The organism is Neorhizobium fuzhouense (assembly GCF_042611105.1).
Classification (GTDB): Bacteria; Pseudomonadota; Alphaproteobacteria; order Rhizobiales; family Rhizobiaceae; genus Neorhizobium; species Neorhizobium galegae_A.
The window spans coordinates 172,433-230,103 of the sequence record NZ_JBHFFP010000009.1; the positions used below are offsets into that span (position 1 = coordinate 172,433).

A 57,671-nucleotide genomic window follows, 5' to 3' on the forward strand; every position below is an offset into this window, starting at 1 on the left:
ATGCGGCAGAACGGCGGCTTTGAGCGAAAAACCGGGTGAGGGGAGGGCAAGCGATTTCCCTCATGAAGACCGGTGGCGTCCCACGTTTCCTAAGCCGCATGGATCTGAATGAAGAGCTTTTGCGATCTCTCGCTGGCATCGAGATCTTTGCAGGGGGCAGGAGAGCGTGGTACGGTGAAAGGGCCGATCAGGGATGTTTTGGCGCTCCGCGCGCCATGAGATGTATCCGGCTTTGAGAAGACGGCAGTCTGTGGCCCGAACCCGTCAAATTTTATCGGTCATTAGACTGTGCGCATCCGCTGTGCGGTTAAGGGCACTTCATCGCACCATACCGCGCAGTGACGCGGCATGATCCCTCTATCTGAGGCAGGGTCTCGACACGAAATCGAGTGTCTGGCGGTCCCTGAACGGGGCGGGTGTCAGGCCATCACCAGATGCCCCGGTGAGACCGTCCGGTAGCTGCGCATGGCGACGATCTCGTCGACCGAGCGAATGGGGCTCTTCAGCTCATCGACGACCATGTTGCGCTTCTGCCGGCGACGAGAAGGGTCCGGGACGGGAACGGCCGCCAGCAGCTTCTTCGTATAATCGTGCTGAGGATTGTTGAAGACCGCGGCGCGCGGTCCGATCTCGACGATCTCACCGAGATACATGACGGCGACGCGGTGGCTTGCCCGCTCGACCACCGACATGTCGTGACTGACGAAGAGGAAGGCGAGATTGAGGCTTTCCTGCAGGTCGAGCATCAGGTTGATAACCTGCGCCTTGATCGACACGTCGAGCGCAGACACGCTTTCATCGGCAACGATGACGCGCGGGCGAAGGGCAAGCGCGCGGGCAATGCAGATGCGCTGCCTCTGGCCGCCGGAAAACTCGTGTGGAAAGCGCTTGGCCATGTCGGCATGGAGCCCCACCTTGTGAAGAAGGTCGGCCACCACATCGCGCGCCTCGCGAGCACTGCCCATGCGGTGTTCCAGATAGGGCTCGGCAATGGCCTGGCCGATCGTCATGCGCGGGTTGAGGCTTGCAAACGGGTCCTGGAAAATCATCTGCACCGATTTGCGCATCTCGCGGATCTCGCGCCCGCCAAGCGTCAGCATGTCGCGGTCACCCACCAGAACCGAACCGGCATCCGGTTCGATCAGCCGCATGATGGCGCGTCCGGTGGTGGATTTGCCGCAGCCGGATTCGCCGACCAGCGACAGCGTTTCTCCCGCCATCAGGTCGAAGGAGACATTTTCCACCGCATGCACGCGCCCGACCAGCCGACCGAGCGGCCCGGCGTGAATGTCGAAGCGCTTGGTCAACCCCTTTACGCTCAAGACCGGACGCGTCGGATCAACCGTATCTGCCACTTCGCAGGCTTCATCTGCCACGCCGGTTGCCGGATCGACGACGGGAAAGCGCAAGGGCCGGGCGTGACCCTGCATGGACCCCAGCACCGGAACGGCTGCGAGAAGGGCGCGTGTGTAAGGATGCCGGCCCCGGTAGAAGATATCGGCCGTCTCGCCCGTCTCCACCTGTTCGCCTCGATACATCACCACTGTGCGGTCGGCAATTTCCGCCACGACGCCCATGTCGTGCGTGATGAAGAGGACGGACATGCCGTCTTCCTCCTGCAATTCCTTCAGGAGATCGAGGATCTGCCCCTGGATGGTAACGTCGAGCGCCGTTGTCGGTTCGTCGGCAATCAGAAGCTTGGGGCGGGAGGCAAGCGCCATCGCGATCATCACCCGTTGGCGCATGCCGCCTGAAAAACGGTGCGGATATTCGTCAAAGCGGGAAGCGGCAGAGGGGATGCGGACCTTTTCGAGAAGCCGGATGGTTTCGGCCCGCGCCTCCTTCGCCGACAGGTTGCCATGGCACAGAAGCGCTTCGGAAATCTGGTCGCCGATGGTGAAGAGCGGGTTGAGCGAGGTCATCGGCTCCTGAAAGATCATCGCGATCTCGTTGCCGCGCACCTTGCGCATCTCATGCTCGGGAAGGGACAGAAGGTCGCGCCCGGCAAGCCGGACGCGACCTTCGATACGGCTGCTTGAGGGGGCAAGGAGCCGCATGACGGAGAGAGAGGTGACGCTCTTGCCGGAGCCGCTCTCGCCGACGATCGCCAGCGTTTCGCCGGCCGCCACTTCGAACGAGACGTCGCGGACGACGGGACGCCAGGCCCCGTCGACCACGAAGGAGGTGGTGAGGTTTTCCACCGACAGGACAGGTCCCTGTCCATTGGCTGCATGGGTAGTGTCTCTCATCATCTCTTGTCCTTCTGCCTTCCATGGTGGCCTGATTGCGAAAAGTCAGTCGGGCCAGCGCAGCATGCCGTCGAAGCGATGGCGGCTGAGGTTTTCGATGGGCGTTGCGATGATTTCGTTGGAGGCCCGCGCCTTGTCGAGTTCGGCGCCGAGGCGTTCGGCAACGACGACTTCCTCGCCCGGATGCAGGTTGCAGGGATCGAGATAGAAGTAGTGATGCTCGACCTCGTGATCGCGCACGATGACCGGCGGGCTGCCGGCGCGAAGGGCGGCGGCAAGATCCCAGGCGGTGATATGGGCCTCGCGCGGATCGATGATCACCCGCATGCGCTCCAGCGGATTGTCGGTCGGATCCGGTTCGATGAGCGCGGTGACGCCGGCGCGCCCCTTCAGCGCTTCATTCCACAGTGCAAGATAACCGGCTTCGCGCGCCCGCACCGCCTCGTGGTCGCGCGTCTCCCAGGCTTCCAGCGCCGCCATCACGCCAAAAATGCTTTCCTTGCCCACCTTCATGCCACGGCCGATGCCCATGTTCTGCAGGAAGGCACTGCGCACCAGATCCTTGCGACCGGCCACGATCCCGCTGGTCGGGCCGCCGAGGAACTTGTGGCCGGAGTAAAGCGCAATATCCGCGCCCGCTTCGAGGAACTTCCGCAGATCATATTCGGATGCGGCGTCGACGATGACAGGCACGCCCCTGGCATGGGCGATCTCGACGAATTCGCTCAGATGCAGCATCCCATACTGAACGACATGGTGGGAGACGACATAGACGGCGGCAGCCGTGCGCTCGTTGATGGCATTCTCCATATGATAGCGGTGCGTCGACGTCGCTTGGCCGATCATCACCGTCTTGCCGCCGGCGATCCGGATCGACTGGTCGACCGGCGCGCCGTAGCTCACCACATGGCCCATCTGCACCAGAACCTCGTTCTTTGTCGGCGCGCCATCGGGTAGCCGCTCAATGGCGAGCAGGTCCGGCCCGGTGATGGCACCGGCGACCGCAAGGCTGATGCCGGCCGCGCAGGAGGCGGTGACGAAGCCCGCCTCACCGCCGGTCAACCGGGCAATCACGGCACTTGCATTGCGCTGGAGATCATTCACCTCGACAAAGTGCGGCAGGATCTCCGTCATGGCAGCGACTGCCTCGGGCACCACGATGGAGGCACCAAGGCTCGTCATCGTGCCGGACACGTTGATCACAGGCCGAAGGCCGATCCGGGGGCGAAAGTCGTTGGTCATGGTCACTGTTCTCCTCGTCGTTCGGCAGGCTGGTCGCTATCGACAGCTATGCCATAATAATATAATAGCCTCCCGAAGTTCTCCGAGGAGCATCGTCGTGTCATCTCAAGCGTCCAGCCCCGTGTCCGTTACAGACAGCGCCTTGTCGGAAGAGGGGGAAAAGACCGCCCGTCGCAGCCGCGTCAGCGGCATCGACCGGGCGCTGCAGGTCATCGACCATCTGTACGAGACCGGGGCGCCGGCCGGTGCCTATGCCATTGCCAAGGCGATCGGCGCGCCCTTGTCCACGGTCTATGTGATCATCGAGGATCTGGTCGAAAAGCAGATGCTGACCCGCAATGCAGACAATTCGATCTGGCTCGGGCCGCGGCTCTATCATTATGGCCTCGCCTATGCGCGGTCGCTGGATTTCATGAGCGTCGCCACGCAGGAAATGCACGACCTCTGCCGGCAGGTGGGCGAGACCGTGCAACTGTGCGGGCGCGATGGCGACCACATGCTGGTGCTGGCGATGGCGGATGGTCCTAGCCACTTTCAGTTTGCCTCGCGCGTGGGAACGCGGGTTCCGCTGAACTGGACGGCCTCGGGGCGCCTGCTCGTCGGCCATCTCGCGCCTGAGGAGCGGCGAGACCTGTTCCGCCGCTGCGCCCGTATCTCTCCGACCGGGCGGGCGGAAGTCGATGCGGCCACGCTGTGCGATGCGGCGGGCCAGGCTTTCGCGCAGCGGTTGTCCGTGCAGGTGGCCGAATCCGACTATGCAGTCGCCTGTATCGCGGCTCCCATCGTCAACGATGCCGGCAGCTGCGTTGCGACGATTTCCATCGTGCTTCCCGAGCAGAAGGTCATAGGCAAGGACAATCCGTATGCCGGAAGCGTCATGGCGTCTGCGGCAAAAATCGAAAAGATGATGGGCTGGCGCAATCACTGACACGGGCGCTAATCCTTGAGCGCCACGATGGCTTCGATTTCCACCGTGATATTGCCGGGCAGCGATCCGAAGCCGACGGCCGAGCGGGCATGGCGGCCCGCCGTGCCAAAGACATCGAGGAACAGGTCCGAGCAGCCATTGATGACCTTCGGGTGATCGAGGAAATCCGGCATGGCGTTGACCATGCCCAGAAGCTTGACCACCTGCTTGACGCGGGAGAGATCTCCCAGCGCATCCTGCATCACGGCGATGAGGTTGATGCCGACGAGGCGGGCGTGACGATAGGCCTCCTCGACGCTGACATCGGCGCCGACCTTGCCGGCGTGCAGGTGGCCATTTTCCTCGAGCGGCCCTTGGCCGGACAGGTAGAGCATACGGCCTTCCACCACATGCGTGACGAAATTGGCGATCGGCGGCGGCGGTGGCGGCAGCGTGATCCCGAGCCGGGACAGCCGGTCATAGGCTGTCTCGTTCGGTTCGGCCGTGGAAATGCGGGGATGGGTCAAAGCAACTCCTTGAGGCGGGTGCACGCACTTAGCGCCACGAATAACCATGGCTGTGGCGAACCAGCTTGCGGGCGCGCGGAATATAGCGCGAGGCGGTGACGGCTTCGGCGCCGATGACGGCGTAACGCGGCTCGAACAGGCGCGTGAGGCGCGAGACGTCGCCATTGCTGTCGGTGGCTTCGAGATCGGCATCGATGAGGTCGAAGATGGTGAAGTCGGCGCGCGCGCCCACGCTCAACCGGTCTTCCATCGACAGCTTGATGACGGAGGCCGGCGCATGGGTGACCGCCTCCACGACCTTCTCGAACGGCATGCCGACGCTCAAAAGCTTCGACATGGTCGTGGCGAGATCCCAGACCGGGAAGTTCATCGAGTGGCCATGCAGGTCCGTCGAGATCGAGAAGGGCAGGAGGCCGCGCGCAATTGCCGCCTCGGCCACCTTGAAGGAGAAGGAGGCGCCGCCATGGCCGATATCGAGGCGGATGCCTTCGGAGGCGCAGCGGTCGGCGAGATTGAACAGGTCCTCGTCTTCCATGATCGACGAGCCGGCCTTGCCGTTGAAGCAGTGCGTGACGACATCGCCGGGGCCGAGGATTTCCAGCACTTCGTCATAGAGCGCCGGTGGCTCGCCGACATGCACCATCATCGGGATCTTCAGGATTTTTGCGATCTTCTTGCCGAGCTTGACCGGCGTCACGCCCCAGGAGCCGGTGATCACGTGGCTGGCCCTGACCTTCAGGCCGACGATATGCTCACTGTTTTGCGCATAGCATTCCAGGATGCGGTCGAGATCGATGTCCTTGATGTCGCGCAGTTCCGGCACGCGGTTGCACGCAACGAGCCCGATGGAGCCGAGGTTCAGGAAGGCCTTGATGCGCTCACGCGAGGGCTCGATGATATATTCGCGAAAACCGTGGAAATTGGCTTCCCCAGCCGACCCGGCATCGACCAGCGTGGTCACACCGCGTTCCGCCCCGCATTCGCTGGGGCGAATGGAGATGTCGGTTCCGCCGTGCCAGATGTGGACGTGCAGATCGATCCAGCCGGGCGAGACATAGGCGCCGGCACCATCGATGACCGTTGCGTCGGACGGGCCGGGCAGGCTGTCGCCGATGGCCGCGATGTGGCCGTCAGCTCCGACCAGGATGTCGGTCGCCTTGGCCGCATGGGGGGAGGCGAAGGCCATCGGCCTGACGTTCTTGAGGAGAAGCGGCTTGTTTGCCGTGGTTGCGACCATGTCAGAGGTCCTTTCGAAGACGGGGATCGAGCATGTCCCTCAACCCATCGCCCACCATCTGGAGGGAGAGGACCGAGAGAACGATGGCAAATCCGGGGAAATAGGTCATCCAGTCCGCCTGACCGACATATTGGCGGCCGGCGGCAATCATCGTGCCCCAGGTGGGAATTTCAGGGCTCACGCCGAGCCCGAGGAAGGAGAGGCCGGCTTCCGCCAGCATGGCGCTGGCAAACAGGAAAGTACCCTGCACGAGAATGGGCGAGGCAAGGTTGCGCAGCACATGGCGTGTCATGATGTGCCAGGTGGAAATGCCGAGCGCCTGTGCCGCCTCGACATAAGGGAGTTCCCGGATGACCAGCGTCGAGGCGCGCACGATGCGGGCAAGCCGGGGAGCGTAGACGACGGAGAGGGCCACAATCACGGTGGCAAGCGAGGGGCCGAGCGCTGCGACCAGCGCAATCGCCAGCAGGATATCGGGAAAGGCCATCATGGCATCGATCAGCCGTGCGATCGGCGTATCCAGGCGCTTGAAGAAGCCGGCGAGTAGCCCGAGCGCCACGCCGATCACCGCCGACAGGCCCACGACCGAGGCCCCGACGAACAGCGACAGGCGCCCCGCATAGATCGTGCGGGAAAAGATATCGCGTCCGAACTCGTCGGTACCAAACCAGAAGAGGCCGCCCGGCGGCTTCAATCGATTGGCGATCGAAAGCTTCGAGGGTGAGTAGGGGGCAATCCATGGCGCAAGAACGGCAAGGATGACGAAGATCGCAAGAACGATCAGGCCGGCCGCGACCGTCTTGCGCTTGAGGAAGCGGCGCAGGAAAAGGCTTCGGGGGCCGGCTGTGCGGGTGAGTTCGGCCATCAGTATCGCACCCTCGGGTCAATCAGCAGGTAGAGCATGTCGATCAGGAAATTGATGAGGACATAGAGGCCGGCAATCACCAGCAGCGCACCCTGGATGACCGGGTAATCGCGCCTCAGAACCGCCGACACGACGAGGCTTCCGACGCCGGGCAGGCCGAAGACCGTTTCCGTGACCACGGCGCCGGAAATCAGCACGGCTGCCGTCAGGCCAAGCACGGTCAGGATCGGAATGAGGGCATTCTTCAGCGCATGCTTGAGCACGACCCGTCGTTCCACCAGCCCCTTGGCACGAGCGGTGCGGATATAATCGTCGCTGAACACATCGAGCATCGAGGCGCGGGTAAAGCGCAGGATCAGCGCGGAAGAGACGAGCCCCAGCGCCACCGCCGGCAATGTCAGGTGATACATCCGGTCGAGAAAGCTGGCGTTCGGGCCGCCATAGCCGGAGACCGGAAACAGGCCCAGCCGGACAGAAAAGATCTGCATGAGGATGAGGCCCAGCCAGAAGCTTGGGATGCTGGCGGCCAGCATGGCAATCGTCGTCGAGGCCTGGTCGATGACAGAGCCGCGGCGATAGGCGGCATAGATGCCGATGGGCAGCGCAATCGCCGAGGCAATGACAAGAGAGAAGACGGTGAGGAAAAAGGTCGGTTCGGCCCGCTCCGTGAGCGCCCGGCCGACGGGAACGTTGAGAAAGATAGACTGCCCGAGATCGCCCTTCAGCAACTGCCCGATATAGAAGACATATTGAATGAGGATCGACTGATCGAGGCCAAGGCGGGTGCGAAGGGAGGCAATGTCTGCGGGCGTTGCATCCGGGCCGAGCATCACGGCGGCCGGGTCACCCGGCGTGACACGCACGATGATGAACACGATGGTCACCACCAGAAACATGACGACGACCATGCCGGCCAGACGTTTCAGGATATAGCTTATCATGCGGCTTGGCTCCGATGCCACGCGCGGAAAGACAAACGGGATGCAGGTGTAAGCGCCCGCATCCCGCGGATAAAGGTTACTTCTTGACGGATGCGTTCCAGAAGTACGGCCACGGAGCCGGCTCCACGCCTTCGAGCGTGTTCGACACGGCGGCCACGGCATTGAAATTGCCGATCTTCAGAAGTGGCAGCTCGTCATACATGGTCTTCTGCACCGTCTGCCACAGACCCACGCGCTTGTCCGGATCGGCCTCAGATGTGAAGGCATCGACGGCTGCCTTTCGCGCCGGCGTATCCCACCAGCCCGGCGAACTTGTCGACAGCGCGCCCATCAGCGCGGGTTCGGGCAGGAAGGGGCTATGGGAGATGTAGATGTCCCACAGTTTTGGATCGGCGCGGCGCTGCGTCAGCGTTGCCCAGTCGACCACCTGGAGTTCGACGGTGAAGCCGGCAAGCTTCAGATATTCCGCGGCAACCTGCGCCATCTTGTAGTGGAACTCGTACTGGCGGCTGGTGAGGATGCGCAGCGGCTTGCCGTCATAGCCGGCAGCCTTCAGATCCGCCGCAGCGCCTTCGGGATCGCCGAGATTGTAATTGCCTTCGGTACCGATCTCGGTGTGCCAGGCGTAAGGCTTGGGATAAAATGCGCCGTCGGCCTCATAGAAATCCTTGGAGCCAAAGGCCGCCGCCAGCATGTCCTCGGTGTTCAAGGCCTTCTCCACCGCCTTGCGCACGGCAAGATTGGAGGACAAGCCCTCCTTCGTGTTGAAGACGAAGACCGGAAAGCCGAAGGGTTTCAGCATCAGTGGCTTGGAGGCGCTGGAGGATTTGACCCGGTCATAGGCCTCGACCGGAATCGAATCCACATAGGCATACTGACCGGAAATGGCGGCCTCGACGCGGGTGTTCGGATCAGGAACGGGAACGAAGCGGATCTCGTCGAGATACTGATGGCGTGCGCCGCCATAGCCATCCGCCTCGCCGGAGCGGGACTTGTAGCCATCAAAGCGTACCAGCTGGATATACTGGTCCGGCTTGCGCTCTTTGAGCATATAGGGGCCTGTTCCAATGACAGCGTTCAACGTGTCCGCCTGATTTTCCGCAGGCAGAATGACGGCGGCCGAGTTGTTGAAGGCCAGAAGCGACAGAAGCGGCGCATAGGGCTGCTTGAGGGTGATGGTGACCGTGAGCGGGTCAGTCGCGGTGACCTTGTCGATGAAGGGTGCTGCCTGCTTGCCACGCGAGGCGAGCTTCATCCAGCGACCGAGGGAAGCCACGACATCATCCGCAGTCATGTCGGAACCGTCATGAAATTTGATGCCGCTGCGCAGCTTGATCACATAGCTCTTTCCGTCGGCACTCATCTCGGGAAGGCTTTCGGCCAAAAGCGGCGTCACCTTCCAGCTCTTGTCGAAGGTGTAGAGCGTCTCGAAAATATGCTGGGTGACGATGCCGACGAGGTCGGCCGTGGAGGCCATGGGGTCGAGCGTCGGCGGCTCGCCGATGGTCGCGACATTGACCACGCCACCGCGCTCTGCGGCAAAGGCAAGCCCGGAGGCGGAGATGAGGACGGTGGCGGCGAGGAAGGCAAGTTTCAGGCGCATAGCGGACGTCTCCCGGTTTCAGATGTTCCACAATTATGAATTATAGTTTCTAACTATAGAGTACCTGGCGAGTCGGTCCTGTCAATCCTCCTCTTTCGTGACACGGGTGAATTCGGCCGGACGCCGACCGGAACCTGGGCCTGCAGGTTTCGCAAATGGTAAGACGCGCCGAACAGAGCGGCAGCGCTCGACCGCTTGTCTGCCGACGGTTGGGCGCCGGGGCATGCCTTATCAGGCCCGCAAAGCCTGACGAAGACACAAAGGAAAAGCTGGCGATTTCAGGGGAGGGGCGCGTTTGCCGGGATTACAGCGTCTGCAGCAGGCGGGTCAGCCAGTCGACGAAAACCCTCAGCTTGTTGCTCATGTGGCGCGTCTGCGGATAGACGATGTATAGCGGCAGTATTTCGCAATCCCAGTCGGTCAGAACCGGCACGAGTTGGCCCTTTTCCAGCGCCTCCTTGACGAGGAAGGGCGTTGACTGGGCAATGCCGAGGCCTGCGATGGCCGCACCGACATAGCTGCGGCTATCACTGACGGAGAGGATATAGCGCGGCGTGGTTTCAATCAGTTCGTCGCCTTTGCAGAAATCGATCCCCATGACGCGGCTGGTCTGGGCATTGAGGTAGCCGACGCAGAAGTGGCTGGTTTCGAGATCCCTTGGATGCGTCGGCGTCCCGTGACGCTCGAGATAGATCGGCGAGGCATAGCTGAAGAGCTTGATCTGCCCGACTTTCCTGGCGATCAAAGACTGGTCGGTCGGCGTGCCGGCCCGCAGGGCGCAATCGACGTTTTCGGCAATGTAATCGACCAGCCGGTCTCCGACACCGATATCCAGCTGGATCTGCGGATACTGTTTGACGAAGTCGCAGAGCGCCGGGATGACAAGGCAATCGGCAAAGGCACCGGCCATTTCCACGCGCAGCCGCCCGGACGGCTGGGTGTTCGAATTGGAGAGACTTGAGTCCAGCTCTTCGAGTTCCGACACGATTTGCAGGGCACGCTCATAGTAGAGGGCGCCGTCGGTCGTCAGAGCCACCCGGCGGGTGGTGCGGTTGAGGAGCTTGGTGCGCAAATGCGTCTCGAGCGCCTGCACCTGGTTGGTAACGCTGGTCTTCGGCATGTCGAGAGCGGCGGCCGCCCGGGTAAAATTTCCGGTTTCGACCACGCGCAGGAAAACACGCATCGCAGAAAGCTGGTCCATCGACCCCTCCTTGGAAGCAGTGCGGTATTATCCGCCAAATTGGAATAGTGTTGCCCATGGAAGCATGCTTGTGCGGCAAACAGAAGATAATAATATCAGAACCAACACAAACAGGAAAGCGGGCTTGCGTAGCGATGCCGTGGACGGATCTCGAGATAGGCCACGGGCAAGGGCAGCTGCCGGTACGCATCTATTCGTCCGGTCTCGTCCAGAAGGTAAAGCCTCTGGTTCTTTACCTCGCAGGACGGGCGTTTGGGCAGGCGGCGCCTGCCGAAGCTGAACAACCGGCCGCACGGGCGCTGGCCGACAGCGGTGCGGTGGTTGTCGAAGTTGCCTATGCATACGATCGGCCGGCGATATTTCCGCAGGCGATCGAGCGGGGGCTGCAGGTGTTGCAGCGCCTCTCGCTTCGAAAGAAGGAGTTTGCAGGCGCCCGCTCGAAGCTCTTCGTCGCCGGCGACGAGGCGGGTGGAAATATTGCGGCGGGTATTGCGTTGAAGGCGCGCGACTACATGCCCGGCAGTCTGTCCGGCCAGGTGCTGTTGTCGCCGCTGATCGATCCGGAAATGGCTTCGGCCTCCATCCGGCGCGCCGATGAGATCGGCATGCGACAGCGTTGGACGCAGGGCTGGAGCCAGTATCTGCAGCAGGCCTGCGGCTATGGGCATCCCTATGCCGCACCCTGTTTGTGCTCGCGCCTGTCCGGTGTTGCACCAGCGCTGGTGATGAGTGCCGAAGACGATCCCTTGCGGGATGAAATTTTGGCCTATGCCCGCAGGCTTGGCGATGGAGGCGTGTTTGTGCGCCAGCACATCCTGGCCGCGGGACAGGGATGGACCGGCATTTACACCGGGCAGGATGGCCGCTGGCGCCAGGAGATAACCGAGGCATTCGCAGCATTTGCTGCGGAACTCACATGAATACAATGCAGGAATTATTCGGTCTGGCGCGCCGCTAGCGCCTATCCAGGAGATACATCATGACATCGATACTGAAGAACCGGGCCCTGTGGGTCGCCGGCATGAGCCTCGTCGTGCCCGCTGTCGTGGCCGTTACGCAGGGTAACCTTCTGCAGTTGACCCGCGCCGAGGCGACCGAACAGGCAAGCGCGCCGCCGGCTGTTCCGGTCACCGTCGAAACCGTGCAGCCGCGCACCGTTGCCATCTGGCAGGAATTTTCCGGCCGGCTGGAATCGGTGGAGCGGGTGCAGCTGCGCTCGCGTGTCGCCGGCGCGATCCAGTCGGTGCATTTTCGCGAAGGCGGGCTCGTCAAGGCCGGCGATCTCCTGGTGACCATCGATCCGGCGCCGTTTGAAGCCGTGCGTGCCCAGGCGGAAGGGCAGGTGGCTTCTGCCCGGGCAAGGCTCGATCTGGCCGTGGCGGAACTCGACCGGGGCAAGGCGCTGTCGGCCTCCAACACGATTTCCAAGAGCGACTATGCCCAGCGCCTGAGCACCCATGCGCAGGCAACCGCCGATCTGCAATCGGCACAGGCGCAGATGGCTTCGGCCCAGATCGATCTCGACCACACGAAGATCCGCGCTCCGATTTCCGGACGCGCCGGCCGGCTTGAACTGACGGTCGGCAACCTGGTCGCCGCAGGCTCAGGCTCGCCGGTGCTCACCACCATCGTCTCGGTCGATCCGATCTATGCGAGCTTCAATGTCGGCGAGGAGATGATTGGTCGCACCCTGGCGGCTCTGCCGGTGGTGAACGGCGTGCCCTCGCTCGACGAGGTCCCGGTGGAAATCCGCACCGCGCAGGCGCCGGACGCGCCCCTTCGCGGCAAGCTGCAGCTGATCGACAACGAGGTAGATCAGGCAAGCGGCACGGTGCGGGTGCGGGCCGTCTTTGATAACCATGACGGGCGCCTGTTGACGGGCCAGTTCGTGCGCATTCGCCTCGGCGAACCGAAGAGCGAGCCAAGACTGGCCGTCAGCGAGCTTGCCATCGGCACGGATCAGGACAAGAAATTCGTCTTCCTGGTCGATCAGGCCAATGTCGCGACGTACCGCGAAGTGAAACTTGGCGTTGGCGTTGATGGCGGGCGTCTTGTCGAAGCCGGGCTTTCGCCTGGCGATCGCATCGTGGTGAGCGGCCTGCAGCGCCTGCGTCCGGGCGCCCATGTCGCGCCGCAGGAAAAGGCCCAGCTCGCCAAGCAATAAGAGCGTTCCATCATTCTCAAGATCATCCGCGCGGCCGGCCCATAAACCGGCCGCAGGGGCGGTCTTTGCCAAGTGTCCGAGGGGCAAAACCCATGAATATCTCCCGCTTCTTTATCGACAGGCCGGTCTTTGCGGCCGTCCTGTCGGTGCTGACCGTCGTTGCAGGCCTGCTCGGCATGCGCGCGCTGCCGATTTCCGAATATCCGGAAGTCGTTCCGCCATCGATCGTCGTGCGCGCCAGCTATCCCGGCGCCAATCCTGTCGTGATTGCCCAGACGGTTGCAACGCCGCTGGAAGAGCAGATCAACGGCGTCGAAGACATGCTCTACATGAACAGCCAGGCGACTTCCGATGGCGTGCTGACGCTGACGGTGACGTTCAAGCTGGGCACCGATCCCGACAAGGCGCAGCAGCTGGTGCAGAACCGCGTGTCTCAGGCAGAGCCGCGGCTTCCGGCGGAAGTGCGGGCCCTCGGCGTCACCACGGTGAAAAGCTCGCCCGACCTGATGATGGTCGTGCATCTCGTTTCGACCGACGGCCGCTATGACCTGACCTATCTGCGCAATTACGCGACGCTCAACATTAAGGACCGGCTTGCCCGCATCGAGGGGGTAGGGCAGGTGCAGATCTTTGGCGCCGGCGATTATTCCATGCGCGTTTGGGTCGATCCGCAGAAGGCTGCCGAATACGGGCTGGCTGCTACCGACGTTCCAAACGCCATCCGCCAGCAGAACGTGCAGGCCGCGGCCGGCATCATCGGCGGATCGCCGAGCCCCGTCGGCACGCAGCTTCAGCTGAACGTCAACGCGCAAGGCCGTCTCGGCACGCCGGAAGAGTTCGGCGAAATCGTCGTGAAGACCGGCGCGGATGGCGCCATCACGCGCCTGAAGGATGTCGCGCGCGTGGAACTTGGCGCTGCCGATTATACGCTGCGCTCGCTTCTCGACGGCAAGCCGGCGGTCGCCATCCCGGTCTTCCAGTCTCCCGGCTCCAACGCCATCGCCATTTCGGATGCGGTGCAGGCCGCCATGCGGGACATGAAGCAGGCGATGCCGGAGGGGATTTCCTACGAGATCGTCTATGACACGACCGAATTCGTGCGCTCCTCCATCGACAAGGTGGTGGATACGCTGCTGGAAGCCGTGGCGCTGGTCGTGCTCGTCGTCATTCTCTTCCTGCAGACCTGGCGTGCCTCGATCATTCCGCTGATTGCCGTTCCGGTGTCGATCATCGGCACGTTCGCCGTCATGTATCTCTTCGGCTTCTCCATCAATGCGCTGTCTCTCTTCGGCCTTGTGCTGGCGATCGGCATTGTCGTGGACGATGCCATCGTCGTCGTGGAAAATGTCGAGCGAAACATCGAGGCCGGCCTGTCGCCGCGGGACGCAACCTACAAGGCGATGCGCGAGGTCTCCGGGCCGATCGTTGCGATTGCGCTGGTGCTGGTGGCGGTCTTCGTACCGCTTGCGTTCATCTCGGGCCTTTCCGGGCAGTTCTACCGGCAGTTTGCGCTGACCATCGCCATTTCGACGGTGATCTCCGCCATCAATTCGCTGACGCTCTCGCCGGCACTGGCAGCCCTTCTGCTGAAGGACCACCATGCGCCGAAGGACTGGCTGACGCGGGGCATGGACCGGGTGCTCGGATGGTTCTTCCGCGGCTTCAACCGGGCCTTCGGGGCGGCCTCTAACGGCTATGGCCGCAGCATCGGCGGTCTTCTGTCGCGCAAAAGCTTCGTCATGATCGTCTATCTGGCGCTCGTCGGTGCCACCTACAGCATTTTCACCACGGTTCCCGGCGGCTTCGTGCCGGCGCAGGACAAGCAGTATCTCATCGGCTTTGCGCAGCTTCCCGATGGCGCCTCGCTCGATCGGACCGAAGACGTCATCAAGCGCATGAGCGAGATTGCCCTGCAGCAGCCGGGCGTCAAGAATGCGTTGGCATTTCCGGGCCTGTCGATCAACGGCTTCACCATCGGCTCCAACTCGGGGATCGTCTTTGCGGTGCTGGACGATTTTGCCGAGCGCAAGACGCCGGAGCTTTCCGGCAACGCCATCGCCATGCAGCTGAACCAGAAGTTTGCGGGCATCCAGGACGCCTTCATCGCCATGTTCCCGCCGCCGCCCGTCAACGGGCTCGGCTCCACCGGCGGCTTCAAGCTGCAGATCGAGGACCGCGCCGGCTTCGGCTATCCGGCACTCAATGAAGCGACACAGGCGTTTCTGGGAAAAGCCTATCAGGCACCGGAACTCACCGGCCAGTTCTCCAGCTTCCAGATCAACGTGCCGCAGCTTTATGCCGATCTCGATCGCGTCAAGGCGCAGCAGCTCGGCGTCTCCGTCACGGATGTCTTCGACACGCTGCAGATATATCTCGGTTCGCTCTACGTCAACGACTTCAACGCGTTCGGGCGAACCTTCAGCGTGCGCGTGCAGGCGGATGCAAAGTTCCGCTCGCGGCCGGAGGATATCGGCCAGCTGAAGGTTCGCTCGCAGAGCGGCCAGATGATCCCGCTTTCGGCGCTCCTGAAGGTGGAAACGACGGCGGGACCCGAACGCACGACGCGCTATAACGGCTTCCTTGCAGCCGACATCAATGGTGCACCGGCGCCGGGTTATTCGTCCGGTCAGGCGCAAGCCGCCATCGAACGGATTGCCGCTGAAACCCTGCCACCCGGCATTACCTTCGAGTGGACGGATCTCACCTACCAGCAGATCCTGGCTGGAAATTCCGGTGTCATCATCTTTCCGCTGGCGCTTCTCCTCGTCTTCCTGGTGCTTGCGGCGCAATATGAAAGCCTGACGCTGCCGATTGCGATCATCCTCATCGTGCCCATGGGCATCCTGGCGGCCTTGACGGGCGTCTGGCTGACCGGGGGGGACAACAACATCTTCACGCAGATCGGCCTTGTGGTGCTTGTCGGGCTATCGGCCAAGAACGCCATCCTGATTGTCGAATTTGCGCGGGAGCTGGAGTTCGAGGGACATTCGCCGGTCAAGGCCGCCATCGAGGCAAGCCGGCTGCGCCTGCGCCCGATCTTGATGACGTCGATGGCCTTCATCATGGGCGTGGTGCCGCTCGTCGTGTCCACCGGCGCCGGCTCGGAAATGCGCGCAGCCATGGGCATCGCCGTCTTTGCCGGGATGATCGGCGTCACCGTGTTCGGCATCTTCATGACGCCGGTGTTCTACGTGCTGGTGCGCCTGCTTGCCGGTAATCGCCCGCTTGCACGCCATGACCTGCCGGCAGAACCGACGCGGGAACGGGAGATCGTCATCGGACACTGACGCACAGCTGGCGCGCGTGATTTTTCGCGCGCCAGCTTATCGCTTGCTCCTGAAGGCGTATTGTCAAAGGGCCGAGAGCTTGCCGGAGACGAGCAGGGCGATGATGGCAAGGCCGATGACGATGCGATAATAGACGAAGGGCAGGTAGCTGCGGGTGGAGACAAGCTTCAGGAAGAAGACGATCACGCCGTAGCCGACGACGAAGGAAATGAGCGTGGCAAGCGCCGTCGGGCCGGCGCCGACCGGATTGTCCTGCCCCATGCTCTTGATGAGCTGGTAGAAGCCCGAGCCGAAGACGGCCGGCACGGCAAGCAGAAATGAATAGCGTGCCGCGGCCTGCCGCGTATAGCCCATCAGCAGTCCCGCGCTGATCGTTCCGCCGGAGCGGGAGACGCCAGGAATGAGCGCCATGGCCTGGGCAAAGCCGAAGAGGATCCCGTCGCGCCAGGTCAGGCGGTCGAGCATGCGCGTCTTTGCGCCGATCCGGTCGGCAAGGCCCAGCAGCAGGCCGAAGACGATGAGCGCAAGCGCCGTGATATAGAGATTGCGCAGGCCATGCTCGATCTCATCCTTGAACAGGAGGCCAAGCACGACGATGGGCAGCGATCCCACAATGATGAGCCAGCCCATGCGCGCATCCTGGGCATCATGGGCGACGCGCAGGACGTTCTGGCGCAGCCAGGCCACCGCAATGCGCAGGATGTCCGACCAGAAATAGACGAGGACAGCAGCTTCCGTGCCGATCTGGGTGATGGCGGTAAAGGCGGCGCCCGGATCGGCGCCCGAAGGGAGAAATTCACCGGCAATGCGCAGATGCGCGCTTGAGGATACGGGCAGGAATTCGGTCAAGCCCTGTATCAGTCCGAGGATTGCGGCATCCGTCCAGCTTACCGTCATCTGTCAGTCTCCTGTTGGCCGGCCATCCGCAGCACCCTGCGCAGGCGGTCATTTCATGGCGTTCCTCCCGCTCTCCCACCGGCCTTTTGGCAAAGGCGACCCACAATGGCAAGGCGACGAGCGGATTTGCGACGACGGCGCCCGGTCTGCGACGCCTGCAATCGGCAGGCGCATGGCTTCGTTTTGTCGGCGAGAGCGCACAAATAAGGTCCGGAAAGTAGGCAGCGGCCTTGCTTTGGCCACGCGATTGATGCAGTGCGCCTTACGGCCTTGCGTTCAGCAACACGATCGGTGACTTGCCCGTACTGCTGGCGAAACGGGTCCGTTCCTTTGTATATTTGAGTATAGACATGAACATGCGGGCAAACAGGACTGCCGCCATAGGAAAACGGGTGGTGATCCATTTTCCCGGCTTTGAAAAAATGGAGACGAGCGGCCATTATCGGCGCTTTCAGCGGACCGCCGAGCAGACCGCAAATCTGTGGGATTTCTCCGTTGAGGTCGGCCCTCTGGAGGCCAACCGATCCGGCGCCGGCTTTGCCGTGACGGCTGGTGCAGACACCTGGCAGACGCAAAGCCTCATCCATATCTGCGATCACGATGCGGTGGTCGATGCGCTTGCCGCCCGCCCGCTCGCCAGCCGGCTGCTCTCCGGTTTCAGGAGCGCCGCACAGGTCGTGGCTCACGGGGGGCTTATCGGCTATGTCCGGCATGGCTGGCGCTTCGCCTTGTTTTTCATCTTCCCCTTTCTCCTGATGCTGTGCGGCCTGGCATTCACGCTGGGTCTTGCCGTCGCTCCGCTCCGGCTTTCGCTTTCGGCCTGGCATTGCCTCTGGAGCGTGCCGCTCGCCGCCTGCTTCTTTCGCTATGCGCTGATGCCGTTTGCGGAGCGCTATTACACGCTGCACCTGTTTTCCGACTGGGAGTTTGCAGTCGCTGTCGCCAAGGGGGACGCGCCGTACCTGAGGCGTTTTCTGGACGAGGCCGTCGCAACGCTCTTGCGCGCCCTTGATGAGGCGGCGGACGAATATGTCATCAGTTCGCACAGCATGGGATCGAGCCTTGCAACCCATGCTCTGGGCATTGTGCTGGAAAGACATCCTGAAGCGCTGGCCGGCAAGCGCGTGGTCTTCGTGACGCTCGGCGGGGCCATTCTCCAGTGTGCGCTCCTGCGCTCGGCGGTGGATTTGCGCCGGCGTGTGGGCCTCATCGCGCAGACCCCGAACGTCTCCTGGCTGGAGGTGCAGTGCCTGACCGATCCGATCAATTTCTACAAGTCGAAGGTGGTTGCTGTGACCGGCCACCCGTCGGCGCCGCAGGCAGCGCTGATCGCAATCCGCGTCAAGAATCTCCTGTCTCCGGAGCGCTACGCCCGGATCAAGCGGGATTTTCTGCGTGTCCATCGCCAATACGTGCTGAACGCCGACCGGCGCGGCTCGTTCGACTTCACGGTGCTGACCACCGGGCCATTCCCGGCAGACCTGACTAGCGATCTGACCACTCGGTCCTTTGGCGAACAGATGGCGAACTCTGACGCGGTCCGCTGACGGTCGGCCGAGGCGGATCTTCGGCAATGACAGCGCCCGGCAAGGGCAGGGCGGCGCCTTGTGAGGCACCGCCCGCGTTTGTCAGATGAGCTTTTCCAGCGTGATCGGCAGATCGCGCACCCGTTTGCCCGTGGCGTGGAAGACGGCATTGGCAATGGCCGGCGCCACGCCGACAATGCCGACTTCCCCAACGCCCTTGCCGCCGAGAACCGAGGCCTCGAAATCCGGCTCGCCGACCGACAGGATCTCGATCGGCGGCACGTCGGCATTGGTCGGCACCAGGTAATCGCCGAGGTTGTTGTTGACGACCCGGCCGTTGCGGGCGTCCACCAGTCCTTCCTCGAGCAGGGCCTGGCCGATGCCCATGATGATGCCGCCTCGCAGCTGGCTCTCGGCAAGCTTTGGATTGTACAGCCGGCCACAATCGAAGGCCGAGACGATGCGCGACACCCGCACGGTGCCAAAGTCCTCGTCGACACGCACTTCGATGAAATGGGCGCCCCAGCTGTGGATCGAAAACTCCCCGGCCGTCGGTCCCCGCACCTTGGACATGTGCGTAAAGGCCTTCTGCTGTTCCTCCCGCGTCGTGCCCTCGGGAAGCGTGTCGCGCTTCACCTCCAGCTTTTCGCGGCCGAGCATCGCCATCAGCTCGCCGATGCTCATCGACGGGCTGTCCTCGCGCGAGGTTTTGATCCGGCCGTTCTCGATGACCAGCGTATTGGCGCCGGAGGTGGAAAAGGGCGAGTTCGGCGCGTTGAGTGCAAGGCCGATCAGCTCCTCGCGAGCCGCCTGGGCGGCCTTGTGGACGGCCCCGGTGATCGAACCCGCCAGCATCGAGCCGCCGGCAACCGGCGCGCCGGCCGAAACCGAATCCCCGAGCTTCACGTCGACGCGATCGACGCTGACGCCGAGCGCGTCTGCCGCTGTCTGGGCAACGATCGTATAGGTGCCCTGCCCCATGTCGATGCCGGCGCTTTCCACCTCGACGCTGCCGTCCGAAAGAATGCGGATCATCGCGTCGCTGCTGTTGGTGAGGTTCGGGAAGGTGCCGCACCCGATGCCCCAGCCAATCAGGGTGCGGCCGTCCCGCATCGAGCGGGGGGCCGCACTGCGGTTCGACCAGCCGAAGCGTTCGGCGCCGGCGAGCAAGGCTTCCCGGAGCTTGCGCGTCGACCAGGGCTTGCCGGACTGGTAGTCGTGATCGGCGTAATTGCGCAAGCGGATCTCCAGCGGGTCAATGCCCACCGCATAGGAGAGCTCGTCGATGGCGCACTCGATGCCATAGGCGCTGGGGTTCTTGCCCGGCGCGCGCAGTGCCCCGGGGGTAACGGTGTTCACCTTGATCAGCCCCTGCTGCGAGCTGAAATTGTTCACCGCATACATGATGGGCGTCGCAGCGCCCGTGCCTTCGTGGAAATCCGCATAGGTCGAGGTTTCGTTGGCGCCGCGATGGATGACCGCCTGCAGAATGCCGTCCGCCGAGGCCCCGAGCTTCAGGGTCTGGCGGGTGGAGGCACGTCCGCCATAGGCGGTAAAGCCTTGCGAGCGGGTGACGGCAAGTTTTACCGGGCGGCCGAGTTCGCGTGCGGCAAGCGCTGCCACAGCACCATAGAAATAGGCGCCCCCCTTGGAGCCAAAGCCGCCGCCAATGAAGGGCGAGATGATGCGGACATTCTCGAAGGGAATTTCGAACCATTCGGCATAGGTGCGCGCCATGCCATGCGTCCACTGGCTGGGTTCCCAGATCGTCAGCTGGTCGTCCTGCCAGCTGGCGATCAGGCCATGCGGTTCGATCGGCACGTGATATTCGCGCGGCGTGCGGTATTCGGCTTCGATGGTGATGTCGGCTGTGTCAAAGGCGGCCTGCGCATCGCCCCACTCGACGGTCATCGGCGCAGTCACCGTGCCGCTGCCGCCCTGGTCGATCACGGTCACCGCCGGCGTCTCTTCATAGTGAACCTTCACCAGCCGGGCCGCATCCCGTGCCTGCTCAAAAGTTTCCGCAATGACGGCGGCAACCGCCTGGCCATAGTAGTTTACCTCGGCCGGAAGCGGCAGATAGGGCACGTTCTCGACACGATTGCCGAACCAGTCGGAGGCAACCATCATGTTGAACACCTTGTCCGGCGTCAGCACCATCAGCACGCCGGGCAGGGCCTCGGCGGCTGCCTTGTCGACCGAAACGACCCGGCCGGAGGCAATGGTGGACTGCACGAGGACGGCATGCACGAGGTTTTCGACCGGCTGTTCCAGCGCATAGGTGGCCGAACCAGTGATCTTGCGGCGGCCGTCGAGACGGGAGAGGCGGCTGCCGAGGCTGCCATCGGAGGCATCGCCGTGCTTTCTGGGTTCGATGAGGGTCATGCAAGGCCTCCAAGCGTCAGGATGGCGCGCGTGACGACACGCGGCACAAGGTCAATCTTGTAATGGTTGTCGCCATGGGCGACAGCCCCCTCGACGGCAAGCAGGCTTGCCTGGCGAACAGTCGCCTCATCGAGCACCCGGCCGATCAGCGCCTGCTCGACGCGGCTTGCCCGCCATGGAACGGTGGCAACACCGCCGAGCGCCACGCGCAGGTCGCGGATCGTCCTGCCGTCGTCTTCCAGCTGGAGACCGACGGCTGCACTTGCTGCGGCAAACTCGTAACTCTGACGGTCGCGCACCTTGAGATAGGTGGAACGGTGCGCAGCGGCGGAGGCCGGCACCACGATCGCGGTGATGATCTCGCCGGGTCGCAGCAGCGTTTCCAGATGCGGTGTCTCGCCGGGTTCCAGGAAGAACTCGCCGATCGGGATCCGCCGGTCGGTCGTTTCGATCGTGGCGTCGAATGCCAGAAGCGCCACAGCCAGATCGCCCGGATAGCTGGCGATGCACTGACGGCTCGTGCCGAGCACGGCGTGATTGCGGGTGACGCCGCCAAGCGCCGAACAGCCGCTGCCGGGCTGGCGCTTGTTGCAGGCGGGAAACGCGCCCGGGTCGCGGAAATAGGCGCAGCGTGTCCGTTGCAACAAGTTGCCGGCAATCGTTGCCATGTTGCGAAGTTGCTGGGAGGCGGCAAGCGACAGCGACTGCGCAATGGCCGGGAATTCCGCCTTAATGCCCGCATGGTCCGCGACAGCCGCCATGCGGGACAGCGCGCCGAGCGTGGCGCCCCGCTCCGACACCTCGATCTGGTCGAGGCCTCCAAGCCGGGTGATGTCGACCACCATGTCCGGCTCCGTCACGCCGCATTTGGCAAGATCGACAAGGCTCGTGCCGCCGGCCATCAGCAGGACGCCGGCCTCCTGTGCCCGAAGGCTGGCATCGCTCAGCGACGTCGCGCGGGAAAATTCGAAATTCTTCATCGGGAAGCCTCCGCTGCCTGACGCACCGCCTCGACAATGGTGTTATAGGCCCCGCACCGACAGAGGTTGCCGGACATGTATTCGCGGATTTCCGCGTCCGATCCGGCATGGCCTTCGCGGATGCAGGCGACCGCCGAGAGGATCTGGCCGGGCGTGCAATAGCCGCACTGGAAGGCATCGTGTTCCAGGAAGGCCGCCTGGACGGGATGCAGGTCGCCGTTTTCGCCGGCAATGCCCTCGATGGTCGTGATTTCGCAGCCTTCCGCCTGGACGGCGAGCGTCAGGCACGACAGGACGCGGCGGCCATCCACCAGCACGGTGCAGGCGCCGCATTGGCCCTGGTCGCAGCCTTTCTTGGTGCCGGTCAGCTGAAGCTGTTCGCGCAGCGCATCGAGAAGCGTCACGCGAGGCTCGACCGATAGGGTGTGCGGTGATCCGTTGATGTCCAGCGTCAGGGGAATGGAGTGGGTCATGACGGCTCCTGAGGGAGGAATGGAGGGGAATGCAGGATAGACGGGACGCCGCCCCGCTTGGCGCGGGCCGGCTTGCACGCAGAAACATTATCCATGACATCCGGTTCCCGGATGCGGTACAGAGGGAAGGCGTTCCATTTCTTAAGCGGAGGCGCCTCCGATTAACTTAGGGGTGATATGACCGTCGTCAAGTCCCCGCTTGCCAGGACCCGTGTTTTTGTCTGCAGCCGAACCGTCAAAACCTGCTCCGCGACCACGCGCCGATGCGCTGCGAAACCGCGAGAAGCTTCTTGAAGTGGCCGCTGCCGCATTTTCCGCCCATGGCGTCGAGACGTCGCTGGATGATATCGCACGGCAGGCGGGTGTCGGGATCGGGACGCTCTATCGGCATTTTCCAAGCCGCGAGCATCTGGTGGAGGCTGTTTATCGGCGCGAGTTGGAAAGTCTGGCGGCGGCGGCGGATCTGCTGGCCGTACGCCATCCGGCTGATGTTGCGCTGGAGGAATGGATGCGGCGGTTCGTCAGCTATATTGCCGCCAAGCGAGGCATGGCCGCAAGTCTGAAAGTGTTGATGAGTGCCAATTCGGGCCTGTTTTCCGATGCCACGAACCGCATTCGGGCGGCACTCGAGTATCTGCGCGCCAAGGCGGCCGCGGAAGGTCTGATCAGGGCCGATGTGGAAACCACCGATCTCCTGCATGCGCTGTCCGGCATCTACTCCATGCCGGACCTTCCCGACTGGCGCGACCGCTGCCACCGCCTGATCGGGCTCTTGATGGACGGGCTTCGCACTGGAGCGCAACGCCGCTGAGCCATCCGGCGCGATGCAGTCGCGCCGGATGGAGCAATCTCAGTCGATATGGGGTCCCGACTGTCGGCACCCCATGGTCTCACGGCTCAGCGGGCATTCACCAACTCGGCCAGCGCGCGGGCGCGGGCGAGGCAGGCAGGCTGCTGGTCGATGAAGCGTTCGGCGCCGATTTCCATGATCAGCATCGTATCCGGCAGGAAGCTGAGTTCCGAAAAGATCTCTTCCCAAGCAATGTCGCCCCAGCCGATCGGCAGGTGCAGGTCGCCGATGCCGAGCGCGGTCGCCTCCGCCGGGTGGAAGAACTTTGTCATCGTGTAGGGACGCCCAAAGCTGTCATGGACGTGCAGGTGGCCGGTCACCGGCGCCATAGCGCGCAGCTGGTCGCGGAAATCGAGCCCCTTGAAGGTGGATTCGATATAGGCGTGGCTGAAGTCGATGAGGGCAACGACATTGTCGTGACCGATGGCGCGGACGGTTTCCGCCACCTGGCTCGGCGTCTGGCGATACTGTCCGCTTTCGGTTGTGAAGATGTTTTCAAGCACGATCCGCACGCCATAACCCTTGGCGACATCGGCCATTTCCGACAGCGCGTCGCGCTCCATCTGGTCGAGATCGGTGCCATTTTCGCCGGCAGCCAGCTGGGCGGAACCGGAATGATGCACGAGAATGCCGGCACCCAGGCGGTTTGCCATTTCCAGCATGGCGCGCACGACCTGCTTCTGCAGCACGAGGTGCTGGCGGTCCATGAAGTTTGAGCTGATCTGGCCATGCAGCGACAGCTTCTTGAACGGATATTTGCCGACGATCTCGGTGACGCGGCTCATGCGGTCTTCGATGATGCGGCCGCCCGAGACGATTTCCTCGCCATAGATGCCGATCTCGCAGGCATCGGCGCCGGTATCGGCGATTTCGCGCAGCGAGGCGTCCAGTGTGGTGAGGTCGCCGCGGCCGGTGCGATTGCAGAAGCCGATGGCGGAAATGATCTGGGTCATGAAAGAACTCCGGTATGATGTGTGATCGATGCGCTGCTGCGGGCAGCAGGGATGTCCGTCCCCGGCAGGGGGAATTCGATGCGACGGCCGCTCTCGGCGTCGAAATAGTGCAGTTGTTCGGGGGGAAGCGACAGCCAGACGGTGTCGCCGGCGGCAACCTCGGCGTCCTCCGCCACGGCGGCGGCAAAGGCCTCGCCGGCAATCTCGCAGTGGATGACGCGGCCCACGCCCAATTCCTCGACGAAATCGATGCGGGCGGGGATGCCGTGGCCTTCCCTCGTCAAACGGCACTGTTCCGGGCGAATGCCGACGATGACATCACGGCCCTGCAATGCATGCGCCACCAGCGGATCAATGGGGATGGCGGCGCCATCGAGGCGCACGGTTGCGGTGTCCACCTCGGTACGCGTCTTAAACAGGTTCATCGCCGGCGCCCCGATGAAGGACGCGACAAAAGTGCTCGCCGGACGGTGATAGATATCGAGCGGCCGGCCGACCTGCTCGACATGGCCGCGGTTCATCACCACCAGCCGGTCGGCAAGCGTCATCGCTTCCACCTGGTCATGCGTGACGAAGACCGACGTCGCCGACAGGCGCTGGTGCAGCTTGCGGATTTCGGCGCGCATGGTGACGCGCAGTTTTGCGTCGAGGTTCGACAGCGGCTCGTCAAACAGGAACACTTTCGGTTCGCGGATGATGGCACGGGCCATGGCGACGCGCTGGCGCTGGCCGCCGGAGAGCGCCGCCGGGCGCCGTTCGAGATAATCCTGCAGGCCGACGATTTTCGCCGTCTCGGCAATGCGCCGCTCGCGCTCGGCTTTCGGAACGCCCGACACCTTCAGCGCATAGCCGATGTTTCCGGCCACCGTCATATGCGGATAAAGCGCATAGTTCTGGAACACCATGGCGCAGCCGCGTTCACGCGGCTCCATCTTGTTGACGACACGCCCGTCGATGGCGATGTCGCCTGCGGTGATGTCCTCAAGGCCGGCAATCATGCGCAACAGCGTGGACTTGCCGCAGCCGGAAGGGCCGAGGATGACGACGAACTCGCCGGAGGCAAAGGACAGGTCGATGCCGTGCAGCGTCGGGGTCTTGCCGTAGCTCTTGCGCACGGAGCGGATCTGGATATCAGCCATTGGGTTCAAACCTTGTTTTCTTGAGACGACGCGCGAGCGGTCACTTTTCGGTGGAGACCAGGCCGCGCACGAACCAGCGCTGCAGCACGGCGACGACGATGACCGGTGGCGCCATGATGATGAGCGAGCCGGCAAGCGTGACGTTCCAGTCGGGAATGCCGTTGTCGGAGGGAAGCAGCGCGCGCAGCGACATCATCACGGTCTTGTAGGACGGGTCTGTCACCATCAGCAGCGGCCACAGATACTGGTTCCAGCCATAGACGAACATGATGGTGGTCAGCGCCAGCATGTTGGTGCGCGACAGCGGAAGCAGCATGTCGAAGAAGAAGCGCACCGAGCCCGAGCCATCCATGCGGGCGGCTTCCGCCAGTTCGTCGGGCAGCGTCATGAAGAACTGGCGGTACAAAAAGGTGCCCGTGGCCGTGGCAATCAGCGGCAGCGTCAGGCCGGCATAGGAGTTCAACAGGTTCCACTCGATCTTGATATCGAGGCCGAACAGCGACAGCACCGACTTCACCGGCTGGAAGAGGTCGGCGGCCACCGCATAGGTCGGCACCACGCGCACTTCGAGCGGCAGCATCAGCGTAATGAACACGCTCCAGAAGAACACGTGCTTCAGGGGCGTGCGAAAGAAGACGATGGCAAATGCGGTGCAGGCGGACAGGGCCACCTTTCCGGCCGTGACGAGCGCCGCCATGATCAGGCTGTTGGTCATGGCGGTGCGAAGATCCGCCCGCGCCCAGGCGGCGCTGGCGTTCTTCATGAACTCGCCCTGCGGCAGGAAGCTGAACGGAACAGTGTTCACCTGTTGCATCGTCTGGCTGGCGCCGGCGATGACGACGAGGAAAGGACCAAGCAAGAGGAGGAAGCCCAGCACCATGATCGCATAGGTGAAGGCATCGGCATAAGGGGTGCGCTGGATCATTCCGGCCTCACTTGTAATGCACCCGCTTCTCGATGAAGCGGAACTGGATGAAGGTGAAGAGCATGATCAGCCCGATCAGGATGATGCTCTGCGCCGAGGCGCCGGAATAGTTGAGACCCTGGAAGGCCTCATCGACGATGCGGTAGACCATCACCTCGGTGCCGTGGTTCGGACCGCCGCCGGTGACGGAGTGCACGATGCCGAACGTATCGGCGCCGACAAAACCTTCGGTCATCATGGTGACCAGCAGGAAGAACAGGGTCGGCGCGAGAAGCGGCACCTGCACGTCGATGGCGCGGCGGATGGGGCCGGCGCCGTCCATGGCAGCGGCTTCGCCCAGCGCCCGCGGGACCGATTGCAGGCCGGCGAGCAGGAAGATGAAGGTGTAGCCCGACCACTTCCAGATGAAGATGATGATGACGAGCGCCAGCGCATGGCTGCCGTATTTGGCCGGGTTCCACAGATCCGGCGACAGCGCATTGATGGAGGCGGCAAGCCCGCGCTCGGGCGACAGGATGAAGCGGAAGGCCATGCCGGCGGCAGGACCCGCAATGGCAAAGGGCAGGATGTAGAAGAAGCGGAAGAAACCGGAGCCCGGCAGCTGGCGATCAACCGCAAGCGCCAGTGTCAGTCCGATGAAGATGCAGAAGAACGGGCCGACCGTTGCAAAGATCAGGCTGACAACCACCGAGTTCCAGTAGAAGGGGTCAGACAGCGCCTCCCGGAAATTGGCAAACCCGACGAATTCCGCAGCACCGCCGAACGGCGGCTCCAGCGTGAAGGCCCAGTTCACCACGGCCGCGACCGGCCAGTAGAAGAACAGGAGGATCAGGACGAGCTGCGGCAGGGCAAACAGAACAGGCAGCCACCAGCTCTTGAAAACGGCGCGTTTTTCCATGAGTGGACCAATGCAAGACGATCAGCAGGAGAGGGGGAGCCGGCCGACGCGCGGCAGGCTCCCCCGATGACATGCGGCAGAAGGATTAGTTCAGCTTCTGGCCTGCATAGGTCTTTTCGAAGCGGCGCAGCACGGCATTGGAGCGCTCGGCGGCCTGGTCCAGTTCCTTCTGGACATCGGCGTTCTGCATGAAGATGGCTTCGAGGGCCGTCCCGACTTCCTTGCGGATCTGCGTGAAGCCGCCGAGGCGGATACCGCGGGTGTTTTCCGAGGTCGGCGTGTAGGTGAGGCTGGCGATGGCCAGTTCACGACCCTTGTAGGGGGCCTTGTCGTAGAAGCCGTTAGCCTTCATGGCGTCAAAGCCGGTCTTGGTGACCGGGATGTAGCCGGTGACCGTCGACCACCACTGAACCATCTCCGGCTGGCCGATGAAGTTGAGGAAAGCGGCAGCGCCCTTGTATTCGGCGTCCGGACGGCCGGCCATCACCCACAGCGAAGCACCGCCGACGAGCGAGTTCTTGCGCTCGGTGCCTTTCCAGACCGGCAGCATGGTGGCCTGCCACTTCACACCTTCCGGCAGCGTCTTGCCAACGGTGCCGTGGTCGGCAATCGAGGTCTGCATCATCTGGCAGGTCTGCGAGGTGAAGGCGGGCACGATATCCATGCCGAGCTGCTTGGTCTTGACGACGAACAGCTTCTCGTCCTGCATCTTCTTGAAGAATTTGACGTGATCGACGAACTTCGTCTTGTTGAAGACGACTTCGGCATCCAGACCCTGGTAGCCGTTGGCCTTGGTGGCGAGCGGCTGGTTATGGATGGCGGAGAACTGCTCCATGATCGCCCAGGTGTCGAAGTTGAAGCCGAGCGGGCACTCGTAGCCTGCAGCCTTCAGCTTGCGGGCGGCTTCTTCCACCTGTTCCCAGGTTTCCGGCTTGAAGGTGATGCCGGCCTTTTCGAAGGCGGTCTCGTTGTAATAGAACATCGCCGTGGAGGAATTGAACGGGAAGGACTGCAGCTCGCCGCCGGCCGTTGCGTAATAGTTGGCAATGCCGCCGAAATAGTTGTTCCAGTCGATCTTGTAGCCGTTGTCGGCCATCAGCTTCTTGGCGGGGATAAAGGCGCCCGACAGCATCAGGTCCAGCGTGCCGGCATCGTAGATCTGGGTGATGGCCGGCTGCTTCTTGGCGCGATAGGCGGCAATGGTGTTCTGCAGCGTGGCGTCATAGGCGTTCTGCGAGGTGCAGACGATTTCGTAATCGGCCTGCGAGTCGTTGAACTTCTTGCAGGCATCCTGAACGCGCTCGCCCAGATCGCCCGACAGGCCGTACCAGAATTCGAACTTGGTCTTTTCGGCAAAGGCCGGGGCAGCACCCAGCGTGGTGGCGGCCATCAGGCCGGCCAGAACGGTCTTCAAGGCAAAAATCTTCATCGCGAGTCCCTCGTTTCAGAAAAGTTTCCGGCGTCAGTCCCCCCGGAAATCGAGGGGCGGTTTAACGGGCATTTGTGATGGATCGAGCAACGTTCCGTGACTGTTACGTGAAGTTTTGACTGCTGTTTCATGACGATGGTTGATGGTGGCTTGCCGGGAATTGCGGCCAAAGCTGCATCTTTCACGCCATCGAGACTTGGTATGAGTGGCGGATTTGCTGCGCCATGGGGTAGAGTTGCCGGCGCGCCTATGCGAAAGATGACATAGACGAACATTCAAGGGGCAGGTCATCCGCACACCGCTTTCGACATTGCAGGCACGGCTAAACGGGCAGGGAATCGCGATTGCGGTTGCCGCCGTCCAGAGTTTCCTGCTGGCGGTGCTTCTCGTTCTGTCGACACCCGCAGCCGGAGACGACAGCGCCTCTCTCCTTGGCGCATCTTCGGCGCCGGTGCCGTCGCAGACGGCGTTTTTCGGAAAGCGCGATCCCGTCCGCGTCGTCCTTTCGGCGGATCTGCGCCTTTACGGCAAGGCCCGTGCCTGTGATCTGCCCGATGCAATCCTGCCCGGCGGTGCGTTTAGCCTTCGTCGCTGTGCAAACCCGGCGATCGGACCCGACGGGCAAAAGCGCCCGGTCCTTGCAGCCGCCCTTTCTCCCTACCAGCCGCGCGCGCCGCCGAGCGTTGCCACCTGATCCCATCGCCCGAAGGTTTTCCTTCGCCATCACGATCACCACGGCGCGCACGCACGACGGCTAGGCCTTATGCGTGCCGCGTCCTATGCTGGAAAAGACCCTGTGAGAAACTCAACATGGAAGGTGGTGACCTATCTGGTCATCATCCTGGTCGGGCTGCTCGTTGCCCTGCCGAATGTCCTGTCGGACAAAACCCTTGCCAGCTGGCCGTCCTTTCTGCCGAACCAGAAGGTGTCGCTCGGGCTTGACCTGCGCGGCGGCTCGCATTTGGTTCTGGAAGTGGACCGGCCCGCACTCGAAGACGAATGGCTGCAGACCCTGACGCAGGAGACGCGCGTGGCGCTGCGCGAAGCCGGCGTCGAAATACGGTCTGTGCAGCGGGAAAAAGCAGCCGTCGCTGTCACGCTTGCCGATGCACAGAAGCGCGAGGCGGCCCGCGCAGCACTTGCGGGCCTTTCCAACCCCGTGACCACGGGGCTGACGACCAGCCCGGATCTCACCATTGCCGACCGGGGTACGGACGCGCTGACGATCCGGCCGTCTGATGCCGGCATCACCCACCGCATGAGCAGCGCCGTCGAGCAAAGCCTTGAGATCATTCGCCAGCGTGTCGACCAGGTGGGGGTCGCCGAGCCGGCCATCCAGCGTGTCGGCGCCGACCGCGTGCTGGTGCAGCTGCCCGGCGAACAGGATCCCTCCAATCTGCGCGCGCTTCTCGGCTCTACCGCCAAGATGAGTTTTCACCTTCTTGGCCGTGAAGGCGAGCGAGGGGTGACGGTGCGCTCCGACGAGGAAGGCCAGGCGTATCCGGTCGAGGACCGGGTACTGCTCTCGGGCGACAGGCTGACGGATGCGCGCGTCGCCTTCGATCCCAACAATAACCAGCCGGTGGTGAGCTTCCGCTTCGACCAGACGGGTGCCACCCGCTTTGCCGACATCACCCGCCAGAATGTCGGACGGCCCTTCGCCATCGTGCTCGACGGCAAGGTCTTGAGCGCTCCGGTCATCCGCGAGCCGATCACCGGGGGCGCAGGCCAGATTTCTGGCGCGTTTTCCGTCTCGGATGCCAATACGCTGGCTGCCCTTCTGCGCGCCGGCGCGCTGCCGGCCAAGCTGACGGTGATCGAGGAGCGCACGGTCGGCGCCGATCTCGGCGGCGATGCGATCGAGCGCGGCATTACCTCCGGCCTCATCGGCTTTGCGCTGGTCGTCGGCTTTATCCTCGCCCTCTATGGCGGCTGGGGCATCCTTGCAGTCGTTGCCCTGACGCTGAACGTCATCCTTACCTTCGCCGGCCTCAGCCTCATCGGCGCAACGCTGACGCTGCCGGGCATTGCCGGCATCGTGCTCGGCATCGGCCTTGCGGTCGACGCCAACGTGCTGATCAACGAGCGCATCCGCGAGGAAAGCCGGAAGGGAAGGGGGGCGTTTGCCGCCATCGATCTCGGCTTCAACAAGGCCTATTCCACGATCATCGACAGCAATGTCACCGCCCTCATTGCCACCGTGCTGCTGTTCTGGTTCGGCTCGGGCCCGGTGCGCGGCTTTGCCGTCACCATGGGCCTTGGCATTGCCATTTCGATGTTCACGGCCGTCTCCGTCGTGCGTGTCGCCATGATTGCGATTGCCGCCCGCGCCAGGCTGAAGACGATCAACATCCGCCCGCTTCTGCCGCTCGGGCTTATCCGCGACGGCACCAGGATCGACTTCATGAAGGCGCGCATGGTGGGCATCGGCATCTCGGCCTTCCTGTCCATCTCGTCCATCGTCCTCTTCATCACGCCGGGCCTCAATTACGGCGTCGATTTCAAGGGCGGCATCCAGGTGGAGGTCTCGACCGGTGCGCCGGCGGATCTTTCGGCCTTCCGTTCCGGGATCGAGGGGCTGGGGCTTGGCGAGGTGGCGCTGCAGGAGTTTGGGGACCGCAACCATATTCTGGTGAGGCTCGAACGCCAGCCGGGACCGGAGACGGCCCAGACCGAGGCCATCGAGAAGCTGCGCAGCGCAGTCGTCACGATCGACCCAACCGCCAAGATCGAGCGGACGGAAGTCGTCGGGCCGAAGGTGAGCGGAGAGCTTGCAACCGCCGGCATCACGTCCGTGGTGCTCGCAAGCCTTGCCATGCTCATCTACATTTGGGTGCGCTTCGAATGGCCGTTTGCCGTCGGTGCGATTGTCACGCTCGTTCTCGATGTGACGAAGACCATCGGTTTCTTTGCGCTGACCGGGCTCGACTTCAACCTGACGGCAATTGCTGCCCTGCTGACGCTTGTCGGCTATTCCGTCAATGACAAGGTGGTGGTCTATGACCGCATGCGCGAAAACATGCGCCTCTACAAGACGATGCCGTTTCGCGACCTGATCAACCTGTCGATCAATGAAACGCTGGCGCGCAGCCTTTATACGTCCGCCACGGCCTTCCTGGCCATGGTACCCATGGCAATCTGGGGCGGCAGTGCGGTGGAAAGCTTTGCCGTTCCGATGGTGTTCGGCATCTTCATTGCCGCATCGTCGTCGGTCTTTATCGCCGCACCCATTCTGCTGTTCCTCGGCGATTGGCGCACCCGCCGCCGGGCTGCGGCAGGCGAGGCGGTTACGGCAAAAGCCTGACTGCGTCGCCATTGAACCGCTTACGGCAAATAACACACCATCGGCGCGCTACGTGCGCCGGTGGTCACTCCTCCACCTTGCCGGAACAGATGCCGATCTTTTCGCCATCGACTTTGATGAAGGTGATGCCGCCCTCTTCGAAGGCAAGGCGCAACTGGGCTTCGGTGGCGCGGTGGGCCTCGTGGCGGCTGCCTTCGTAATCGCGGATGGTGCTGCGCGACACGCCGGAGCGCTCGGCAAGATCGGCTTGCGTCCAGTCGAGCAGCCCGCGGGCCGCCCGACAGAGAGACGGGCTCAATAATATCATGGCCTTGGGTTGACCCATCGCAGCACGTTGCCCATATTGGTCGATATCAACCATATATGGCGTTTCCACGCCGATTGCTAGATGGGGCACTTTGCCCCTTGCAGTCTGACTTTAACGGCACAGAGAGGGATCTGGGGCATTGGGATAACGTTTGAGCCATTTCTTCTGGTCGTCCTTCTGGCTCTGCCGTTTCTCGGCAGCCTGGCAACAGGCTTGATCCTCAACACCACGTCGCGCGATCTTCCCGTCTTCGTGGCCGGTGCCGTGACGCTTCTGGCCGCACTTCTGACCGCAAGCTTTTATCCCGCGCTCGCCAACGGCAATGTCCTGCGGTTCGATGCGCAATGGCTGCCGCAGTTCGGCCTCAACTTCACGCTTCGGCTCGATGGATTTGCATGGATCTTTGCCATGCTGATCACCGCCATCGGCTTTCTCGTCGTCCTCTACGCCCGCTATTACATGTCGGAAGACGACCCTATCCCGCGCTTCTTCGCCTTCCTGCTCGCCTTCATGGGCGCCATGCTCGGCATCGTCATTTCCGGCAACATCATCCTCATCTCGGTGTTCTGGGAACTGACCAGCATCTTTTCCTTCCTGCTGATCAGCTACTGGCACAACAATTCCACCGCCCGCGACGGCGCCCGCATGGCGCTGACGATTACCGGCATCGGCGGCTTCTGCCTGCTGATCGGCATGCTGCTTCTCGGCAACATCGTCGGCAGCTATGATCTCGACAAGGTGCTGGCTTCCGGCGATGTCATCCGCAATCATGCGCTCTACCTGCCGGCGCTGATCTTCATCCTGCTCGGGGCGCTGACCAAGAGCGCGCAGTTTCCATTCCACTTCTGGCTTCCGAACGCCATGGCGGCACCCACGCCCGTGTCGGCCTTCCTGCATTCGGCAACGCTGGTGAAGGCCGGCGTATTTCTGCTCGTCAGGCTCTGGCCGGTGCTGTCGGGCACCTATGAATGGTTCTGGCTGGTGGGCCTTGCCGGCACGCTGACGCTTTTGCTCGGCGCCTATTTCGCCATGTTCCAGCGGGATCTGAAGGGGTTGCTCGCCTATTCGACGATCAGCCATCTCGGTCTCATCACCACGCTGCTCAGCCTCGGCAGTCCGCTTGCAACCGTCGCCGCCATCTTCCACATGCTGAACCATGCAACGTTCAAGGCCTCGCTGTTCATGGCCGCCGGCATCATCGACCACGAGACCGGCACGCGCGACATGCGACGCCTGAGCGGGCTCTTCCGCTTCCTGCCGATTACTGCCACGCTTGCCATGGTGGCCAGCGCCTCGATGGCCGGCGTGCCGCTCCTCAACGGCTTCCTGTCGAAGGAAATGTTCTTTGCCGAAGCGGTGGAAACCCATGCGGATTCCATCCTCGACCGGGCGCTTCCCTATATCGCCACCCTTGCAGGCGCCTTCAGCGTCACCTATTCGCTGCGCTTCATCCACACCGTGTTTTTCGGGCCGAAGCCCACCGATCTTCCCATTGCTACGCCGCATGAACCGCCGCACTGGATGCGCTTCCCCATCGAATTTCTGGTGATCGTCTGCCTCGTGGTCGGCGTCGTGCCGGCCTATTCGATCGGGCCTTTCCTGCAGATGGCGGTGGAAAGCGTGCTGGGCAGCCGGACGCCGGAATACAGCCTTTCGATCTGGCACGGCTTCAACCTGCCACTGCTGATGAGCATCCTGGCTTTGGCGGGGGGCGCGCTGCTCTACATCCTGCTACGTGGCTATTTTGCCCGCTGCGAAGACGGGCCGCCGTTCCTGCGCAATCTGCGCGGCCAGCGCATCTTCGAGCGTGTTCTGGTGACTGTCTCCTGGCGCTGGGCGCGGCTTGCCGAAAGCCGGATGGGCACGCGCAATCTGCAGCCACAGCTGCGCTGGGTTGTCGCCTGCGGTTTCCTGGCGGGTCTTCTGCCGCTTTACGTGTCCGGTTTCGAAGCCCGCATGTTCACCTTTTCCGGCATCGATCCGGCCTTTGCGGCAATGTGGGCCATCGGCATGGCGCTGTCGCTTGCGGCCGCCTATATGGCCAAGTATCATCGCCTCGCCGCCCTTGTCATGCTGGGGGGCGTCGGTCTCATCGTCTGCATCACCTTCGTGTGGCTGTCGGCGCCAGATCTGGCGATTACCCAGCTTCTGGTGGAAATCGTCACCACCGTTCTCATCCTTCTCGGCCTGCGCTGGCTTCCCAAGCGCAATCCGGACATGGGCGCCTTCATCTCGCTGCGCGGCCGGTTCCGGCGCTTCCGCGATCTGGTGCTGGCGATTGCCTGCGGCGTCGGCATGTCCTTCGTCGCCTTTGCCGTCATGACCATGCCGGTGCCGGATACGATCGCTACCTATTTCCTCGACAATGCCTATGAGCAGGGCGGCGGACGCAATGTCGTCAACGTCATTCTGGTGGATTTTCGCGGCTTCGACACGCTGGGCGAAATCGCCGTTCTCGGTGTGGTGGCGCTGACCGTCTTTGCCCTGCTGCGCCGTTTCCGCCCGGCCTCCGACAGTCTCGACATGCCCGAGCAGCAGCGCATCCAGAACCGGTTCGACGAGGAACGGCCGGAGCGCGCCCCGGGAGATACCGTGCGCGATTATCTGGCCGTGCCGTCGCTCATCATGCAATGGCTGTTTCCGGTCATCATCACCTTTGCCGTCTATATCTTCATGCGCGGGCACGACATGCCGGGCGGCGGATTTTCGGCGGGCCTGACCATGTCGATTGCCTTCCTGTTGCAATATCTGGCCGGCGGCACGCGCTGGGCTGAGGACCGGCTGCGGATCCTGCCGCTGCGCTGGATGGGTGGTGGCCTTTTGACCGCGCTTGCGACAGGGGTGGGCGCCTGGTTCCTCGGCTATCCGTTCCTCACCTCGCACTTCCGCTATGTCGAGCTGCCGCTCATCGGCAAGATGCCGGCGGCGACCGCGCTTCTGTTTGATCTCGGCGTGTTTTCGCTGGTTGTCGGCTCCACGGTGCTGATCCTGGTGGCGCTTGCCCACCAGTCGGTGCGCATCCGGCGCGTGCGCAGCCATGATGCCGCCAAAACGGAGGAAAGCTGATGGAACTCGTGCTGTCCATTGCCATCGGCGTCATGACCGGCTGCGGCGTCTGGCTGATCCTTCGCCCGCGCACCTATCAGGTCATCGTCGGCCTGTCGCTTCTGTCCTATGCCGTCAACCTGTTCATCTTCGGGGTCGGCGGGGTGAAGAGCAATCTTCCACCCATCCTGGGCGGTGGGGTGGTCTCATCGACGCTCTCCGATCCGGTGCCGCAGGCGCTGGTGCTGACGGCCATCGTCATCGGCTTTGCCACCACGGCGCTGTTTCTCGTCGTGCTGCTTGCCTCGCGGGGGCTGACGGGCAACGACCATGTCGACGGGAGGAATGAGCGTAAATGAACGGCTGGGAACACCATCTCATCATTGCGCCGATCCTGGTGCCCATGATGGCCGCCGCTCTGCTGCTGTTCTTCGACGAGCGCCGGCGCGTGACGAAGGCGATGATCAGCCTGGCCTCGACGATCATCCTCGGCATGATCGCCGTCATCCTGTTTCGCATCGAAAGCGGCCCCAACGATTTCGAAGGCGTCTATCTGCTGGGCAACTGGGCGGCTCCCTTCGGGATCGTGCTGGTGCTTGACGGCCTTTCGGCGCTGATGCTGCTCCTGGCGGCACTTCTGGCCCTTGCGACGCTGGTCTTTTCGCTTGCCCGCTGGCACTCGGTCGGCGCCCATTTCCACAGCATGTTCCAGCTCTTGCTGATGGGGCTGAACGGTGCCTTCCTCACCGGTGACCTGTTCAATCTCTTCGTCTTCTTCGAGGTGATGCTGGCCGCCTCCTATGGTCTGCTGCTGCATGGCTCAGGACCGCTGCGCGTCAAGGCGGGGATGCATTACATCGCCGTCAACCTGGTCGCGGCCTTGTTCTTCCTCATCGGTGTCAGTCTCATCTACGGCACGACAGGCACGCTCAACATGGCCGATCTTGCTGCGCGCATTCCGCAGATCGAGCCGGACCGGCTGATGCTGATGGAGGCGGGCGCGGGCGTTCTCGGCGTGGCTTTCCTCATCAAGGCCGGCATGTGGCCGCTCTGCTTCTGGCTGCCGACGGCCTATAGTGCCGCCTCCGCACCGGTTGCCGGCATGTTCGCCATTCTGAGCAAGCTCGGCATCTATGTCATCCTGCGGCTCACCATGCTGCTCTTCGGCGAAGGCCCGTCGGCCGGCTTCGGCGCGACCGTTCTGCTCTGGGGCGGCACGGCGACCCTCATCTTCGGCACGATCGGCGTCTTGGCGTCGCAGGCGCTCGGCCGCATGGCCGGATATTCCGTGCTGGTCTCGTCAGGCACGATGCTGATGGTGCTTGGCATCAATGATGGCGCCATCTCGTCGGGCGCGCTGCTCTATCTCGTCAGCTCCACCTTCACCATCAGCGCCTTCTTCATGCTGATCGAACTGGTGGAGCGCGGACAGGATGCCGGCGCAAACGTTCTGGCCGTCACCATGGAGGCCTATGGCGATGGTGACGAAGACCGGCTGGACGAGGGCGAAGGCGTGACAATGCCCGGCACGATGGCCATTCTGGGCACCTGCTTTGCCGCCTGCGGCATTCTTCTTGCCGGCCTGCCGCCACTCTCCGGCTTCATCGCCAAATTCGCCATGCTGTCTGCCATGATGGGAACCGGTGCCATCGGCGTGCCGCCGACGCCGGCGGTTTGGATGCTCTGCGTGCTGGTCATCCTGTCGGGAGTTGCGGCTCTGATTGCCATGAGCCGTGTCGGCATCCGCACCTTCTGGAGTTCGCTGGAAGGCGTGGTGCCGCGGGTGCTGGTGATCGAGTTGGTGCCGGTGATGTTTCTGCTGTCGCTGACGCTTGCCTTGTCGGTGCAGGCGGGTCCGGCCATGCAATACATGGATACGACCATCCGAACGCTTTCAAATCCGGCCGTCTATATCGATGCGGTGCACAACGCCGCAACGGTGGAGGGCTGGAAGGAACGCGCGGCCAGAAGCGCGGAGGGCCAATGATGCTGCCTTACCCGATCCTGGCCGTCTGCCTGCTTCTGATGTGGCTTATGCTCAACGGCTTCAGCTGGGGACAGCTGGTTCTCGGCGCGCTCGTCGCGCTCTTTGCCTCCTGGGCGCTTGCCTCGCTTCGTCCGGATAAGCCGAAGCTGCGCAAATGGTGGCTTATTCCGAAACTTGTCACTGTCGTCTTCGTCGATATCCTGCGCTCGAACCTTGCCGTTGCAACGCTGATCCTGAAGGGCAAGCGCCGGCCGCACACCTCTGGCTTCCTGCTTTTGCCGCTGGAGATCGAAAACAAGACGGCGTTGGCGCTTCTCGCCATTATCCTCACCAGCACGCCCGGCTCAGCCTGGCTGGAATATGACAGCCGCGACCGCACCGTGCTTCTGCATGTGCTCGACCTCATTGACGAAGAGCAGTGGATCGCAACGATCAAGCACCGCTACGAGGCCCTGTTGCTGGAGATTTTCGCATGAGCGCCGTGATCCTTCTCACTGCCATTTCCATCGCCCAGCTGCTCATTGCACTTGCCATGGCGATTGCCTCGGTGCGCATGTTCCGGGGACCCCGCGCGCAGGACCGCATCATCGGCCTCGACACGCTCTATATCAATGCCATGCTGATGCTCGTCACCTTCGGCATTGGAACCGGCAGCACCATCTATTTCGAGGCAGCGCTGGTCATCGGGATGCTGGGCTTTGTCGCAACCGTTGCCCTTGCCAAATTCCTCATGCGCGGGGAGGTGATCGAATGATCCAGCCCGTCTCGGACCTGCCGCTCTGGGCAGCCATCGTGGTGGCGGCCTTCCTGATCTTCGGATCGGCCTTGGCTCTCATCGGCGCCATCGGCTTCCTGCGGCTGCCGACCTTCTATGAACGCCTGCACGCGCCGACGCTTGGCACGAGCTGGGGTGTCGGCGGCATCATGCTGGCTTCCATGGTGTATTTCTCCGTTTCGTCGTCACGGCCTGTTCTGCACGAAATCCTCATCGGCCTGTTCGTGACCGTGACGACGCCGATCACCTTCATGCTTCTGGCGCGCGCCGCCCTTCACCGCGACCGGGCGGAAAGCAACGGCAACGTGCCGGAAAAGCACCAGCATGATCTGGAAGATGTCGAGGCGATCAAAGGAAACGCCGAGGAGAGTTGATGCCGAGTCCATTCCGGACATTCGGCACCCGCGCTCGTCCAGGGCGTTTCAGCGCAACAGCGTCGTGCGGATCTTGTTGAGCGCCGTCTCGTCATCGGATCCGTAGGGGATCATGCCCTTCAGGCGGCCATCTGCGCCCACCATCAAGAGCGATGTCGTATGGCTCATGTGATAGTCGCTGTCATCGCCATAGGATCGTTCCGCGTGGATCATCCAGCCGGCGGTCACCTTTTTCATTTCCGCATCGGGGCCGGTAATCCCGGTGATGCGGTCGGTGATGGAGGTGACATAGTCATGCATGACCTGCGGGCTGTCGCGCGCCGGATCGATGGTGAAGAAATAGGCGCCGAGCTTTTCTCCTTCCGGGCCCAGCTGCTTCAGCCAGCCCGCCACTTCAAACAGCGTGGTCGGGCACACTTCCGGGCAATGGGTATAGCCGAAATAGACGAGCGCCGGCCCCCGCTTGAAGAGGGTTTCATCGACCGGGTTGCCCCGGTCGTCGACCAGCGAAAACGCCGCGTGAAAGGGGCCGGGACGGGCACGGGCGCTATCGGCCGATACCCAGACCATGACGGCAACCAGCGCGGCAACAAAGATGCTGGCAAGACCAAGTGCTGCCAGCGAAAGCGGTGCGCGGCTCATTTTCCATGGTCCTTATGCGCATCGTGGCCGCCCGCTTCGCCGCCTGCCTTGTCACCACCGGCCGGTCCGACAACGAATTCCACCTCGACCGGGCCTGCCTTTTCAAAATTGAGCGTGGCCTTGATCATTTCGCCTTCCTTGAACGGCTGGGTGACGTTGGTGAACATCACGTGATAGCTGGCGGGCTTCAGCTCCACCGTTTCATGGGCCGGCACGGCAAGACCGTTGGGCAGCGGGCGCATTTCCATGATGGCGCCCTCCATCTTCATCTCGTGGATCTGGACGTCGGGCGAACGATCGGAGGTGACGCTCACCAGCCGGTCTGCCGTGTCGCCAGTGTTGACGATTTTGAAATAGCCGCCACCCACCTTGGCGCCCGGCAGCATGGCGCGGGAATAGGGGTGGCCGATCTCCAGCGGGCCGACCTTGAAGCCATGGGCGGACGCGCCCTGCGCGACGAGGAGAAACAAGGCGGTGCAGGCGGCTGCGATCTGTCTTTTCATGATACTGTTCCTGTCTTCTCTTGAAGGGTCAAATAGCGGGTGTGACGGTTTTCGGGTAGGGCCGCCGGGTGCTTTGCCGCCGGCGACCCAAAGGATTTCAGCCGATGGCGCGCTTCAGCGGTTTCAGATGTCTGAGGATCAGCAGATCGGCGGCGATGACGGTGACAAGAACCGCGCCGGAAAGCGGAAAGAGAACCGACAGCGCCAGCATCACCAGCGCGCCGCCCTTCCAGAGCGGGCCTGGCTCGGTGACCGTTGGCGCCATCAGGCGAAGGCCGGCGCGCCTCGGGCGCCTTTTCCACCACATCACCACGCCGCTTACCGACAGAAACAGGATGGAAAGGCAAAACAGGGTGTTGAGCGCGATATTCCAGACGCCCATGTCGCCCTCATGAAGCGCGACGCCGACGGCCATGGCCTTCCCGGCTACGCCGTAATCGGCAAAGCCGATGTCGGCAAGGATCCGGCCGGTGTAGCGATCGACATGCACGGTGCGATCCGACAGCGGATCGCTGCTGTCATTGCTCATCGTGTCGCGGGCGATCGTCCAGACGCCTGTTTCGCCGCCGGGGAAGGACAGCTGGAACCGTTGGTCAAAGCCCAGCCTGCGGGCAAGCGCGACCACGCCGTCGAGGTCGACCGGATGACCTTGCGCAATCCCGGTCACGCCGGCGCTGGAACCGGAGGCCGGCATCGGCGTCTGCTCCAGCGCCCAGGGCACGTTTTTCACGCCGTCATGGTTCATGCTGGCGTGCGTCGCATCGGACAACGGCACGTTGTCCCACTTTTCAGCCGGGAAGGTGCTCCAGGCCTGGGTGAATTTTTCGCCCCAGATGCCGGCCCAGGTAAGGCCGGACAGAAGGAAGGCGAGAAGGATGATGCTGGCGTAGAACCCGACTGTCATATGCAGCGATTTCCATAGGGCTCGGCCCCGCGTCGCAAGCTGCGGCACAAGAACGGAGCGCCAGCCGGTGTCGCGGGGCCACCAGAGGTAAAGGCCGGTCACCACCAGCATCACGGCAAAGCCCGCGGCGATTTCGATCAGCCGGTCGCCAAGCGTTCCGATCAGCAGCGTGCCGTGAATGGTATCGGCCAGATCGTAAAGGGCGGTGCGGCGCTGCCACTGGCCAAGCGCCACGCCGCGATAGGGATCGACCGCCACCATGATCGATTGCGACCCGCTGTTGACGCGGAAGAGGGCGGCCTGATCGTCGGTGCGCGGTGCGATATACTGTTTCAGGACACCGTCCGGCACGACGGCGAGCGCGGCCTGGGCCTGTTGCGAGACGGCGAGCGTTTGCGAAAGCGGTGCAACGGAATAGAGATTTTCGCCGTCGCGGCCAGCAAGCACCGAAGACCACAGCATGATGAGGCCGGTCACGGCCAGCATCGCAAGGAAAGGGGCGACGTAAAGCCCCGCGTAGAAATGCCAGCGCCAGGCGGTGATGTAGAAGCGGCGCTGGAAGCCGGCGGCCGGTTTTGCGTCGATCGTGTGGGTCACGGTGCTCATCGCGAAGCCGCCTTGCAGATGGGGGTCGCGACAAAGGCCACGCGTGAACGCAGCGTCGCAGCGAGGGGCTGCTCCGGAGCACAGGGCAGGAAGAAGTGGAACATGGGAGATATCCGAACTGCGCGCCGGGATGCCGCAGGGGGCAGTGTTGAGCCGGCGCTGGCTGAAGGATCCCGCAGCCCGACAAGGGCGCGAGGGTTTCAGGCAATCAGGCCGGAAGGCGGGGCGCGGGGGCCGGTGTTGGGCGGAAACAACTGCCGGTAATGTGCTTCGGAGCGCTTTGGCAGAACGGTATTGCGCACACGCTCAACCGTTGCGAACGCAACGAGGGCAGGGGCCGGCAGGATGACGGAGGCATTGAGGCGGCAGGCCTCGCAGCCGGTGCTGCGACCCTCATCATGAGGATGCGCCTTGCCGTCGTCGTGACTGGTGACGCAAAGGACGGGCAGCGTGCCATCCGGCAGCACATAGGCGGCGATCTCTGTCAGCGGGATCCCCGCCGTCGCAATGACGGGAGGCTTGTGGACAAGGCCGAGGCACAGCAAGGCAAGCGCACACATGATGCGCACCATCCCAGCCATGGAAATAGACCTCGTCATGCCTGTCGTCGCTTGCCTCTTCGCGCCTTCCCTGGAACACAGGCTTACACGCCGTCCCGCCAACCGGCAATGCGTCAATTTTGCTCATCCCGTCTGAGCCTCAAGGCGCGCAGACCGGCACGCTTTGATGTCGCTCGGCGCGACAGGACTTGCGCTGGCGCGTTTCGGCGTGTTTAAAGGTGAAAATAAATTCATAATATGAATTTTGGCGATCGGAAACCGCAAGACGGGGTGTCGGGGGGCGGTATGGACAAGATGCCATTGGCGAAAGAGGAACCGCGCAAGGCACGGCTTGCCGAAGCCGTGATCGCGCAGCTGCGCCTCGATATTGCCGACGGGCGTCTGGCCGCCGGCGCGCAACTGCCGACCGAGCCTGGGCTGATTGAACGGTTTGGCGTGAGCCGCACCGTGATCCGCGAGGCGCTGGCCGAGTTGCGGGCGGCGGGTCTCATCAAGGCGGAGCAGGGGCGCGGCGTTTTCGTCTGCGACACGGCGCCTGGCAACGAGCCGTTTCTGAGCCCGGAAGACCAGGGGTCCATTCCAAAGACGCTGGAAATGCTGGAACTTCGCGTCGGGATCGAGACGGAAAGTGCAGCACTTGCGGCCGTGCGCCGCTCGTCGGCGCAGGAGTTCGAGATCCGGGCCAGCAATGACGAGATGGCAGATCTGGTGGCGGCCAAGGCATCCGCCTCTCAGGCGGATTACGATTTCCACCTCGCCATCGCCCGCGCCACCAACAACAGTTTCTATGTCAATGCCATGGTGCGCTTCGGCCTTGCCGCCATTCCGCGTGCCAATCTGCCCAACCTCGCCTCCTCGCATAGCGAGGCCTATCTGGGGCAGGTGGTGGAGGAGCACGCGCGAATTGCCGATGCAATCTCGGCGCAAGAGCCCGAGGCGGCCCGCGCGGCGATGCGCCGGCACCTGGAAGGCTCGCAGGAACGCTACCGCGCCATTGCCCGCGCGCTGCGCCCAAAGGGTGGCGGAACGGCGTAACGCGTCTCGCTTCGTTCGGAGACTTGCACAAGTCATATGATGATTATATGACTTGTCATAGGCCGCAGCTGGCTCTGCCGCTTGAGTGATCGGACGGTCAGGGTGCGCCTCAAGTTGTCTGTCCCGGAGATCCTGTCAGGAGTTCCGGCATCCGATTGAGGCGGGCCGACAGCCGCATGCCTACCGTTCGGCCCCCGGGGCCGGGCGAAGACCGAAGGAGTGGAGGCCTTCGGGAACAAGATTGCCGGCATGAAGAGGCCGTACAAAGGAGGAGGGTGTCATGGCATGGGTCACACGAAGACATTTTTCGAAAGGTCCAGCGGCAAAGGGTGCCCTGTCGGGCCCGGCCGACAGACGTTGCGCGCTGCAACGGGCAGGAGCCCGTCGGGCAAAGGCTGCTACGCGCAGAGCCGGGCGCGTGAGCACCGCGTGCTTTCGGATGGATGAGCGCTGCCTTTCTGGAAAGCTGAGCCTGGCGCCCGCGTCCATCGTCGCGCGCGCCCGCTGAAACCGATCGGCATCTGCCGGCAAGGCCATTTTTCAGTGCCTGCAGATATCGGCAACGCTTGCAAAGGCACCGCCATGAAACGTTTCATTGCCCGCAATGCCCCCGGATACCTGTTCCTCATGCCCTGGTTCATCGGGTTTTTCCTGCTGGCGCTCGGGCCGATCCTGGCCTCGCTCTACCTGTCGTTTACCCGATACGACATGGTGAATGCGCCGCGCTGGATAGGCTTTGACAACTACACCTACATGTTCACCCGCGACCGCCGCTTCTGGAAGGCGCTGGAGGTGACGTTCCATTACGTGGTGCTGGCCGTTCCGGCGCGGCTGATCATGGCGCTTGGCGTGGCGATGCTGCTCGACAAGGGCCTGCGCAGCATCGGGTTTTACCGGGCGATCTTCTATCTGCCCTCGCTGCTCGGTGCCTCGATCGCCATTGCCATCCTCTGGCGCCAGCTTTTCGATGCAAACGGCGTCGTCAACCAGACACTCGGCTATTTCGGTGTCTCCGGGCCGAACTGGCTGACCAATCCGGACACCTCGCTCTATACGCTGGTGATCCTTGCCATGTGGCAGTTCGGCTCGCCCATGCTGATCTTTCTCGCCGGCCTTCGCGGCATTCCCCGCGATCTTTACGAGGCCGCCGAAATCGACGGAACGCCGCCCTGGCGCCAGTTCACCCGCATCACGCTGCCGCTTCTCGCCCCCGTCATCTTCTTCAACCTGGTGCTGCAGACCATTGAGGCCTTCAAGACGTTTTCAAGCGCCTTCATCATTTCGAACGGCAGCGGCGCGCCGGCCGACAGCCTGCTGTTTTATACAGTCTATCTGTTCAACGAAGCCTTCAAGTTCTTCCGCATGGGCTATGCCTCGGCACTTGCCTGGGTGCTCCTGATCATCATTGCGATCTTCACGGCGATCGCTTTCTTCACCTCGAAATACTGGGTGCATTATGAAAACGAGCGTGACTGACCTTGAAGCCGCGATGGAACTGGACGAGGCGACCCGCCTTGCGCATGCCTTCATGCTCCAGCGCAAGAAGCGCGATCGCAATGCCCGCCTCCTGAAGCACGCCTTTCTGATCGGCGTGTCCTTCATCATGCTCTATCCGCTGGTCTGGCTTTTGTCGGCCTCGCTGAAGCCGGAGAACGAGATTTTCGGCAATCTCGACCTTTGGCCCTCGACATTCAAATTCGACAATTACACCGCCGGCTGGCATGCGCTGCCGCAATCCTTTTCGGTGTTTTATGTCAATTCGGCCATCGTCACGATCCTCTCGGTCATCGGCAACCTGATTTCCTGCTCCTTTGCAGCCTATGCGTTCGCGCGCCTGCGGTTCACCGGCCGCAACTTCTTCTTCGCGCTGATGATGATGACGCTGATGATCCCGTATCACGTGGTGCTCATCCCGCAATATGTGCAGTTTCTGCAGCTTGGCTGGGTGGATACCTACCTTCCGCTGGTCGTGCCGCGGTTCCTGGCCTCCGATACCTTCTTCATCTTCCTGATGGTGCAGTTCTTCCGCCAGCTTCCGCGCGAACTGGACGAGGCGGCGATGATCGACGGCTGCTCGCCCTTCAAGATCTACTGGGCCGTGATCCTGCCCCTGTCGCTGCCGGCCATGGGAACGGCCGCCATCTTCTCGATGATCTGGGTCTGGGAGGATTTTCTGGCGCCGCTCATCTATCTGAACGACATCAAGAGCTACACGGTGCCGCTCGCACTTCGTCTGTTTCTCGATCAGGAGGGGCAGTCCGCCTATGGCCAGATGTTTGCCATGTCGGTGCTCTCGCTGGTGCCGGTCGTTCTCTTCTTCGTCCTTTTCCAGAAATTCATCGTCCGCGGCATTGCCACGTCCGGAATGAAATAAGCGCCGTACAGGAAACAAGGAAAGCAAAATGGCGGGTTTGACACTGCGCAATGTCGGCAAGAGCTACGGCGCCCTGCAGATCATCAAGGGCCTCAATCTCGATATCCACGACGGCGAATTTCTGGTGCTCGTCGGCCCCTCCGGCTGCGGCAAGTCGACGCTTTTGCGCATGATCGCCGGGCTTGAGGATATCACCGACGGAACGGTTGCGATCGGCGCCCAGGTAGTGAACGACCTGCCGGCGTCCAAGCGCGAGCTTTCGATGGTGTTCCAGAGCTACGCGCTCTATCCGCACATGACCGTGCGCAAAAACCTCGCCTTCGGCCTGCAGAACTTCCGCATGCCGCGCGCCGAAGTGGAGCGCCGGGTGGCGGATGCCGCCCGTATCCTGCAGATCGAGCCGCTGATGGACCGCAAGCCGCGCCAGCTCTCGGGCGGCCAGAAGCAGCGCGTTGCCATCGGCCGGGCGATCGTGCGTGAGCCAAAGCTCTTCCTGTTCGACGAGCCGCTGTCCAATCTCGATGCGGAACTGCGTGTGCAGATGCGCGCCGAACTTGCCTCGCTCTATGCCCGCCTTGGCACGACGATGATCTATGTGACGCATGACCAGGTGGAAGCCATGACCATGGCAAGCCGTATCGTCGTCCTGCGATCCGGCAAGATCGAGCAGGTAGGCACCCCGCAGGAGCTCTATACGCGCCCGCAGAACCTCTTCGTCGCGGGCTTCATCGGATCGCCAAAAATCAACAAGCTGGAGGCAAAGGTGACGGCAGGCGGGCGCATGGCAAGCGTCGAGGGCTTGGGCGATTTTTCGCTCCCGCAGCTGCCGACCACGGATAGCGCCCTGACGCTCTGCGTGCGGCCGGGGTCGCTGCGCATCGGCGCAGGTGACGTGGTGGGCGAGGGCGTGATCCGGCTTGTCGAATATCTCGGCAACGAGACGCTGTTGCACATTGCGCTGTCGAGCGGGCAGATCCTGCTGGCAACGGCGGGCGGTCAGGCCGCCTATCGCGCCGGGCAGACCGTCCCGATCGGCTTTGACATGTCCGATCTCCATTATTTCGATGCAAGCGGAGAGCGGGTCGAGCCGCAAGCTTCAGCCTTTGCACATCAGGGCGTGTCCGGCACGCACTGAACCGACGGCAGGAAGAGCGGGCGTCCCTCCCGGACGCAACCGCTGATGAGACGAGGTAGAGACGGTTTTGAAGATAGCAATTGTTGGATGTGGCTCCCGCCATCAGATGTTTCGCGATGCGGTAACCGAGGACTACGCCGACCGGCATGAGATCGTGGCGCTCTGCGACAGCAACCCGCATCGCCTCAGCGAAGCGGCAAAGGCCGTGTCGAAACCGGGCACCAACGGTGTCGCAACCTATCTGGCGGGCGATTTCGACCGTCTGATCGCCGAGCAGCGGCCGGATACCGTGGTCGTGGCAACGCCCGATTTCCTGCATGCCGATTACATCGTGCGCGCCTTCGAAGCCGGATGCGACGTGATCTGCGAAAAGCCGCTGACGATTGATCTGTCGCGGCTGAAGATGATCGTCGACGCGCAGGCGCGCACCGGCCGCCAGGTGAAGGTCACCTTCAATTACCGCTATTCGCCGGCCCGCACGCAGATCAAGGAACTGATCTCGTCGGGCGTCATCGGCACGGTGACGGCCGTGGACTTCCGCTGGCATCTCGACCGCGTGCATGGCGCTGATTATTTTCGCCGCTGGCATCGCCAGAAGGAAAGTTCGGGCGGCCTTCTCGTGCATAAATCCACCCACCATTTCGATCTTCTGAATTGGTGGCTGGGCACGGTGCCGACGGAGGTATTGGCCTCGGGGCGGCGCGTCTTCTACAGGCCGGAAACGGCCGTCGAAATGGGGTTGCAAGACCGGGGACCGCGCTGCGCCCTCTGTCCGGTCGCGGATGCCTGTCCGGTTCGTCTGGATCTTGCCGCCGACGAGAATCTGCGCGCGCTCTACCTGGAGGCCGAGCACGAGGACGGCTATTTCCGCGACCTTTGTGTGTTCGATGAGGAGATCGGCATCGAGGATACGATGCAGGCCCATATCCGCTATGCCTCGGGCGTCACCGCCAATTACACGCTGACGGCCTATTCACCCTGGGAGGGACTGGAGATCAAGTTCCAGGGCACCAAGGGCGAAATCACCCACCGGCATGTGGAGGTGCATGGCGTGTTTGGCGGCGTGCGCGATCATGCCGATGAGGAGGCCATTACCACGGAACTGCATCTTGCCGGCGAGCGGCCGAGGCTCCTCGACGTGCCGAAGGCGCAAGGGTCGCATGGCGGGGCCGATCCGGTCATGCTTGGCTATATCTTCAATCCGGAGGGGATGGAGCCCGACCGCTATGGCCGTGCCTCCGATCATGTGGCCGGCGCCTGGTCCATTCTGACCGGCATTGCCGCCAATGCCTCGATCGACACTGGCTCGGTCGTCCATATCCAGTCGATGCTGCGGGCGCGCAACATTCGCATCTGATCTCGGCCCCAAGGCTGCCTGTTCTTCCGGCAGTGCATCCGGCTCACGGCCGGGATGTGCTGCGCTTTGCGCCTGTCCTGCCACTTCTCTGACCCGCAAGCACCGCTCCTCGCGGTTGCGCTTCCGTGCCTGTCATCCTTGGGCATCTGCGGCATCGACACGCGATCCCGTGAGACAAGAACGGCTTCTCCCCTGACTTTTACTGGCTTTTGACTGTCCTGCGCGACACGCAGTCTTCCAGATGCGCTCTTTCCGCGCGTGTTATTCAAAAAATACTACCTTTAAATGAAAAACCGATTGCCAATCCACTTGAACGAGCATTAACTCTACCTATTGGGGCTTTTGCGGTCGATACACCTTTAAGGTGTTCAAGGGGGCGGAAATGGCGAAGCGCAAATGGGTGTGGTGGACCGCCGGTGTGGTCGTTGTGGTGGCAGGGCTTGCCGTCGCGGTATCTCTTCTGACCGGTGGCGGTGGACCGAAGCCCGGCCAGGTGAAGGACGAGGCGATGCTCGCAGGCCGCGACCTCAAGTCCTTCCCGGCGGCAGATGAGGATTTCTTCGCCGACATGGACGGCGGCTATAAGGGCGTAAAACTCTCTGCCGCCGAGGTGAAGGGCCGCAACAACTGGATCGTCTGGACCGGCGGCAATGACCGGTTGTGGGATGGGCTCACCAATTCCTCCTTCGGCAGCTTCGACCTCCTGAAGACGATTTCCAGCTATCCCGGCCTCAAGGCATCGCGCGACAACCGCTGGAGCTATCTCGGGCTCGTCAACGAACCCTGCTTTGCCAAGCCGACAAAGCCCGATCCCGACCATTTCGGCCTGTGGCTGGATGTGCGGGACGACAAATGCGCCGCCGATCCCTTTGCCAATGCCGATAAATACAAGGGCGTGGCCATTGGCGGGCGCGGCAAGACGAAGGATCCGAAGACCGGCAAGGTTCTGCCGGTCGGCTCCTATTACGGCGAGCCGACGGGCATCGTCGGTCTGCGGCTGTTTCCCAACCCCGCCTTTGACGAGAAGGCCGCCAAGGACTGGGACGCCGAGCGCTATTACAAGGATCCGAGCTACTACAACCGCAAGGACCTCGTGCGTCCCTACCGCGTCGGCATGGGCTGCGGCTTCTGCCACGTCGGCCCGGATCCCACCAATTCGCCGGCCGATCCGAACAATCCGAAATGGGAAAACCTTTCCTCGGTCGTCGGCGCGCAGTTCTTCTGGATCGACCGTATCTTCTCCTGGGATGCCAACCAGAAGAACTTCATCTTCCAGCTCGTGCACACCGCAAAGCCCGGAACGCTCGATACCTCGCTGGTCTCCACCGACTATATCAACAATCCGCGCACGATGAATGCGGTCTACCAGACCAAGGAACGCGTGGAGCTTGGGCTTCGGCTCGGCAAGGAAAAGCTTGGTGGTGGCGGGCTCGACAACAAGCAGTTCAAGGATTTCCCGGGCTATGAGGCCTTTGCTGCCACCTACAAGGCGCCGGACACCGTCTGGACGCCGCATGTGCTGAAGGACGGTGCCGATTCCGTCGGCGTGCTCGGTGCGCTCAACCGCGTCTATATCAATATCGGCCTGTTCAGCGAGGAATGGCTGTTGCACTTCAATCCGCTTGTCGGTGGCAAGTCGGTAAGCCCCATCCGCATCGAGGATGGTCGCAAGAATTCCGTCTACTGGCAGGCCACCGAAGAGCAGACGCCGTTCGTTGCGCAGTTCTTCCTGAACACATCCATCGGTGCGCCGCACCACCTGAAGGATGCCCCGTCCGGCCAGCAGTTCCTGACCGCAAATGAGGCAACGCTGACCCGCGGCAAGACGGTCTTTGCCGAAAACTGCGCGGCCTGCCATTCGGCCAAGCAGCCGGACTTCCCGGCGGGCGTTGATCCGCGCGACAGTGTCGGGCCGGATTATATCAAGCGCTGGAACGCCTACTGGGGCTATGTCCAGACGCCGGCCTACAAGAAGGCCATGGTGGAGATCGCACTTCGCCCCGATTTCCTCGACGGAAATTATCTGTCGACGGAAATGCGCGTGCCGGTGACGCTTCTGGAAACCAATGCCTGCTCGCCGCTGGCGACCAACGGCATTGGCGGCAATATCTGGGATAATTTCACCTCGCAGTCCTACAAGGACCTGCCCTCCGTCGGCACGATCAAGATCAAGGATCCGTTCACCGGCGAGGCGAAGGATTATGCCATGCCGGCTGGCGGTCGCGGCTATTCGCGACCGGCAAACCTGGCGAGCCTCTGGTCGACGGCGCCCTATCTGCTCAACAACAGCGTCGGCGACGACATGGGCTATGACAGTCCCAATCCGAGCGTGGAGTATCGCGTCAAGGCCTTCGAGGCCGGCATTCGCCAGATGCTGTGGCCCGAAACGCGCAAGAAGGATCCGGTCCTTGGCGCCAAGGGCGTCGGCGAGATCTACCGCACCGATACGACCTCCTACCTGGAAGTGCCGGCCGGCTATCTGCCGGAAGGTCTTGCCAAGCTCGTGGGACCTCTGGAGCGCTACCTGCCATGGCTGTTCGGCGATGGCGGCGTCAAGATCGGACCAGTTCCGAAGGGCACGCCGGTCAATATCCTGTCCAACCTCGAACTGCGCCTGGATCAGGCGAGCAAGCTCCAGAACCTCGACCAGGACGTGAAGCTCGTCTCGCTTCTCCTGAAGATCAAGAAGGACTTGAAGGAACTGGGTGCCAATGCGAGCGACGCGGACGCGATCAAGGTGTTTGCAAATCTCAAGGACCCGCTTCTGGCGCTCAGCAAATGCGCCGACTTCGAAGTCAATCGCGGCCACTATTTCGGCAGCGACAAGGTGCCGAGCCTTGCAGGCGTACCGGCTCCGCAAGGTCTGAGCGATGCCGACAAGGAAGCGCTGATCGCCTTCCTGAAGACCTTCTGAGCGGGGGCGGGGTGTCACAGCCCCGCCCTTTTTCCTTTTCCAGGCAAATTTGGGGGACGGGTCGATGGCTATGGAAAATGTCACCAGCCATAAGGGTAAGGATTTCGAATATATCGTCGTGGGATCCGGTGCCGGCGGCGGAACGCTGGCGGCACGGCTTGCCGAAGCCGGCGCGACGGTTCTGCTGATCGAGGCGGGTGGCGATCCGCGGACGCTGAAAGGCGGCGATCCGGCCTATCCGGGGGAAAACCGCCTGCCGGATGATTATGATGTCCCTGTCATGCATCCCTTCGCGTCCGAAAACACCGCCATGCGCTGGGATTTCTTCGTGCGGCATTATGCCAGCCGAAAGCTGCAGGAGCGCGATCCGAAATTCGTCGCCGAAGAGGATGGCGTGCTTTATCCGCGGGCCGGAACGCTCGGCGGTTGCACCGCGCACAATGCGCAGATCTTCGTCTATCCGCACAACGACGATTGGGACGCCATTGCGGAACTGACCGGCGACGACAGCTGGAACCATGAGAACATGCGCAAGATCTTCGAGCGCTTGGAAAACTGCCATCATCGCTTCTTCCTGTACCGCTGGCTGGCAAAGCTTGGCATCAATCCGACGCGTCACGGCTGGAAGGGCTGGCTTCGGACCGAAAAGGCCATTCCGCTGCAGGCGCTCGGAGACAAGGGGCTGGTCACCACCATCCTCGACAGTGCCGTCAAGGCCGGCAAGGCCCAGCCCAACCGGGAGGAGGGGTTTGACTGGACTGTCCAGGGCCAAGGCGATCCCAATGACTGGCGCCTTGTGCGTCAGAACGCCACGGGTATCCGCTATCCGCCGCTCTCCAACCGCAACCACCAGCGGCTGGGCACGCGCGAGCGCGTGCTGGAAGTGCAGGCACGCTATCCCGAACGGCTGACGGTGCTTCTCGATACGCTGGTAACCCGCGTGTTGTTTGACGCCCACAACCAGGCGATCGGCGTGGAGGTGATGCAGGGCGAACGGCTCTACCGCGCCGCCTATAATCCGGCCGTGGCCGAGCCTGCGCGCCGCGAGATCCTGTGCTCGCGCGAGGTCATCTTGTCGGGCGGCGCCTTCAACACGCCGCAGCTTCTGATGCTCTCGGGCATCGGGCCTAAGGTGCATCTGGAAGAGCACGGCATCAAGGTGCGCGTCGATCTGCCGGGTGTCGGGCGCAACATGCAGGATCGTTACGAGGTCGGCGTCGTCAACGAGATGAATACCGACTGGGAGGTTCTGAAGGGGGCGAAATTCGCCGCCGGCGATCCGCAGTATCAGGAGTGGAAAAACCGGCGCGACGGTGTCTATACGACGAACGGTGCCGTCATTGCCGTCATCAAGCGCTCGCTGCCGGAGCGGCCGCTGCCGGATCTCTTCTGCTTCGGCCTGCTTGGCCTGTTCCGCGGTTATTTCCCCGGCTATTCGGCGCTGTTTCCCGCTCACCTCAATTACCTCACCTGGGCGATCCTCAAGGCGCACACGGTCAATACCGCCGGCACCGTGACTCTGCGTTCAAGCGATCCGCGCGACCGGCCGCAGATCGACTTTCACTATTTCGAGGAAGGCAATGACCAAAACGGCGCCGATCTCGATTCCGTCGTTGCCGGTATCAAGTTCGTGCGCACCATGACGGCGCCGCTGAAGAAGCTCGGCCTCATCGTCAAGGAGCATCTGCCGGGGGAGCAGGTGCAGAGCGACGAAGCACTGGCACAGTTCGTGCGTGACAATGCCTGGGGGCATCATGCCTCCTGCACCTGCCCGATCGGCCCGCGCGACCGGTTCGGCGTGCTGGCGAGCGATTTTACCGTGCATGGCGTGCGCGGCCTGCGGGTGGTGGATGCGAGCGTGTTTCCCCGCATTCCCGGCTTCTTCATCGTGAGTGCCGTCTACATGATCGGCGAAAAGGCAGCAGAGGTGATCCTGCAACAATCCGGCCGCGCCTGAGGGATCGCAAAACCGAAAGGGGGATGTGATGGACGAAGACTTCCTGGGAATGCCGACCGACACGGAAGCTCTGCTGCGGCAGGAGGCGTTCGAGATCGAAGGCGAGGTCATACCTCATGACGTGCACGGCGTGGCGCTGAACCGCCGGCTGAACCGGCTGAACCGGTCGGCGCTCTGCATCTCCGGCGGCGGTATCCGCAGCGCAACCTTTGCGCTCGGCGTCATCCAGGCGCTGGCCACCCATCCGCGACGATCGGCAAACGAACCCGCAGAGCCGCAGGATGCCCTGCTCGGGCGGTTTCGCTATCTCTCCACCGTGTCGGGCGGAGGCTATATCGGCAGCTGGCTGTCGGCCTGGCTCAGCCGCGAAAGCTTTGTCGATGTCCAGCGGCAATTGACGGCGCGGCCGGAAGGGCCGGATGTCGAACCCCCGCCGATCCGCGACCTGCGCCGCGACAGCAACTACCTGACGCCGCAGGTGGGGCTGACATCCGTCGATACCTGGACGGCTGCCTCCATCGTGGTGCGCAATCTGGTCCTGATCTGGCTTCTGGTGATTTCGACCCTTGCGACGGCGCTCCTGGCGCTGAAACTCGTGCTGGTGACCATTGCGTCGGTCGGCGCAACAGGCCCGCTGGCCGAGTCGCCGGTTGCCCGATGGGCGCTTTTCGGTGGCGGGGTGCTGCTGCTGCTCATCGGCCAGTGCTATACGCTGACCAATTATTCCCAGGGGGATGGCCGCGGTGGCAATCAGGCCCGCTTCGTGCAGTTCGATCTCCTGGCCGCGGCGTTTGGCGGCGCACTTCTCACCACCTGGGCCATCCTGCCCGTCGGCTGGGACGAGCAGGGACCGGAGGCCCCGCTTGTCCTCCTCTTCGCCATCGGCCTGTTTTCCGCAAGTTTCCTCCTGTCGCTGCGCGCGCATCTCGGCCAGCCGCATGATCCCTGGCTGCGGTTCGCCCGCTGGGTGGCGGCCGGTCTCGTCTGGGGCCTCGTCGTCTCGACGGGGCTCGCGCTGGTGGCCGACATTGCCTATGCGCCGGCCCGGCTTCTGGCGCTTGTCGTGTTCGGTCCGCCCTGGCTGCTGATGGCGCAGATCACCGCCGAGACCATCTATGTGGCCGCAACCAGCAGCGAAACCCGCTCGGATGCCCAGCGGGAATGGTTTGCACGCGCCGCAGGCCTGTTTGTTGCCGCCGGGATCTGCTGGACGGCGGCCATCGTGCTCGGCGTGCTCGGGTCGCGCCTGATGGATGTCCTGCTCGCCGATACCAGCTATGTCTACCAGTCGCTGACCGGCGGCGGTCTGGCGGCCACCGCCGGGATCGCGCTTGCCAGCAGTGGCGGTGGCGATGGGGGCACGGGTGGGGTGGTTTCCGGCTCGTTGGCACGGCTGCGCAAGTTTTTGCAGGTGGTCGGTGGCCAGCTGTTCCTTGCCCTGCTGCTGATCGTGCTGTCAGGTGTTCTCGACTACCTGCTCCTGGATGGATCGCTGCTTGATCTGCTGCTTGCCAATGCGATCACCGCACCTGCCACCATCGGTGCCGACCAGACGGAACTCGACACACTGCTGTTCGGCGCGAAGCTCGCAACACCGGTCGCGGAAGCCGAAGTGTTCGGCAGGCTTCTGTCAGGCGCAATCGTGCTGGCGGGATTTGCCTATGTCATCTCTCGCAGCGTCAACATCAACCGCTTTTCCCTGCACGACCTTTACCGCAACCGGCTGGTCAGGGCCTATCTCGGTGCTACGCATCGCAGACGCACGCCCAACCCGTTCACCGGTTTCGATCTGGAGGACAATCCGCTGATCAGCACGATCTGGCCGCAGAAAACGGTGGCGCAGGAAACGCCCGTGTCGCGTCTCTTCCATGTGGTCAACTGCACGCTGAATGTCGTCTCCACCCGCAACAAGGCCTGGCAGCAGCGTAAGGCGATCTCCTTTGTCATCACGCCGCGCCATGCTGGCGCGGCAGACCTTCACCCACGCTCCTGCTGGCGTGGTCATTCCGGTCGCTATGCCGGCGCCTACCGCCCGTCGGCACTTTACGGCGGGAAAAAGGGCATTTCGCTCGGCACGGCCATGGCGGTTTCCGGGGCGGCCGCCAATCCCAACATGGGTTACAATTCGGCGCCTTCGGTGACGCTTCTGTTTGCCCTGTTCAACATTCGGCTGGGCTGGTGGCTTGGCAATCCGGGGCCGACGGGAAGCCGGACCTGGCGCCTCAGCGGCCCGCGGCAGGCCATCCTTCCCTGGCTGCAGGAAGCCTTCGGCCTGACGACATCCGACCGGGCCTATATCAATCTCTCCGATGGCGGCCATTTCGAAAATCTCGGCCTTTACGAAATGGTTCGCCGACGCTGCCGGTTGATCGTGCTGTCGGATGCCGGCTGCGATCCCGATTTCACCTTTGCCGATCTCGGCAATGCGGTGCGCAAGATCCAGATCGACCTCGGCGTGTCCGTTTCCTTCCCCTATCTCGACCAGTTGCGGCCGCGCATCCGCGCCGGCGAAAAGGCAAGCTCTGCGCCCTACTGCACCATCGGGCACATTCATTATGCCGATGCCGACGGGGCAGGCGAGGATGGCTACATCCTCTATATCAAGCCGAGCTATCATGGCACGGAAGAGGCCGGTATCCGGGCCTATGCCAACGAGGACGAGGCCTTTCCGCACGATCCGACCGCGGATCAGTGGTTCGATGAGTCGCAGTTCGAAAGCTATCGTTCGCTGGGCTTCGAGATTGTCGACGAACTGCTCTGCGATCTCGCCAAGACCGTGCCGGGCAGTGACCTGGAAGCACTTTTGAGCGCCTTTTCGCGCCAATGCCAGGCGGCCGCCGGCACTGTGGTGCCGTGGCGACCGGCGGCGGGCGAGGCAACGGCTGCCGAATGACAGGGCTGGTCTTGCGCGTTCTCCTTCAGATGTCAGGATCGGCATTGGCATCCTTGCGGGTGGTTGAAGGCAGATACCGTTCATTAACCGTGACGCCATCCGAATCCGCTAATTTAGAAGAAGCCTATTGGCCTCTGGAAACAATGGCTCATATTCAGCGACGGCAGCTATTGCGATAGCTCATGGCATGATGCCGTACCAACCGCGTTCCCGAATTGAACCGCCTTCATGGCGGATTGAACGCCCGGACGGTTTGCCGTATCTGTCCTGGATATCACCACACTGCGCATGAACCTGACTTCGACGGGCGACGAGCGCAAGGATCGAGCCCATCATGAATGCCTCCGACGAACTGGCGCGGCTGAATAGCCTTCGCAACCTGCGGCTTCTTGATACCCTGCCCAGCGAAAGTTTTGACCGCATCACGCGACTTGTCGCCTCCTATTTCAACCTGCCCATCGCCGCCGTCTCCTTGACCGACGTCGACCGCCAGTGGTTCAAGTCGAAAGTTGGGGTGGAGCATGACCGCATTCCGCGCCACAAGGCGCCGTGTGCGGAAGTGGCCGAAACCGGCCGCATGCTGGTGATCCGCGATTTTCACGCGGACAACTATTACGCCGACAGCACCCTCGGCAATGCCGGCATCCGCTTCTACGCAGGCGCGCCGCTCCTGACGCCGGATGGCTATGGGCTGGGCGCGCTCTGTGTGCTGGGCGCCGAGCCGCGCAATATCACCGATGACGAAATGGCGACATTGACGGATCTGGCCGCCATGGTGATGGACCAGATCGAACTGCAGCATGCAGTGGGTCGCATAGAACCGTCGAGCGGCCTGCCGAACCGGTTCCAGTTGCTGAACGACCTCTCCGACCTTGCCCAGCGCAGGCCCGGTGGGCGGCACATCATCAGCCTGCTCGATCTTGCCCAGACGGCGCAGTTCGACAGCCTGTCGCGCGTCATGGGTCCGTCCTATCTCGACAGCCTGATTCGCAGTGTCGCGCGCATCCTGAACACCCATGTCGGCCAGGACTCGACGCCCTATCACGTCGGCCCCACGCAATTTGCGTTTTTTGCACCAGCCGCCACCGAGGCCGATCTCTATTCGCAGACCTTGCTGGATATCCTCATGGAAATCGAGCGACAGAGCGATTTCCACATGACGATGACCCCTTCGATCGGCGTCATGACGTTTGATCCGACTGAGATGCAGGCGGAGGACGTGTTGCGTTCGCTGCAGAGCGCCGTGCAGGATGCGCGCGACAGCGATACCGGGATCGGCTGGTTTTCCTCCGCCACTGATATGCGCCACCGCCGCAATTTCCGTCTCCTCCAGGATTTTCCCGTGGCACTCGAAACCGAGGACGAGCTTTTCCTTGTCTTCCAGCCGCGGATGGATCTCGACAGCGGCAGCGTAGAGATTGCCGAAGCGCTGCTGCGATGGAACCATCCGGTTCTGGGCCCGATCTCCCCGGCGGAATTCATCCCCATCGTCGAGGCTTCCACCTTCGCCCGTGGGCTCAGCGCCTGGGTGATCGATCAGTCCTTGCGCCATCTTGCCGAATGGAAAGCCCAGGGGCTCGGTTTCAAGCTTTCCATCAACCTGTCGGCACTCAATCTGGAAGAACCGGATTTCTTCGAGCGGATGATGGACAAGCTTAAGGACTATGCCGTCGATCCCGCCTGCATCGAGCTGGAACTCACGGAAACGGCCATGATGAAGGAGACCGATCGCGCGCTCGACCTTCTGCAGAGACTGACGGATACGGGCATCCGGCTTGCGATCGATGATTTCGGCACAGGCTATTCAAGCCTTGCCTATATGCAGAAATTGCCGGCCACGATCGTCAAGATCGACCGCTCCTTCATTACCGACATGGCGAAGGGCCATCGCGAACGGGTTCTGGTGCGCTCGATGATCAACCTGTCGCACAGCCTCGGCTACCGGGTGGTAGCGGAAGGCGTTGAATCGGCAGAAGCCTCCGATCTGCTGCAAACGATGGGCTGCGACGAGATCCAGGGCTTCTGGCTGTCGCGCCCGATGCGCGCCGACGCCCTCAAGGACTGGCTGGCGGACCACACGTCCCGTGCGTCCGGCCTCGCCTGACACCTGAGGCCGGGTCAGGCTGCATGGGCCGACCGCCCAAACAGGCCCCATAGTTGTCGCTTTCGAAACAATCTATTGAGAATTATTGCTCTTCCGAAACGCCGCGCCCTGCCCCATCTTGAGGTCACGGCGCCAGACACGGCGCGTGACTGCCAGGAAAGAACGGCGCAAGCACGGTGATCCTGGAACAGTCCCTATAGTAGCAAATGCTTGGCGT

45 protein-coding genes are annotated in these 57,671 nt (G+C 62.7%); 23 read left to right on the top strand and 22 right to left on the bottom strand.

Translation table 11 applies throughout. The features are described from left to right. Positions 1 to 419: 419 nt before the first annotated feature. Both ACEXP3_RS16960 and ACEXP3_RS16965 read right to left on the bottom strand, forming a co-directional pair. On the bottom strand, positions 420 to 2,249 hold the full coding sequence (locus ACEXP3_RS16960) for an ABC transporter ATP-binding protein (RefSeq protein WP_377298332.1): 1,830 nt from the start codon (positions 2,247 to 2,249) through the stop codon (positions 420 to 422). A 45-nt stretch (positions 2,250 to 2,294) separates the two neighbouring features. After that, entirely contained in the window at positions 2,295 to 3,491 is a 1,197-nt protein-coding gene (locus ACEXP3_RS16965) for an aminotransferase class V-fold PLP-dependent enzyme (RefSeq protein ID WP_377298333.1), read from the bottom strand. A gap of 121 nt (positions 3,492 to 3,612) precedes the next feature. On the opposite strand from ACEXP3_RS16965, the gene ACEXP3_RS16970 reads away from it, so the two are divergent. Next, a complete protein-coding gene (locus ACEXP3_RS16970) occupies positions 3,613 to 4,419 on the top strand; it encodes an IclR family transcriptional regulator (protein ID WP_377298377.1) in 807 nt (268 codons plus the stop codon). Between the two features lie 8 nt (positions 4,420 to 4,427). Here ACEXP3_RS16970 and ACEXP3_RS16975 read toward each other — a convergent pair whose 3' ends face one another. The 6 genes from ACEXP3_RS16975 to ACEXP3_RS17000 all read right to left on the bottom strand — a co-directional run bounded on the left by ACEXP3_RS16975 (position 4,428) and on the right by ACEXP3_RS17000 (position 10,772). After that, complete coding sequence (locus ACEXP3_RS16975) at positions 4,428 to 4,925, bottom strand: RidA family protein (protein WP_245366736.1); 498 nt, start codon at positions 4,923 to 4,925, stop codon at positions 4,428 to 4,430. 28 nt (positions 4,926 to 4,953) lie between these two features. Next, complete coding sequence (locus tag ACEXP3_RS16980; protein WP_377298334.1) at positions 4,954 to 6,162, bottom strand: amidohydrolase/deacetylase family metallohydrolase; 1,209 nt, start codon at positions 6,160 to 6,162, stop codon at positions 4,954 to 4,956. A gap of 1 nt (position 6,163) precedes the next feature. Then, positions 6,164 to 7,027, bottom strand: a complete 864-nt coding sequence (locus ACEXP3_RS16985) for an ABC transporter permease (protein ID WP_377298335.1) — start codon at positions 7,025 to 7,027, stop codon at positions 6,164 to 6,166. Beyond that, the gene (locus tag ACEXP3_RS16990; RefSeq protein ID WP_377298336.1) at positions 7,027 to 7,968 is read right to left on the bottom strand and encodes an ABC transporter permease; all 942 of its coding nucleotides are present in this window, start codon (positions 7,966 to 7,968) and stop codon (positions 7,027 to 7,029) included. The genes ACEXP3_RS16985 and ACEXP3_RS16990 overlap by 1 nt, the downstream gene beginning before the upstream one ends. Before the next feature lie 76 nt (positions 7,969 to 8,044). Then, positions 8,045 to 9,571: an ABC transporter substrate-binding protein gene (locus tag ACEXP3_RS16995; protein WP_377298337.1), complete on the bottom strand. Its 1,527-nt coding sequence runs from the start codon at positions 9,569 to 9,571 to the stop codon at positions 8,045 to 8,047. 304 nt (positions 9,572 to 9,875) lie between these two features. Then, a complete protein-coding gene (locus tag ACEXP3_RS17000; RefSeq protein WP_377298338.1) occupies positions 9,876 to 10,772 on the bottom strand; it encodes a LysR family transcriptional regulator in 897 nt (298 codons plus the stop codon). Positions 10,773 to 10,906: 134 nt separating this feature from the next. On the opposite strand from ACEXP3_RS17000, the gene ACEXP3_RS17005 reads away from it, so the two are divergent. The 3 genes from ACEXP3_RS17005 to ACEXP3_RS17015 all read left to right on the top strand — a co-directional run bounded on the left by ACEXP3_RS17005 (position 10,907) and on the right by ACEXP3_RS17015 (position 16,223). Continuing rightward, complete coding sequence (locus tag ACEXP3_RS17005; RefSeq protein WP_210106540.1) at positions 10,907 to 11,692, top strand: alpha/beta hydrolase fold domain-containing protein; 786 nt, start codon at positions 10,907 to 10,909, stop codon at positions 11,690 to 11,692. A gap of 59 nt (positions 11,693 to 11,751) precedes the next feature. After that, positions 11,752 to 12,936, top strand: coding sequence for an efflux RND transporter periplasmic adaptor subunit (locus tag ACEXP3_RS17010; RefSeq protein WP_377298339.1), 1,185 nt, complete (start codon positions 11,752 to 11,754; stop codon positions 12,934 to 12,936). A gap of 92 nt (positions 12,937 to 13,028) precedes the next feature. Beyond that, positions 13,029 to 16,223: an efflux RND transporter permease subunit gene (locus tag ACEXP3_RS17015; RefSeq protein ID WP_377298340.1), complete on the top strand. Its 3,195-nt coding sequence runs from the start codon at positions 13,029 to 13,031 to the stop codon at positions 16,221 to 16,223. 63 nt (positions 16,224 to 16,286) lie between these two features. Here ACEXP3_RS17015 and ACEXP3_RS17020 read toward each other — a convergent pair whose 3' ends face one another. Continuing rightward, entirely contained in the window at positions 16,287 to 17,120 is an 834-nt protein-coding gene (locus ACEXP3_RS17020) for an undecaprenyl-diphosphate phosphatase (protein WP_377298341.1), read from the bottom strand. Positions 17,121 to 17,476: 356 nt separating this feature from the next. Here ACEXP3_RS17020 and ACEXP3_RS17025 point away from each other — a divergent pair, with 356 nt between their 5' ends. Further along, positions 17,477 to 18,667, top strand: coding sequence for a hypothetical protein (locus tag ACEXP3_RS17025; RefSeq protein ID WP_377298378.1), 1,191 nt, complete (start codon positions 17,477 to 17,479; stop codon positions 18,665 to 18,667). An 81-nt stretch (positions 18,668 to 18,748) separates the two neighbouring features. Here the strand turns inward: ACEXP3_RS17025 and ACEXP3_RS17030 are convergent, their stop codons facing one another. From ACEXP3_RS17030 to ACEXP3_RS17040, 3 genes are read right to left on the bottom strand one after another with little or no spacing between them, the layout of a single operon-like run. Then, entirely contained in the window at positions 18,749 to 21,031 is a 2,283-nt protein-coding gene (locus ACEXP3_RS17030; protein ID WP_377298342.1) for a xanthine dehydrogenase family protein molybdopterin-binding subunit, read from the bottom strand. Beyond that, the gene (locus tag ACEXP3_RS17035) at positions 21,028 to 22,011 is read right to left on the bottom strand and encodes an FAD binding domain-containing protein (protein WP_377298343.1); all 984 of its coding nucleotides are present in this window, start codon (positions 22,009 to 22,011) and stop codon (positions 21,028 to 21,030) included. Before ACEXP3_RS17035 ends, ACEXP3_RS17030 begins: the two co-directional genes overlap by 4 nt. Next, a complete protein-coding gene (locus ACEXP3_RS17040; RefSeq protein WP_377298344.1) occupies positions 22,008 to 22,484 on the bottom strand; it encodes a (2Fe-2S)-binding protein in 477 nt (158 codons plus the stop codon). Before ACEXP3_RS17040 ends, ACEXP3_RS17035 begins: the two co-directional genes overlap by 4 nt. Positions 22,485 to 22,695: 211 nt before the next feature. Between ACEXP3_RS17040 and ACEXP3_RS17045 the strand changes: the two genes are divergently transcribed. Then, positions 22,696 to 23,295 (top strand): TetR/AcrR family transcriptional regulator, encoded by a 600-nt coding sequence (locus ACEXP3_RS17045; protein ID WP_377298345.1) that lies wholly within the window; start codon positions 22,696 to 22,698, stop codon positions 23,293 to 23,295. A gap of 86 nt (positions 23,296 to 23,381) precedes the next feature. Here the strand turns inward: ACEXP3_RS17045 and ACEXP3_RS17050 are convergent, their stop codons facing one another. From ACEXP3_RS17050 to ACEXP3_RS17070, 5 genes are all read right to left on the bottom strand, one after another. Beyond that, complete coding sequence (locus ACEXP3_RS17050) at positions 23,382 to 24,287, bottom strand: sugar phosphate isomerase/epimerase family protein (protein WP_377298346.1); 906 nt, start codon at positions 24,285 to 24,287, stop codon at positions 23,382 to 23,384. Next, entirely contained in the window at positions 24,284 to 25,426 is a 1,143-nt protein-coding gene (gene ugpC, locus ACEXP3_RS17055; protein WP_377298347.1) for a sn-glycerol-3-phosphate ABC transporter ATP-binding protein UgpC, read from the bottom strand. The genes ACEXP3_RS17050 and ugpC overlap by 4 nt, the downstream gene beginning before the upstream one ends. A 40-nt stretch (positions 25,427 to 25,466) precedes the next feature. Further along, entirely contained in the window at positions 25,467 to 26,351 is an 885-nt protein-coding gene (locus ACEXP3_RS17060) for an ABC transporter permease subunit (RefSeq protein WP_377298348.1), read from the bottom strand. Between the two features lie 7 nt (positions 26,352 to 26,358). Next, entirely contained in the window at positions 26,359 to 27,249 is an 891-nt protein-coding gene (locus tag ACEXP3_RS17065; protein WP_210106529.1) for a carbohydrate ABC transporter permease, read from the bottom strand. An 85-nt stretch (positions 27,250 to 27,334) separates the two neighbouring features. Further along, positions 27,335 to 28,678: an extracellular solute-binding protein gene (locus ACEXP3_RS17070; protein WP_377298349.1), complete on the bottom strand. Its 1,344-nt coding sequence runs from the start codon at positions 28,676 to 28,678 to the stop codon at positions 27,335 to 27,337. A gap of 310 nt (positions 28,679 to 28,988) precedes the next feature. Between ACEXP3_RS17070 and ACEXP3_RS17075 the strand changes: the two genes are divergently transcribed. Next, positions 28,989 to 29,372: a hypothetical protein gene (locus ACEXP3_RS17075; RefSeq protein ID WP_377298350.1), complete on the top strand. Its 384-nt coding sequence runs from the start codon at positions 28,989 to 28,991 to the stop codon at positions 29,370 to 29,372. 102 nt (positions 29,373 to 29,474) lie between these two features. Beyond that, the gene (gene secD / locus ACEXP3_RS17080) at positions 29,475 to 31,982 is read left to right on the top strand and encodes a protein translocase subunit SecD (protein WP_377298351.1); all 2,508 of its coding nucleotides are present in this window, start codon (positions 29,475 to 29,477) and stop codon (positions 31,980 to 31,982) included. A 64-nt stretch (positions 31,983 to 32,046) separates the two neighbouring features. Here secD and ACEXP3_RS17085 read toward each other — a convergent pair whose 3' ends face one another. After that, positions 32,047 to 32,307: a helix-turn-helix domain-containing protein gene (locus tag ACEXP3_RS17085; RefSeq protein ID WP_377298379.1), complete on the bottom strand. Its 261-nt coding sequence runs from the start codon at positions 32,305 to 32,307 to the stop codon at positions 32,047 to 32,049. Between the two features lie 126 nt (positions 32,308 to 32,433). On the opposite strand from ACEXP3_RS17085, the gene ACEXP3_RS17090 reads away from it, so the two are divergent. The 6 genes from ACEXP3_RS17090 to mnhG are packed head-to-tail and all read left to right on the top strand — an operon-like array spanning position 32,434 to position 38,470. Further along, a complete protein-coding gene (locus ACEXP3_RS17090; protein ID WP_377298380.1) occupies positions 32,434 to 35,355 on the top strand; it encodes a monovalent cation/H+ antiporter subunit A in 2,922 nt (973 codons plus the stop codon). Further along, on the top strand, positions 35,355 to 35,693 hold the full coding sequence (locus ACEXP3_RS17095; RefSeq protein WP_377298352.1) for a Na+/H+ antiporter subunit C: 339 nt from the start codon (positions 35,355 to 35,357) through the stop codon (positions 35,691 to 35,693). Before ACEXP3_RS17090 ends, ACEXP3_RS17095 begins: the two co-directional genes overlap by 1 nt. Then, on the top strand, positions 35,690 to 37,321 hold the full coding sequence (locus ACEXP3_RS17100; RefSeq protein WP_377298353.1) for a monovalent cation/H+ antiporter subunit D: 1,632 nt from the start codon (positions 35,690 to 35,692) through the stop codon (positions 37,319 to 37,321). The genes ACEXP3_RS17095 and ACEXP3_RS17100 overlap by 4 nt, the downstream gene beginning before the upstream one ends. Further along, entirely contained in the window at positions 37,321 to 37,797 is a 477-nt protein-coding gene (locus tag ACEXP3_RS17105; protein ID WP_210106566.1) for a Na+/H+ antiporter subunit E, read from the top strand. The genes ACEXP3_RS17100 and ACEXP3_RS17105 overlap by 1 nt, the downstream gene beginning before the upstream one ends. After that, complete coding sequence (locus ACEXP3_RS17110; RefSeq protein WP_210106522.1) at positions 37,794 to 38,075, top strand: K+/H+ antiporter subunit F; 282 nt, start codon at positions 37,794 to 37,796, stop codon at positions 38,073 to 38,075. Before ACEXP3_RS17105 ends, ACEXP3_RS17110 begins: the two co-directional genes overlap by 4 nt. Further along, positions 38,072 to 38,470 carry a monovalent cation/H(+) antiporter subunit G gene (gene mnhG / locus ACEXP3_RS17115; protein WP_377298354.1) on the top strand — a complete coding sequence of 133 codons (399 nt, stop codon included), beginning with the start codon at positions 38,072 to 38,074 and terminating at the stop codon, positions 38,468 to 38,470. The genes ACEXP3_RS17110 and mnhG overlap by 4 nt, the downstream gene beginning before the upstream one ends. 48 nt (positions 38,471 to 38,518) lie before the next feature. Here mnhG and ACEXP3_RS17120 read toward each other — a convergent pair whose 3' ends face one another. From ACEXP3_RS17120 to ACEXP3_RS17135, 4 genes are all read right to left on the bottom strand, one after another. Further along, positions 38,519 to 39,112, bottom strand: coding sequence for an SCO family protein (locus ACEXP3_RS17120; RefSeq protein ID WP_377298355.1), 594 nt, complete (start codon positions 39,110 to 39,112; stop codon positions 38,519 to 38,521). Further along, on the bottom strand, positions 39,109 to 39,615 hold the full coding sequence (locus tag ACEXP3_RS17125; RefSeq protein WP_377298356.1) for a copper chaperone PCu(A)C: 507 nt from the start codon (positions 39,613 to 39,615) through the stop codon (positions 39,109 to 39,111). The genes ACEXP3_RS17120 and ACEXP3_RS17125 overlap by 4 nt, the downstream gene beginning before the upstream one ends. A 97-nt stretch (positions 39,616 to 39,712) precedes the next feature. Beyond that, a complete protein-coding gene (locus ACEXP3_RS17130; protein ID WP_377298357.1) occupies positions 39,713 to 41,125 on the bottom strand; it encodes a PepSY-associated TM helix domain-containing protein in 1,413 nt (470 codons plus the stop codon). Positions 41,126 to 41,325: 200 nt separating this feature from the next. Further along, a complete protein-coding gene (locus ACEXP3_RS17135) occupies positions 41,326 to 41,706 on the bottom strand; it encodes a hypothetical protein (RefSeq protein ID WP_245366734.1) in 381 nt (126 codons plus the stop codon). A gap of 264 nt (positions 41,707 to 41,970) precedes the next feature. Between ACEXP3_RS17135 and ACEXP3_RS17140 the strand changes: the two genes are divergently transcribed. From ACEXP3_RS17140 to ACEXP3_RS17180, 9 genes are all read left to right on the top strand, one after another. Further along, the gene (locus tag ACEXP3_RS17140; protein WP_377298358.1) at positions 41,971 to 42,720 is read left to right on the top strand and encodes a FadR/GntR family transcriptional regulator; all 750 of its coding nucleotides are present in this window, start codon (positions 41,971 to 41,973) and stop codon (positions 42,718 to 42,720) included. A gap of 582 nt (positions 42,721 to 43,302) precedes the next feature. After that, complete coding sequence (locus ACEXP3_RS17145) at positions 43,303 to 44,196, top strand: carbohydrate ABC transporter permease (RefSeq protein ID WP_377298359.1); 894 nt, start codon at positions 43,303 to 43,305, stop codon at positions 44,194 to 44,196. Between the two features lie 52 nt (positions 44,197 to 44,248). Beyond that, complete coding sequence (locus ACEXP3_RS17150; RefSeq protein ID WP_377298381.1) at positions 44,249 to 45,094, top strand: carbohydrate ABC transporter permease; 846 nt, start codon at positions 44,249 to 44,251, stop codon at positions 45,092 to 45,094. Between the two features lie 28 nt (positions 45,095 to 45,122). Further along, complete coding sequence (locus tag ACEXP3_RS17155) at positions 45,123 to 46,229, top strand: ABC transporter ATP-binding protein (RefSeq protein ID WP_377298360.1); 1,107 nt, start codon at positions 45,123 to 45,125, stop codon at positions 46,227 to 46,229. Positions 46,230 to 46,296: 67 nt separating this feature from the next. Then, on the top strand, positions 46,297 to 47,586 hold the full coding sequence (locus ACEXP3_RS17160) for a Gfo/Idh/MocA family protein (RefSeq protein ID WP_377298361.1): 1,290 nt from the start codon (positions 46,297 to 46,299) through the stop codon (positions 47,584 to 47,586). Between the two features lie 382 nt (positions 47,587 to 47,968). Then, the gene (locus tag ACEXP3_RS17165; protein ID WP_377298362.1) at positions 47,969 to 50,500 is read left to right on the top strand and encodes a hypothetical protein; all 2,532 of its coding nucleotides are present in this window, start codon (positions 47,969 to 47,971) and stop codon (positions 50,498 to 50,500) included. 64 nt (positions 50,501 to 50,564) lie between these two features. Then, a complete protein-coding gene (locus tag ACEXP3_RS17170) occupies positions 50,565 to 52,457 on the top strand; it encodes a GMC family oxidoreductase (RefSeq protein ID WP_377298363.1) in 1,893 nt (630 codons plus the stop codon). Positions 52,458 to 52,485: 28 nt separating this feature from the next. Beyond that, positions 52,486 to 55,350 carry a patatin-like phospholipase family protein gene (locus ACEXP3_RS17175; protein WP_377298364.1) on the top strand — a complete coding sequence of 955 codons (2,865 nt, stop codon included), beginning with the start codon at positions 52,486 to 52,488 and terminating at the stop codon, positions 55,348 to 55,350. 334 nt (positions 55,351 to 55,684) lie between these two features. Next, positions 55,685 to 57,454, top strand: a complete 1,770-nt coding sequence (locus tag ACEXP3_RS17180; RefSeq protein WP_377298365.1) for a sensor domain-containing phosphodiesterase — start codon at positions 55,685 to 55,687, stop codon at positions 57,452 to 57,454. Positions 57,455 to 57,671 lie beyond the last annotated feature (217 nt).

Excerpts from the sequence above, each read along its gene's own strand:
- ACEXP3_RS16980 (WP_377298334.1), bottom strand. The coding sequence starts at position 6,162 with ATGGTCGCAACCACGGCAAACAAGCCGCTTCTCCTCAAGAACGTCAGG.
- ACEXP3_RS16960 (WP_377298332.1), bottom strand. The coding sequence starts at position 2,249 with ATGAGAGACACTACCCATGCAGCCAATGGACAGGGACCTGTCCTGTCG.
- ACEXP3_RS17110 (WP_210106522.1), top strand. The coding sequence starts at position 37,794 with ATGAGCGCCGTGATCCTTCTCACTGCCATTTCCATCGCCCAGCTGCTC.
- ACEXP3_RS17040 (WP_377298344.1), bottom strand. The coding sequence starts at position 22,484 with ATGACCCACTCCATTCCCCTGACGCTGGACATCAACGGATCACCGCAC.
- ACEXP3_RS17030 (WP_377298342.1), bottom strand. The coding sequence starts at position 21,031 with ATGACCCTCATCGAACCCAGAAAGCACGGCGATGCCTCCGATGGCAGC.
- ACEXP3_RS17050 (WP_377298346.1), bottom strand. The coding sequence starts at position 24,287 with ATGACCCAGATCATTTCCGCCATCGGCTTCTGCAATCGCACCGGCCGC.
- ACEXP3_RS17100 (WP_377298353.1), top strand. The coding sequence starts at position 35,690 with ATGAACGGCTGGGAACACCATCTCATCATTGCGCCGATCCTGGTGCCC.
- ACEXP3_RS17020 (WP_377298341.1), bottom strand. The coding sequence starts at position 17,120 with ATGACGGTAAGCTGGACGGATGCCGCAATCCTCGGACTGATACAGGGC.
- ACEXP3_RS17150 (WP_377298381.1), top strand. The coding sequence starts at position 44,249 with ATGCTCCAGCGCAAGAAGCGCGATCGCAATGCCCGCCTCCTGAAGCAC.
- ACEXP3_RS17035 (WP_377298343.1), bottom strand. The coding sequence starts at position 22,011 with ATGAAGAATTTCGAATTTTCCCGCGCGACGTCGCTGAGCGATGCCAGC.
- ACEXP3_RS17005 (WP_210106540.1), top strand. The coding sequence starts at position 10,907 with ATGCCGTGGACGGATCTCGAGATAGGCCACGGGCAAGGGCAGCTGCCG.
- ACEXP3_RS16985 (WP_377298335.1), bottom strand. The coding sequence starts at position 7,027 with ATGGCCGAACTCACCCGCACAGCCGGCCCCCGAAGCCTTTTCCTGCGC.
- ACEXP3_RS17165 (WP_377298362.1), top strand. The coding sequence starts at position 47,969 with ATGGCGAAGCGCAAATGGGTGTGGTGGACCGCCGGTGTGGTCGTTGTG.
- ACEXP3_RS17120 (WP_377298355.1), bottom strand. The coding sequence starts at position 39,112 with ATGAGCCGCGCACCGCTTTCGCTGGCAGCACTTGGTCTTGCCAGCATC.
- ACEXP3_RS17105 (WP_210106566.1), top strand. The coding sequence starts at position 37,321 with ATGCTGCCTTACCCGATCCTGGCCGTCTGCCTGCTTCTGATGTGGCTT.
- ACEXP3_RS17070 (WP_377298349.1), bottom strand. The coding sequence starts at position 28,678 with ATGAAGATTTTTGCCTTGAAGACCGTTCTGGCCGGCCTGATGGCCGCC.
- ACEXP3_RS17130 (WP_377298357.1), bottom strand. The coding sequence starts at position 41,125 with ATGAGCACCGTGACCCACACGATCGACGCAAAACCGGCCGCCGGCTTC.
- ugpC (WP_377298347.1), bottom strand. The coding sequence starts at position 25,426 with ATGGCTGATATCCAGATCCGCTCCGTGCGCAAGAGCTACGGCAAGACC.
- ACEXP3_RS17140 (WP_377298358.1), top strand. The coding sequence starts at position 41,971 with ATGGACAAGATGCCATTGGCGAAAGAGGAACCGCGCAAGGCACGGCTT.
- ACEXP3_RS16990 (WP_377298336.1), bottom strand. The coding sequence starts at position 7,968 with ATGATAAGCTATATCCTGAAACGTCTGGCCGGCATGGTCGTCGTCATG.
- ACEXP3_RS17155 (WP_377298360.1), top strand. The coding sequence starts at position 45,123 with ATGGCGGGTTTGACACTGCGCAATGTCGGCAAGAGCTACGGCGCCCTG.
- ACEXP3_RS17065 (WP_210106529.1), bottom strand. The coding sequence starts at position 27,249 with ATGGAAAAACGCGCCGTTTTCAAGAGCTGGTGGCTGCCTGTTCTGTTT.
- ACEXP3_RS17095 (WP_377298352.1), top strand. The coding sequence starts at position 35,355 with ATGGAACTCGTGCTGTCCATTGCCATCGGCGTCATGACCGGCTGCGGC.
- ACEXP3_RS16965 (WP_377298333.1), bottom strand. The coding sequence starts at position 3,491 with ATGACCAACGACTTTCGCCCCCGGATCGGCCTTCGGCCTGTGATCAAC.
- ACEXP3_RS17180 (WP_377298365.1), top strand. The coding sequence starts at position 55,685 with ATGAATGCCTCCGACGAACTGGCGCGGCTGAATAGCCTTCGCAACCTG.
- ACEXP3_RS17145 (WP_377298359.1), top strand. The coding sequence starts at position 43,303 with ATGAAACGTTTCATTGCCCGCAATGCCCCCGGATACCTGTTCCTCATG.
- ACEXP3_RS17010 (WP_377298339.1), top strand. The coding sequence starts at position 11,752 with ATGACATCGATACTGAAGAACCGGGCCCTGTGGGTCGCCGGCATGAGC.
- ACEXP3_RS17000 (WP_377298338.1), bottom strand. The coding sequence starts at position 10,772 with ATGGACCAGCTTTCTGCGATGCGTGTTTTCCTGCGCGTGGTCGAAACC.
- ACEXP3_RS17015 (WP_377298340.1), top strand. The coding sequence starts at position 13,029 with ATGAATATCTCCCGCTTCTTTATCGACAGGCCGGTCTTTGCGGCCGTC.
- ACEXP3_RS17175 (WP_377298364.1), top strand. The coding sequence starts at position 52,486 with ATGGACGAAGACTTCCTGGGAATGCCGACCGACACGGAAGCTCTGCTG.
- ACEXP3_RS17170 (WP_377298363.1), top strand. The coding sequence starts at position 50,565 with ATGGCTATGGAAAATGTCACCAGCCATAAGGGTAAGGATTTCGAATAT.
- ACEXP3_RS17085 (WP_377298379.1), bottom strand. The coding sequence starts at position 32,307 with ATGGGTCAACCCAAGGCCATGATATTATTGAGCCCGTCTCTCTGTCGG.
- ACEXP3_RS17060 (WP_377298348.1), bottom strand. The coding sequence starts at position 26,351 with ATGATCCAGCGCACCCCTTATGCCGATGCCTTCACCTATGCGATCATG.
- ACEXP3_RS17025 (WP_377298378.1), top strand. The coding sequence starts at position 17,477 with ATGCGGGCAAACAGGACTGCCGCCATAGGAAAACGGGTGGTGATCCAT.
- mnhG (WP_377298354.1), top strand. The coding sequence starts at position 38,072 with ATGATCCAGCCCGTCTCGGACCTGCCGCTCTGGGCAGCCATCGTGGTG.
- ACEXP3_RS17125 (WP_377298356.1), bottom strand. The coding sequence starts at position 39,615 with ATGAAAAGACAGATCGCAGCCGCCTGCACCGCCTTGTTTCTCCTCGTC.
- ACEXP3_RS16995 (WP_377298337.1), bottom strand. The coding sequence starts at position 9,571 with ATGCGCCTGAAACTTGCCTTCCTCGCCGCCACCGTCCTCATCTCCGCC.
- ACEXP3_RS17135 (WP_245366734.1), bottom strand. The coding sequence starts at position 41,706 with ATGGCTGGGATGGTGCGCATCATGTGTGCGCTTGCCTTGCTGTGCCTC.